Raw genomic sequence first — 56,884 nt, 5'->3', positions numbered from 1 at the left:
TGCCGCGATTTACTGCGGCGCGGGCTGCGTATATTACGCTTTCCGCATTGTCAGTCAAGCATTTATTTTCGCTTAACTCACTGGTTCGTATGATTTCGAACCTACTCAACCCGGCGCTTCGTAAGCCGTTGTGCCGTGTCAGTGGAGGCGCATTATAGGGAGTTCTCGGAGGGTGACAAGTGCTAATTTCAAATAAAATTCCGAGTGCTGATTTTTTCAGCTAAAAGCCGCTAAAGCGCCAGTTTTTCCAGCAACGGGAAGCCATAACGCTGTAAAACGGGTGATAATTGTACCGCTTCGCCATCCAGCTCCGTACAAAATGCAACGTTCTGCTGCGATGAATGTACTTCAGGTGCTTCATGCTCCAGCAGCCAGGCTGTGCGTCGTGCAATTGCCGCACCGGAATCAATCAGACGCGTTCCTTCCGGTAACACCTGCTGCAACTCTTCGCGTAGTAAAGGAAAGTGCGTACAGCCTAAAACGACCGTGTCCGGTGGTTCCGCCATCCGCAGCCACGGCTGAACAATACGGCGCACCTCATCCAGAGCCACCTCCGCACCATGGAGCTTCGCTTCTGCCAGTTCAACCAGCTCCGCTGATCCCAGCATCTCTATCTTGCAGGAACCGGCAAACTGCGACACCAGCTCATGGGTATAAGGACGGCGCACCGTGGCACGCGTCGCCAGCAAGCCCACTACGCCATTTCGCGTCAGGCGCGCGGCCGGTTTAATCGCCGGAACCACCCCCACGACAGGAAAGGCAAAACGTTCACGTAAAGCGGGCAATGAAACGGTGCTGGCCGTATTACAGGCGATGATGACTAACGAGAGAGGATAGCTGCGGGTAATGGCCTCAACGATAGCGACCACCCGATCCACAATGAAAGTCTCGCTTTTCTCACCGTAAGGGAAGCCAGCGTTATCGAAGGCGTAAAGATAATGAAGATCCGGCAACAGCTGACGGACCTCATCATAGACAGAAAGCCCACCGACGCCGGAATCAAACACCAGCACGGTGGGACGCAAATCAGAAGTTGTAGCTGCCGCTGAGGTAATACTCTCGTCCTGGTGTCTGATAGCCATACACTGTCTCGTAATCTTTATCGAACAGGTTGGCAATTCTACCACGAACCGTGAGTTGTGAAGTGACAGGATATGAGACGGCGAGATCCCACAGGCTGACGCCACCTAACTTCACGCGACGGCTGGGAGAGCTGTTAAAGTCAGTATCATAACGGTCACCCAGATAATGGTAGGTAACTGACCAGTCAAACTCATACAGCGTCCAGTCGAGCTGATATTTCACCTGCTGCTTAGCCCGGCGTACGAGCGGCTGATCGGTGCTGCCATCCCGTGCGTCGACATAATCATAAGAGAGCTGATGCGCCAGCGGCCCGGTGTCGAATCCTGCGGTCGCTTCAACGCCTTTAATGCGAGCCTGCTTAATGTTGTAGTAACGGAAAGTCGCCGGGTCATTATCAATCAGATTATCGATGTCGTTGCGATAACCTGAAACACGCCAGTTCACCGGTCCGCTCAGCCCTTCAAAGCCGCCTTCCCACTGCTTACTTTTTTCAGGATCGAGATCACGGTTGCCATAAAACGGGCTGTAAACCTGCGACAGATTAGGTGCTTTAAAAGCGGTGCCATAAGAGGCGAACGCGCGGTAGCCGGAGATAAACTCCCATGAGGCCGCCGTCTGCCAGGTGTTATGCCAGCCAAACTGATTGTTGTCGTCACCGCGTACCGCACCTTCAAGGGTGACGCTGCCAAACTGCTGCTGGCCGGTCAGGTAGAGACCGGTATTACGCTGCTCATAGCCATCTGACAAATAGTTCGTGCCCGGCTCGGTCGTCTCTTTCTGCCAGTCGACACCCGCGCTGATCGCCCCCTGCCCCACCTGCACGGTGTTGCCCCACTGCAGATTGTACTGGGTGACATCATCAAAGGTGGACGCGGCACCGTAGCGACCATTGCGCGGATCGTAGTTGATGTCTTTGGTATGGCCATAACTGGCGATGAGCTGGGTAGAGTAGAAGTCACGATTAAAGCGTAACCCGGTGTCCCAGGTCTGGCTGTAGAGCTGGCGGGTATCCGCCAGCCCAATAATATTGAAATTATTATCGTAGGTATATGAACCGTCGTAGGCGGTGCGGTTATCAAACCCGTAGCCGCGCACAAAACCACTGAGCTCATCGCTGAACTGATGCTCAAGGTTGCCATACAGGGTTTTGCTCATGAAGCCGTCGCGATCGTGCTGCGCCGGGCTAAAGTCATTGGGATAACCCGCCACCACGTCATACCCTTTGGTATAGGTGTAGTTGCCTGCCAGGGTGAGCTTTGTCGCATCGCCCAGCATCTGCTGGGTTGAGCCGTCGTAGGATTGATAGCCGTTGGACCCGACACCCGCCGTCAGCGTGGTGCCAGGTTGCGATCGGCCCGTAATGATATTCACCACGCCGCCAATCGCATCGGAACCGTAGACTGCAGAACGCGCACCGCGAATATATTCGATGCGCTGCACCAGTGACAGCGGGATCTGGCTGAGGTCAGACGAACCGGTGATGCCCGCCTGATTAAGCCGGATACCATCAATCAGGATCAGTACATGTCTCGATTCGGTGCCCCGAATAAACAGCGAACTCTGCTGCCCTAACCCGCCACTTTGCGCGACATCGACACCCGGCAGGCGGCGCATCACATCCGTCAGGCTTTTGGCCTGCCAGCGATCAATCTCATCACGTGTGACAACGGTGGTGGGTGCCAGCACACCTGAAACAGGTTCAGCAAAACGGTTGGCGGTGACTATTTGCGTATCATCATTCCCCTGAGCAAAACCGTATTGCGCCCAGAGAGAAATCGCCGTTGCGCTCAGAGCGAACAGCGAAGCAGTTTTTTTTGTCATTTTTATCGCATCCATAAGACGAAGCAGGATGCCGCAGGCCGACAATCAATAGCACGCGATGATTGTACGAGTAGCGACGTTACACCGGCAGGTCTTCGGGCTGGGAACCATAAGTGATGATGACTTCCCATCCCACAGGACAGTGTCTGCAATTGCACTCATCACGACATTCCTTACCGCTGCGCGTCAGCTCCAGATTCACACTGGATTCCCTATTAACTCGGGCTTGAGGCCGGCGTCTGCAGTCTACGGAGTGGAGATACGGAAGTCCAGACTGCCAAACATCTTCTCGCTGCGGGACTGGACATCAGCAAGTGAATGCCTACAATCGCCCGCTGGTAAGCTATTAATCAGGATTGCTCATGACACCCGAACATCTCCCCATTGAAGACTATGACGCACAGCTGGCGGAAAAAGTCAGTCGTTTAGAAACGATGATGACACCGTTTGCTGCGCCCGACGTGGAGGTGTTCCGTTCACCGGTCAGCCACTATCGGATGCGCGCCGAATTCCGCCTGTGGCACGACGGCGATGATATCTATCACATCATCTTTGATCAGCAGACACGCGAGCGGATCCGTGTTGATCAGTTCCCGGCGGCCAGCCAGCTGATCAATCAGCTGATGCCAAAGATGATCGCCGCGATCCGTGATAACCGTACCCTGCGTCATAAACTGTTCCAGATCGACTATCTGTCGACCCTGAGCAATCAGATTGTGATTTCGCTGCTCTATCACCGCAAACTGGATGATGAGTGGCAGCAGGCAGCCGTGGCGCTGCGTGACCAGCTTCGCGCGGAAGGGCTGGATGTGCAGTTGATTGGTCGCGCCACCAAAACCAAAATCTGTCTGGATCGCGACTACGTTGATGAGTGTCTGCCGGTAGCGGGTCGCGAGATTATCTATCGTCAGGTCGAAAACAGTTTTACCCAGCCTAATGCGGCGATGAATATTCAGATGCTGGAGTGGGCGCTGGATGTGACGCAGGATTCACAGGGCGACCTGCTGGAACTCTACTGCGGTAATGGCAACTTCTCGCTGGCGCTGGCACGCAATTTCCGCCGCGTTCTGGCGACTGAGATCGCCAAGCCCTCTGTTGCGTCAGCACAATACAATATTGCCGTGAACCAGATTGATAACGTGCAGATCATTCGTATGGCGGCGGAAGAGTTTACCCAGGCGATGAATGGCGTGCGCAGCTTTAATCGTCTGGAAGGAATTGACCTGACCAGCTACGAATGCGAGACGATTTTTGTCGATCCGCCGCGCAGCGGACTGGATGAAGAGACGGTGAAAATGGTGCAGGCGTATCCGCGCATCCTTTATATCTCCTGCAATCCGCAGACCCTCAGCGACAATCTGCAGACGCTGGCGGAAACGCACGATGTGACGCGGCTGGCGCTGTTTGATCAGTTCCCCTATACCCACCATATGGAATGCGGTGTCCTGCTGACACGTAAAGCGTAAACAAAAACGGGAACCCTGAGGTTCCCGTTTTTTTTATCACTACTGATTACGCTTGCGCTTAAAACGCGTCGCAATCCAGAACACCAGCGCTACCATCAGAACGGTGGGAACGAAGTTGGAGCCAATATCCGGGTATTCTGCCCGCACCAGCGCGCTATAAACCAGAATCCCCAGCAGGAAAAACGCCGCTGCCAGTCCTGGCATGCCGTCCGGCATATTGGTGTTGAGGTAACGCTGATGCAGACACCAGGCCGCCAGACCCAGCGCAATCAGCGGAAAAATCGAAAATGGAACAAAGGCGCTGAACAGCACAGAAAACGAGCCGTTAATTGCTAAGCCGGTAATAAAAGCCAGTACCAGTGTGCTTTTATCGCGAGTACCTGGGTGGGTCATGGACTGATCCTTACTCATTGCTCTTCGGGTTTTTCCAGGGTGGCCGCCAGTCGCTCTTGCTCCCGGCGGTACCAGTAATAAGCGCCTTTGGCGATCATACGCAGCTGTAACACCAGCCGATCCTCAAGCTTACGTCGCTGCTCAGCATCAACATCCAGTGCTTCTGCACCGGCGCTGAAAACAATGGTCACCATCGCTTCAGCCTGCGCTTCGGTAAAACTGCGCGGCATGCGATTTTCGACCTCAAGATAATCGGCCAGTTCAGCGATAAAGTGCTGAATTTCACGCGCCACGGCGGCACGAAAAGCGGCAGAGGTGCCGGAACGTTCACGCAGTAACAGGCGGAAAGCGTTGGGATTGTTGCCGATAAACTCCATAAAGGTCGACACCGACGTTTTAATGATGCTGCCGCCTTTGGCAATACGCTGGCGCGCCTGGCGCATCAGCTGTCGCAACATCAGCCCGCTTTCATCTACCATCGTCAGGCCAAGCTCATCAACATCCTTGAAATGACGATAAAAGGAGGTAGGTGCAATCCCTGCTTCACGGGCAACCTCCCGCAAACTCAGACTGGCAAAACTGCGCTCGGCGCTGAGCTGACTGAACGCTGCTTCAATCAGTGTACGTCGTGTACGTTCTTTTTGTTGCGCTCTGACGCCCATTCTCTCTGCCTTTAGCGGTGTTAAGCAGGCACTATAACAAAATTTTCAGCGTACAGATTGGCAATCTTTGTCACCGCCTGTGAACCTCACTCTTTGTCAAAATGTGATGAAAATCGCTGATAGAATTCAGAAGTGCGCGACGAGATGTTAGAATCTCGTTGTAAAAATGTATAAATAATAGGACGTATCGGTATGCAAAAGTCTTACGATTACGATGCCATTGTGATTGGCTCAGGGCCCGGCGGTGAAGGGGCGGCGATGGGGCTGGTAAAACAGGGAGCGCGCATCGCCGTGATTGAACGCTACCACAACATCGGCGGCGGTTGTACGCACTGGGGCACCATCCCTTCTAAAGCCCTTCGCCACGCCGTCAGTCGCATTATTGAATTCAACCAAAATCCGCTCTACAGCGATCATACCCGACTGCTTCGCTCCTCTTTTGCCGACATTCTCAATCACACTGAAAACGTGATCAGCCAGCAGACAGCCATGCGTCAGGGCTTCTACGAGCGTAACCGTTGTGAACTTTATCAGGGCGATGCGCATTTTGTTGATGCCAACACCATTGAGATTGAGCAACCGGATGGCACGCGTGAGACGCTGACGGCAGAGAAGTTTGTTATCGCCTGTGGTTCACGACCTTACCATCCTGACAATGTCGACTTTACCCATCCACGCGTTTATGACTCCGACTCTATTCTCAATCTGCACCACGAACCGGGCCACGTCATTATTTATGGCGCGGGCGTGATTGGCTGTGAATATGCGTCGATTTTCCGTGGCCTGAACGTCAAAGTTGACCTGATTAACACCCGCGATCGCCTGCTGGCGTTTCTTGATCAGGAGATGTCTGACTCTCTCTCTTACCACTTCTGGAACAGCGGCGTGGTGATTCGTCACAACGAAGAGTTTGAGAAGATCGAAGGGGTGGAAGATGGCGTCATCATGCATCTGAAGTCGGGTAAGAAAGTGAAAGCCGACTGTCTGCTTTACGCTAACGGCCGTACCGGCAACACCGATTCACTGTCGCTGGAAAATGTGGGTCTGGAAGCGGATGGTCGTGGCCTGCTGAAAGTGAACAGCATGTATCAGACGGCTCAGCCGCACATTTATGCCGTTGGTGACGTGATTGGCTATCCAAGCCTGGCCTCAGCCGCCTACGATCAGGGCCGTATTGCCGCTCAGGCGATTATCAAAGGGGAAGCGTCAGCGCACCTGATTGAAGATATCCCAACCGGGATTTACACCATTCCGGAAATCAGCTCCGTGGGTAAAACCGAGCAGCAGCTGACGGCAATGAAGGTGCCTTACGAGGTAGGGCGCGCGCAGTTCAAACATCTGGCGCGAGCGCAGATCGTTGGCATGAACGTTGGCAGCCTGAAGATTCTGTTCCATCGGGAAACCAAAGAGATTCTGGGAATTCACTGCTTTGGTGAACGTGCCGCCGAGATTATTCACATCGGTCAGGCGATCATGGAGCAGAAAAACGGTGGCAACACGATTGAGTACTTCGTGAACACCACCTTTAACTATCCGACCATGGCCGAAGCCTATCGCGTTGCGGCGTTAAACGGCTTAAACCGCCTGTTTTAACGCAGCGTCGAAATAGTGCTGCATGTGGGTTTTAATCGCCTCTGCCAGTTGTTCATAACGGCTGCGCAGAGGTGAACCCGGACGATAGACCAGCGCAATTGTACGCTGTGGCACCGGTTTGTAGCAGGTGAGATAGCAGACGCCGTCGCGGATACGCTCCGGTGGGACTGCCAGCGCCGGTAACAGCGTAATCCCGCTGCCTGCCGCCACCATATTGCGCAGCGTCTCAAGACTGGTCGCACGAAAATGGGTATCTTCATCGGCGCCCGCCTCAAAGCAGAACCCCATCGCCTGGTCACGCAGACAGTGCCCATCTTCCAGCATAAGCAATTTCTCGCCTGCCAGATCGGACATAGGCACCCGGTCGCGATCGCACCAGGGATGATCGGCATAGACTGCCAGCTTCATCGGCTCATCAAACAACGGCACTTCGATAAAGGCCTGGCTCTCTTTGACCAGCGCGATAATCGCGCAGTCCAGCTTGCCACTATCGAGCTGTGCCAGCAGTTGCTGCGTCTGCGCTTCGTGCAGATACATCTCCAGTTTCGGGAATGTCTGGTGCAGCGTCGGGATAATCTGTGGCAATAAGTAGGGCGCGGTGGTCGGGATGAGGCCGATATGCAGCGGACCTGACATCGCTTCCCCTTGCTGACTGGCCATCTCTTTCAGCACTTTCACTTCACGCAGCACCGTACGCGCCTGATCCACCAGCAGCAAACCTGCCTGGGTGAACAGCACTTTACGGCTGGTGCGCTCCAGCAGCATCACACCCAGCTCATCTTCCAGCTTACGGATCTGCCCGCTTAACGTCGGCTGACTGACATGACACGCATCCGCAGCACGGCGGAAATGACGGTGTTCAGCAAGCGAAACCAGATATTCAAGATCACGAATATTCATTATTACCCTCCAAGCCACGATAGACCGTGGCGATAGATAGAATAGCAATGAACGATTGGCCCTATCAAGGGTGGTTGGGAATAATGCGCACATCAAATGGAACGCGGTATGTCAGGAGAAAAAAATGTTTGCAAGTCAGGAAGGTAAAGCTATTCCGTCAGTGACTTTTCACACACGTCAGGGCGATCGCTGGGTCGATGTCACCACTGAAGCGCTGTTTAAAGACAAAACGGTCATCGTTTTTTCACTGCCGGGTGCATTCACACCGACCTGCTCCTCCAGCCATCTGCCGCGTTACAACGAATTAGCGGGTCTGTTTGCCCAGCAGGGTGTGGACAGCATTCTGTGCGTCTCGGTGAATGACACGTTTGTGATGAACGCCTGGAAAGCAGAACAGCGCGCAGACAACATTACCTTTATTCCTGATGGCAACGGCGAGTTTACCCGTGGCATGGAGATGCTGGTTGAGAAAGCCGATCTCGGCTTTGGCCCACGTTCATGGCGCTACTCGATGCTGGTGCGTAACGGCGTGGTAGAGAAAATGTTTGTTGAGCCAAACAAGCCAGGCGACCCATTTGAGGTCTCCGATGCCGACACCATGCTGCGCTATCTGGCGCCCGAGTGTAAAGCTCAGGAGTCGGTCTCAATCTTCACTAAACCTGGCTGCACCTTCTGCACCCAGGCAAAACAGATGCTGATGGATCATGGTATTCAGTACGAAGAGATCGTGCTGGGACAGGATGCAACAACCGTGAGTCTGCGCGCCGTTTCAGGCCGGGCGACGGTACCGCAGATCTTCATGGGAGGTCGTCACATTGGCGGCAGTGAGGATCTGCAGCAATATTTGCTGTCAGCGTAAGAGAATCTGAGCGTCGGCCGGGAGAGCAGGCGCTTTGATGATGTGCCTATAAAAATGAGTAATTCTGAAGCTAGAGGTTGGCGGGCATTTAATGTGCCCGCTTTTTTTACCTGTTAATTACGCCAGACGCTGCTTTGCGTCACCGATGGCACGCGCAACCTGCTGTGGCGAGACGCCGCCCTGCGCATTACGCTTATCCAGACAGGATTGCAGCGCCAGAATCGGATAGACATCCTCGCCAATCACCGCACTGAACTGCTGCAGCTGTGCCAGCGACAGCGCTTCCAGCGCCACACCCTGCCCGATGGCGGCAACCACTACTTCCCCGACGATATGGTGTGCTTCACGGAACGGCACGCCTTTGGCGACCAGATAGTCAGCCAGTTCAGTGGAGTTTGCGTAACCCTGTTCAGCCGCTTCCTGGCAGCGCGGGCGTTTAACCTGCAGGCCATCCAGCACCAGAACTGACATATGCAGACAGTCGAGCCAGGTGTCGAGCGCGTCAAACAGCCCCTCTTTGTCTTCCTGCATATCTTTGTTGTACGCCAGCGGCAGACCTTTCAGCGTCATCATCATGCCGGTCAGCGCGCCCTGCACCCGGCCACACTTGCCGCGAATCAGCTCCAGCGCATCCGGATTTTTCTTCTGCGGCATCAGCGATGAGCCGGAGGTCACTTTATCTGACAGTTCGATAAAGCCCGCTTCACCGGTGTTGAAGAAGATCATATCTTCGGCGAAGCGCGACAGATGCACCATGCCGATGGCAGCGTCAGAAAGCAGCTCCAGCACGTGATCGCGGTCTGATACGGTATCCAGACTGTTGCGCGTGGCGGAAGCAAAGCCCAGCCAGCCTGCCAGCTGCTGACGATCGATCTCATACGCGGTACCGGCCAGTGCGCCACAGCCCAGCGGGCTGACATCGAGCCGCTTCAGCGTATCCTGCAGACGGCTCTCGTCACGCGCCAGCATTTCAACGTAGGCCAGGCACCAGTGCGCAAACGTCACCGGCTGCGCACGCTGCAGATGCGTGTAGCCCGGCATCACCGCATCCTGATTGGCTTCGGCGGTGACCACCAGCGCCTGCTGCAGATCACGGGTGGCACTCAGCAGCGCTTCAATCTGCACCTTGCACCACAGCTTGAGATCGGTCGCGACCTGATCGTTACGGCTACGTCCGGTGTGCAGTTTTTTGCCCAGCGCGCCCACCTTGTCGATCAGCTGGCCTTCAACCCAGCTGTGGATATCTTCGGCGTCGCTCTGCAGAATCTGCTCAGGATCCTCACGGACTTCATCCAGTAACGTATTCAGAGCCGCTTCCAGCTGCTGCTGCTCATCCTGAGTCAGGACATTTACCGTCACCAGCGCTTTGGACCAGGCAACAGAGCCAATGATGTCCTGCTCTGCCAGGCGGTAATCGAAGCGCAGCGAGTCATTGAACTGTTTAAAACGTTGATCCGCTGCCTGAGTAAACCGTCCACCCCAAAGTGCCATGTGAAAACTCCTCTGAATCGTTAAACAAGGGGCGGCATAAATGCCGCCCGAGATTGTTGACAAAGTCTGGACTGGTTGCTGTAAGACTGAGCCTGCACAGGGAACACGGTCAGATCGGAAAGACGCAAAATCCGTCATCCCTGACATGCTCGGCCCGCGCCGTCCATGGCGCGGGACGCTTTCCTCTTCTGCCCGTGTTCCCTGCGCGTTGAGTTTATTCGTTGCAGCCAGATTCACCCTGATTTGGGTTTGTCAGCAGTCTGAGGCGGCATAAATGCCGCCCCTGAAATGAAACTGTGAGGCGAGGCGCACCTCGCCTGAAAATTACTTCTTCTGCTCGTTCAGGGCGCGGATACGCGAAGAGAGTGAGAACAGACGGATAAAGCCGCCAGCATGACGGTGATCGTACACTTCATCTTCACCGAAGGTGGCGAACTCTTCCGAGTAGAGGCTGTTCGCGGAACGCTTCTGGGTGGCTGTCGCCTGGCCTTTGTAGAGCTGCAGTACCACTTCACCGTTAACCTCTTCCGCCAGCGATTCGGCAGCGGCCTGAATCGACTTACGCAGCGGGGCGAACCAGCGGCCGTCATAAACCACATAGGACATCTCGTGGCCGAGCTGCTCACGCCATTTGAAGCTATCGCGATCCAGCACCAGCTGCTCAACCGCACGCAGCGCATTGACCATGATAGTGCCGCCAGGGGTTTCGTAGCAGCCGCGCGATTTAATCCCTACCAGACGGTTTTCAACGATATCGATACGGCCGACGCCATGTTTTGCGCCCAGCACGTTAAGTTTTTCCAGGCACTGGAACGGACTCAGTTTTTCACCGTTAACCGCCACAACCCGACCTTTTTCCACGGTCACGGTCACTTCTTCAGGCTGGTCAGGCGCTTCCAGCGGATCGACAGTCCAGACCCAGCAATCTTTATTCGGTGCATTGGCCGGGCTTTCCAGCACGCCACCTTCGGTGGAGATGTGCCAGGCGTTTTCGTCGCGGCTGTAGATTTTCTCCAGTGACGCGGTGGTCGGAATGTTGCGCTCTTTCAGGTAGTCCAGCAGCGCTTCACGTGAACGCAGGTTCCATTCACGCCACGGAGCCACCACTTTCAGCTGCGGTGCCAGCGCGGTGTAGGTGGTTTCGAAACGCACCTGGTCATTCCCTTTACCGGTAGCGCCGTGACACAGCGCATCCGCACCCACTTTCAGCGCCAGCTCAACCTGTGCTTTAGCTATGATAGGACGCGCCATTGAAGTGCCCAGCAGATAAGTGCCTTCATAGAGGGCGCCAGTCTGCAGCACCGGATAGACATAGTCGCTGATGAACTCTTCACGCAGGTCAACCACGTGGCATTCAGATGCGCCGGACTGCAGGGCTTTCTTCTCTACACCTTCCAGATCGCCGCGCTCCTGACCGATATCTGCGACAAAAGCGACGACTTCACAGCCGCCGTAGTTCTCTTTCAGCCATGGAATGATGGCCGAAGTATCAAGACCACCGGAGTAAGCCAGAACGATTTTTTTGATGTTTTGCGTTTGCATTTCGTAATCCTTGAATCAGAGTCGTTAAGCGAGAATCCGGGTGCCAATCGACACGCCGTTAAACAGGTCAGGCAGCCGCTCAGCGTGACGCCAGCTGGCAATATCCACCGGGCGGCCCAGGGTACGCGCTGCATCAAGCGCAGCGTGCACTTTCACAATCATGCCGTCGGTAATAATGCCCTGGGTAATCAGCTGCTCAGCTTTGTCGGCGGTCATCTCTTCGATGCGCTGACCTTTGCCGTCGAGAATACCACTGACGTCTGACAACAGGACCAGATCAGCGCCCAGCGTCGAGGCCAGTGCGGTCGCCGCCTGGTCAGCGTTGACGTTCATCAGGTCGCCGCTGTCAGTTATACCAATTGAGCTCACCACCGGCATATAGCCGGCCGCCAGCAGGGTGTTCAGCAATGCCGGATCGCCCGGCATTGCGTGGCCAACGTGGCCGAGTTCTTCATCAAACGGTGTGACATTCACGATGCCCGCATCGCCCAGGCAGAGGCCTACCGCGTTGATGCCCGATTTTTTTGCCCAGGCCAGCAGCGTTTTATTCGCGGTTCCCGCCAGCGCACCGGTAATAATGTCGATCTGATCGGCTGGCGTGACACGCAGGCCATTTTTCTTCTTCACCGGCAGCGCCAGCTTTTTCATCAGTTCATCCACCAGGCAACCGCCGCCGTGGACAATAATCAGCGGACGCTGATGGGCGCTGCGGTAGGTCAGCAGCGCTTCAAACAGGCGGGCCAGCGCTTCTTCGCTGTCTAACAACACACCGCCCAGCTTGATAATCAATGGATTGGTCATGGTATATTTGTCCGTTAAATCAGTGACTGCGTTTCAGGGAAGCCGAACCGGATGTTCAGGCACTGTACCGCCTGCGATGCCGCGCCTTTCAGCAGATTATCTTCGGCTGCCACGACAATCAGATGCTCGCCCTGCACTTCAAAACCGATATCGCAGTAAGGCAGACCCACAACGGCTTTCAGCGCCGGTACGCCCTGCTCGTAGAGCCGCACCAGTGGCTTGTTGTCATAGGCGCGATGGAAAACTGCGGCGATATCTTCACGGCTGACACCTGCTTTCAGAAGGCAGGTAATCGTCGCCAGGATACCGCGCGGGAAGTTACCCAGATGCGGAGTGAAGATCACCGGCGTACCAAGGTGCGCGACGATTTCCGGGTGATGACGATGATTGAACAGGCCGTAAGGCTGCAGGCTCACTTCGCAGAAGCTGGTGCCGGCATTGGCTTTACGTCCGGCACCGCTCACGCCGCTGGTGGCGTTGATTACCGGCCACTGCGCCTCGTTTAACAGTCCCGCATCCACAAGGGGCTTCAGCGCCAGCTGCGCAGCGGTCGGATAGCAACCTGGCACAGCCACCAGCTGCGCCTGCTGGATTTTCTCATGCTGATATTCGGCAAGGCCGTAAACGGCTTTGTCCAGCCAGTCGCCATGCTGATGGGTGAAGCCATAAAAGCGGGTATAAAAATCAGCGTCATTCACGCGGAACGCACCCGACAGGTCGAACACCACACAGCCAGCCTTGAGAAATTCCGGCGCCAGATCGTGGCTGACTTCGTGGGCCGTCGCCAGGAACACCACATCCACCTTGTCTGCCCACTCGGCCGCGCTGCTCAGCGGCTGCAGCGGCAAATCCACCACACCTTTCAGCTGCGGATGGAGATCGGAGAGGCGCTTGCCGGCATCAGGGCTTTGCGCCGAAACCGCCAAAGCGGTTATGTTGATATGTGGATGGCGATTCAGGAAGGTGGCAAGCTCTGTACCAGCATAACCACTGGCACCAACGATCAGCGTATTCAACATCAGGCTGTAACCCTTTTTACAGTCGCACGTTCCGGGTCGCGGCCTTGCCCCGTTACCCGCCCTGTCATCTGCAGTGATTTAAGGTTCCCTTGCAGAGGACGTTAATGTATTTTTATTCACTATTACTGCATGAATATGGATACATCCTAACCCAAGGACCGCCAACAGTGAAGACAAAATTACCGCCTTTTATTGAACTGTACCGCCAGTTAATCGCCACACCGTCGATCAGCGCAACCGATGCCGCACTGGATCAGAGTAATGAAACTTTAATCAATTTGCTGGCCGGCTGGTTCCGCGACCTCGGCTTCAGCGTTGAAGTACAGCCAGTGCCCGGCACCCGCAATAAATTTAATATGCTGGCGCGTACCGGAAGCGGTGCGGGCGGCCTGCTGCTAGCAGGTCATACCGATACCGTTCCTTTTGACGATGGCCGCTGGACACGCGATCCTTTTACCCTGACCGAGCACGACAACAAGCTCTATGGCCTGGGCACGGCAGACATGAAAGGCTTCTTCGCCTTTATTCTCGATACGCTGCGCGATGTGGATGTCAGCACGCTGAGCAAGCCGCTCTATATCCTCGCTACGGCCGATGAAGAGACCACCATGGCTGGCGCCAAATATTTTTCTGAATCGACGCAGCTGCGTCCCGACTGCGCCATCATCGGTGAACCAACCTCGCTTAAACCGGTGCGAGCGCACAAAGGTCACCTGTCGAATGTGATCCGTATCGAGGGAAAATCGGGCCACTCCAGCGATCCCGCGCGAGGCGTTAACGCCATTGAACTGATGCATGAGTCGATCACCCATCTGATGCAACTGCGCAATACGTTGCAGGAGCGTTATCACCATGACGGCTTTGCCATCCCCTATCCCACCATGAACTTCGGCCATATTCATGGCGGTGACGCCGCTAATCGTATCTGCGCCTGCTGTGAACTGCATATGGATATCCGTCCGCTGCCGGGTCTGTCGCTGAACGATCTCGATGGGCTACTGAACGAGGCGCTGGCACCGGTCAGTGCGCGCTGGCCGGGCCGTGTCACGGTTGCCGAGTTGCATCCGCCGATTCCTGGCTACGAGTGTCCGGCAGATCATGAACTGGTTAGTGTGGTCGAGAAATTGCTGGGTATACCCACTGAGGTGGTGAACTACTGCACCGAAGCGCCTTTTATTCAGCAGCTCTGCCCAACGCTGGTACTGGGCCCGGGGTCGATTGAGCAGGCACATCAGCCAGACGAATTTATTGATACTGCATTTATTAAGCCGACAAGGGCGCTTATCAGTCAGGTTGTGCAGCATTTTTGCCACTGATTAACAGCAAATGGGGCATTTCACTGCATTAACAGTAAAATGCCCCTTCATTCTGCGGGATTTAGCAATAAGAATAACTTATCCCGCTTTGTTCCCGATAAATTCTACGAATTTCCGTTATTTAGCCACACCTTCAGCGCACTTTAACGCATTTGACGAACGCAACATTACGTGGCTAGATAAAAGACGATGTTATGCCCACCGGGTGATTATCCAGAGCGTTTCAGAATGTGGACAGGCGGCAACGGAGCCGGTTCCCTGTAGATTAGGGGGAACATGGCGTTGCTGATTTTTCTGCTGCCTGAAAGGTCGGGTGTAGAAGTTTTTCAAGACGATAAGGGTGTCAGGGTCCAATGAACGAACAATATTCCGCAATGCGAAGTAATGTCAGTATGCTCGGCAAACTGCTCGGGGATACGATTAAGGATGCACTGGGAGAGAACATCCTCGACCAGGTGGAAACCATCCGTAAGCTCTCCAAGTCATCCCGTGCAGGAAATGACACTCATCGTAAAGAACTGCTCAATACGCTGCAGAACCTCTCCAACGAGGAGCTTCTGCCGGTTGCACGCGCTTTTAGCCAGTTTCTGAACCTCACCAACGTGGCTGAGCAGTATCAGACCATCTCGCAAAGTGGCGAGGGTGAGAACCATCCCGAACTGCTGAAAAAGACCTTTGATACCCTGAAGCAGCAGAAAGATATCAGCGAAAGCGACATCCTTGCGGCCATTGAGTCGCTGTCGCTGGAACTGGTGCTGACGGCTCACCCGACTGAAATCACCCGCCGTACGCTGATTCACAAGCTGGTCGAAGTTAACAGCTGCCTGAAACAGCTCGATCACAGCGACGTCTCCGACTACGAACGTAACCAGATTATGCGCCGTCTGCGTCAGCTGGTGGCACAGGCGTGGCACACCGATGAGATCCGCAAATATCGTCCGACCCCTATCGACGAAGCCAAATGGGGCTTTGCCGTGGTGGAAAACAGCCTGTGGGAAGGCGTACCCGCTTTCCTGCGTGAGCTGAACGAGCAGGTAGAAGAGGCGTTCGGCATTAAGCTGCCGGTCGATTTCGTGCCGGTTCAGTTCACCTCATGGATGGGTGGCGACCGCGACGGTAACCCTAACGTTACGGCGGCGATTACCCGCCACGTTATGCAGCTGAGTCGCTGGAAAGCCACTGACCTGTTCCTGCGCGATATCGGCGTACTGATCTCTGAGTTGTCGATGTCAGAGTGCACTGAAGAGATCCGGGAACTCAGCGGCGATCCGGAAGCACTTGAACCTTATCGTATGATCCTGAAACGCCTGCGCAGCCAGTTAATGACTACCCAGTCATTCCTGGAACGCCGCCTGAAAGGTGAACGTCTGCCGCGCCCGGCCGATCTGCTGGTCTCCAACGATCAGCTGTGGGATCCGCTGTTTACCATCTATCAGTCACTGCAAAAGTGCGGCATGGGCATTATCGCCAACGGTCAGTTGCTTGATACGCTGCGCCGCGTGAAATGTTTCGGCGTGCCGCTGGTGCGTATCGATCTGCGTCAGGAGAGTACCCGTCACACCGAAGCGATTGCTGAAGTGACCCGCTATCTGGGCCTCGGCGATTATGAAAGCTGGTCCGAAGCGGACAAGCAGGCCTTCCTGATCCGTGAACTGAACTCCAAGCGTCCGCTGCTGCCTCGCAGCTGGGAGCCCAGCGATGAAACGCGTGAAGTGCTGGAGACCTGTCGCGTCGCGGCTGAAGCGCCACAGGGTTCTATCGCCGCCTATGTTATTTCCATGGCGAAAACCCCTTCTGACGTGCTGGCCGTGCATCTGCTGCTGAAAGAAGCAGGCATCGGCTATGCCATGCCGGTTGCACCGCTGTTTGAAACGCTTGATGACCTGAATAACGCCAATGACGTAATGAGCCAGCTGCTGAGCATCGACTGGTATCGCGGCTTAATTCAGGGCAAACAGATGGTGATGATTGGCTATTCTGACTCGGCGAAAGATGCCGGTGTGATGGCCGCCAGCTGGGCGCAATATCAGGCACAGGATGCCCTGATTAAAACCTGTGAGAAGGCCGGGATTTCACTGACGCTGTTCCACGGACGCGGCGGCAGCATTGGCCGTGGCGGCGCACCCGCCCATGCAGCGCTGCTGTCGCAACCACCAGGCAGCCTGCGCGGCGGTCTGCGCGTGACCGAACAGGGCGAGATGATCCGCTTTAAATATGGTTTACCCGCCGTCACCATCGCCAGCCTGTCGCTCTACACCGGCGCAATTCTGGAAGCGAACCTGATGCCGCCGCCGGAGCCAAAACGCGAATGGCGCGACATTATGGATCAGCTCTCCGCCGACTCCTGTGCGATGTATCGCGGTTATGTGCGTGAAAATGCTGACTTCGTCCCCTATTTCCGCTCAGCGACGCCGGAGCAGGAGCTGGGTAAATTACCGCTGGGCTCACGTCCCGCCAAGCGCCGACCTACCGGCGGCGTAGAGTCGCTGCGTGCGATTCCATGGATTTTCGCCTGGACGCAGAACCGTCTGATGCTGCCTGCGTGGCTGGGTGCCGGTGCGGCCCTGCAACAGGCGATGGCCGCCGGTCATCAGGATCAGCTGGAAGCGATGTGCCGCGACTGGCCATTCTTCTCTACCCGTCTGGGTATGCTGGAGATGGTATTCTCAAAAGCGGACCTGTGGCTGGCGGAATATTACGATCAGCGTCTGGTCGAGAAATCACTCTGGCCGCTGGGCAAACAGCTGCGCGATCAGCTTGATGCGGATATCAAAGCGGTACTGACCATTGCCAATGACTCACACCTGATGGCCGATCAGCCGTGGATTGCCGAGTCAATTGCACTGCGTAACGTCTATACCGATCCGCTCAACGTACTCCAGGCCGAACTGCTGCATCGTTCGCGCGCGCGGGAAGCGAATGGCGATGAACCGGATGCCCGCGTTGAGCAGGCGCTGATGGTGACCATTGCTGGTGTCGCGGCAGGCATGCGCAATACCGGTTAACGGTGGTGCAGTAAAAACAGAAAAAGTCGGGACTCTCCCGACTTTTTTATTGGCTGAAGCAGAGCGGTTAAGCCGCAGCAGCAGCAGGACGCACGCCCAGGGTGTGACAAATGGCGTAACTCATTTCGGCACGGTTAAGCGTGTAGAAATGGAAATCCTTCACCCCTTCGCGTGACAGGATTTTCACCATATCCATCGCGATATTGGCTCCCACCATTTTCCGCGTTTCCGGATCATCATCCAGACCGGCAAACATCGCGCTCATCCAGCCCGGCACGCGCACATTGGTTAGCGTGGCAAAGCGTTGCAGCTGTTTAAAGTTAGAGACCGGCAGAATGCCCGGCACAATTTCCACGTCAATACCGGTCGCGACACAGCGATCGCGGAAACGCAGATAACTTTCAACGTCGAAGAAAAACTGAGTAATGGCCCGGTTGGCACCTGCATCGATTTTTCGCTTCAGGTTAATCAGATCGGCCTGGGCGCTTTTCGCTTCGGGATGGACTTCCGGATAGGCCGCAACCGAAATATCAAAATCACCCACCTCTTTCAGCAGCGAAACCAGATCGCTGCCATACATTTCTGGCTTACCGCTGCCAGGAGGCAGATCGCCGCGCAGCGCCACAATGTGACGGATGCCGTTGTTCCAGTAATCCTGAGCGATGGTCCGCAGTTCATCGCGCGTGGCATCGACACAGGTCAGATGGGGTGCGGCTTCCAGACCGGTGCGATCTTTAATGCCTTTGATAATGCTGTGGGTGCGATCGCGTTCACCTGAGTTCGCACCGTAGGTCACAGAAACGAATTTCGGTTTCAGACTGCTCAGGCGATCGATAGAGGTCCACAGGGTCTCTTCCATGTCGCTGGTACGAGGCGGGAAGAACTCAAATGAAACATTAATTTGCCCGTTCAGCTCAGCCAGGCTCTGGTTTAGCGCTTCGCGCTGATTGGCATGAAAGAAACTCATCCTGCACCCTCATCGATTAACAATCGGCCTGTGAACATCTACACGTTTAGACGTCCAGATGTTCAAAATGACGTAATCTGACTGTGCCGTCAACTTAAAAATGGTCAACAGTCGTGATCAATTTTCAATCAACATGAAGGCGATTCAACAGGGGAGCGATAACACATTGAAAACAGGCGCCGAAGCGCCTGAGGAGGAGGAGTTACAGCAGTTGTGCGAGGCGATTAATATCTGACTGGATAGCGCCTGCGGTGACATCCCGGCCTGCGCCCGGTCCGCGGATCACCAGCGGATTATCGCGGTACCAGCGGCTCTCAATCGCAAAGACGTTGTCGCACGGCAGCAGTGAGGCCAGCGGATGCTCCGGGCGCACCGCTTCAACACCCACGCGCGCCTTGCCGTTGGCATCAAACCGGGCAACGTAACGCAGCACCAGGTCCATCTCCTGCGCCGCTTCGAGCCGTTGCAGCATCTGCTCATTCAGCTCTTCGCCATTTTCAAAGAAGTGGTCGACAGATCCCTGCTGACAGTTATTGGGCACCAGCGATTCAACCCGCACCTGATCCGGCTCGATGTTGTAGCCTGCCTCACGCGCCAGGATAACCAGCTTGCGCATCACATCCTGACCCGAGAGATCGGCGCGCGGGTCGGGCTCGGTTAAACCCTGCTGCCAGGCCTGATCCACCAGCTCGGTAAAGGGCACCGTGCCATCAAACTGCAGGAACAGCCACGACAACGTGCCGGAGAAGATCCCGCTGATCGCCAGGATGGTATCCCCGCTGTCGCGCAGATCGCGCACCGTGTAGTTGATCGGCAAACCTGCGCCAACGGTGGCGTTATAGAGCCAGTGACGTCCGGTTTTGGTAAAGGCATCGCGGATCTGGCGCCAGGTCTGACTGTCAGACGCTCCCGCGACTTTATTGGCGCTGATAACGTGAAAACCGTGACTGGCGAAGTCGAGATACTGCTGCGCCAGCGGTGTGCTGGCAGTGACATCCAGCACCACCAGGTCATCAAACGGGTGAGCACGCATCCACAGGAACAGCGACTCTTCATCGCGCTCTACCGCTTCATCATCAAAGAAGGCGAGTGCCCGGCTGGCTTCCAGCCCTTCATAGCTCAGCAGGCTGCGACGGCTGTCCGCGACGCCCGCCAGCACAAATTCAAAGCCGGTACGCGCTGACAGCGTTTCCTGATCGCGGGCAAACAGCTCCAGCCAGCGTGAACCGATATTGCCTTTGCCAAACAGCATCAGACCGATGCGCTTTTCTGCCCGGAACAGCGACTGATGCAATCCCTGAATCAGATGCTGAGTCGGGCCGACGCGCAGCACTGCGACCACGCTGATGTGCTCTTCTGACTGCCAGATGAACTCAATTGGCTGATCCTTTAACTGCTGCCAGAAGCGATGGGTATGCAGCGGATTGCGGGTAACGCCTGCGCCAACCAGCGCCACCAGCGCCAGGCCGTCGCGCAGCTGCAGATGGCCCGGTAAACCGGCATCCTGTAGCAGCGTAAAGGCGCTGTTAACCACTTCAGCGGTGTAACAAAGCTGCAGCAGTTGACGATCGGGATGAACACCAAACGCCAGCGGACGCAGCTGCGCGCGCTTCAGCAACAGGTCGATCTCTTTGTGCAGGATGGCGAAGTCATGCTGCTCTGGCAGCTGAATCTCAATCAGGCAAACATCATCATGGCTGGTGACGATACGCGCGCCCGTCCCGGAGGCCAGCACGCGCTCAATGCGGGTTGAGCCCTGCTCCGGCTGATAACTGCAGCGCAGTTGCAGGTCGATATCGCTGCCTGAAACCGGCTGCAGAGTACGGGTGTGGAGAACCGGTGCAGCCAGGCGCGCCAGCTCGCTGGCTTCATCCAGCCTTAACAGCGGCAGCAGACAGGCATCAGAGACTTTGCGGGGATCGGCACTGTAGACACCCGCCACATCGCTCCAGATGGTCACCCGCCCGACACCCGCCAGTGCGCCAATCTGCGTGGCAGAATAGTCGGAACCGTTACGGCCAAGCAGGACGGTTTCACCGGCGTCGTTGCGGCTGATAAATCCGGTCACCACGATGCGCTTATGCGGATGCTGCGCCAGTAAAGTCTGTAGCAGTGGCCAGGACTTCCCTTCATCTACCTGCGGTTGTGCCGCACGTTCAGCGCGCAGAAACTCACGCGCATCCAGCCAGCAGGCCTGAAGGTCACGCTGGCTCAGTACCGCTGACATCAGGCGTGCCGACCAGACTTCACCGTGACCGACCACTTCGGCATAGACCGCATCGGTGATCGGTGCATCCAGCAGTGCGGCCAGCTTTTCGAGATCACGGATAAACGCGGTGATTAAAGGTTCTGCGACCTCAGCAGGCAGCAGCGCACTGATCAGTTCGCTCTGGTAGCGCCGTAAAGCCTGTTGCACCTGATGCGCAGAGAGCCGATCGCTCTGGCTCAGCTTCAGCCAGCTAATCAGCTGGTTGGTGGTTGAGCCTGCCGCAGAGACCACCATCAGGTCGCCCGGCTGGCTGTAGTCCGCCATAATACCGGCAACGCGCTGATAGCAGCGCGCATCGGCCAGGCTGCTGCCGCCAAACTTATGCAACTGCCTGATGTTCGGCGTTCCCGCGCCTGCTGAAATCGTCATGCTTAACCCTCGGCTGCGACCCGGAATGCATTATCCAGATCGGCAATTAAATCTTCGTGATCTTCAATACCGACAGAAACCCGCAGCAGCGTATCGGAAATGCCCGCTGCCGCGCGTGCTTCTGCCGACATCCCCGCGTGCGTCATGGTGGCGGTATGGGAGATCAGACTCTCTACTCCGCCCAGCGATTCCGCCAGCGTAAATAGCTGCAGTGCTTTCAGGAAGCGACGCAGCAGCGCCTCATCACCGTCGACCTCGAAACTCAGCATGGCGCCAAAGCCGCGCTGCTGACGTACTGCATGTTCGTGTCCGGCGTTTTCCGGCAGCGAAGGATGATACAACTTTTTCACCAGTTTCTGCTGCTTCAGATACTCTACAATCGCGAGTGCGTTGCGTTGTGCGGCTGCAATCCGCGGTGAAAGCGTACGAATCCCGCGCAGCAGCAGATAACTGTCAAACGCTGCACCGGTCACACCAATGTTATTTGCCCACCAGGCCAGGTCGGTAGCGAGTTGCGGATCTTTGGCGATGACCGCGCCCGCCACGACATCGGAGTGGCCATTGAGGTATTTGGTACAGGAGTGGATCACCAGGTCCGCACCCAGCGCCAGAGGATTCTGCAGCGCCGGACTCATAAAGGTATTGTCCACCACGCTGATGGCACCCGCAGCACGCGCAGCGGCGCAAATCGCGCTGATATCTACCACGCGCAGCAGCGGATTGCTGGGGCTTTCAATCAGCACCAGTTTTGGGTTTTCATCCAGAGCGGCCTGCAGCGCTACCGGATCACCCTGATCGACAAATTTCACCCGATAGGCGCCGCGCTTGCTCAGGCTGTCAAACAGCCGATAGCTGCCGCCATAACAGTCATGTGGCGCGACCAGCAGATCGCCAGGCTTCAGAAACACCGTCGTGACCAGGTGAATCGCCGACATCCCGGTATTGGTTAATACCGCGCCTGCTCCCCCTTCCAGTTCTGCCAGGGTACGCTGTACGACATCACGAGTGGGGTTGCCACGACGGGAGTAGTCATGCGCACGAGGCTCATTGAAATCCAGGAAGTTATAGGTCGTAGAGAGGTGGATTGGCGGGACAACGCAGCCATATTGCTCGTCATCATTCAAACCGCTGCGCACTGCGATGGTTGCCGGTTTACGCGTCATGAGCGAATTGTTCCTGAAGAGTGAATAAAATGTAGGCCACAGGATATCACCCTCTAATTAGACGTCAATACATCTGGACATCTAAATGTCTTTGCGTATAGATTGAGCAAAACCGCAATAACCGCTAAAATTATGCGTCATCGCCTGGCGTTCCCCTCTGTGAGACAGAGGCAGTGAGCGAAGAAAACCCGCCATATCAGGGGTCAGGCAGGAAAAAATCAGGCATAATCCGCTGATTTCCTAACATTTAACGTTTATTAATTAAGGTAACCCATGGCTGAATGGAACGGCGAATATATCAGCCCGTACGCTGAGCACGGTAAGAAGAGCGAGCAGGTCAAGAAGATCACAGTATCAATCCCATTGAGCGTGCTGAAGATTTTAACGGATGAGCGTACCCGTCGTCAGGTGAACAACCTGCGTCACGCCACCAACAGCGAACTGCTTTGCGAAGCCTTTTTACATGCCTTTACGGGCCAACCGCTGCCGGATGACGTCGACCTGCGCAAAGAGCGTAGTGATGAGATTCCGGAAGAAGCAAAAGCAATCATGCGCCAGATGGGTGTCGATCCGGATACCTGGGAGTATTGATCTTTCAGCCATAAAAAAACCCAGCCGAAGCTGGGTTTTTTCTTGCCGCCGAACCCGCAGGTTCAGGTGCCTTTTAATCTTATTTTTTAGCGCCTGGCACGCTGAAACGCTTGTTAAAGCGGTCAACACGGCCACCAGTTGCCACTTCACGCTGCTTACCGGTATAGAACGGGTGGCATTTGCCACAAACGTCCAGGTTCAGTTCGTGAGTCAGTGTTGAACGGGTGTGGATCTCGTTGCCGCAGGTACATTTGATAGTAACTGCTTCGTATTTCGGGTGAATACCTTGTTTCATGGGAAACCTCATTGAAGGCCGTGTCGCTCTCCGTGCCAGGCTTTAACCTGCACAGCACCACACGCGATTGAACATTATAGGGTGTACTCCGGCCAGATATTTCTCACCGAAGGCGGCATATTATACAGGTAAGTTTCGATTGCTGCAAATATCTGCTGAGATACCCGCCATCAGGGTCAGCGTGTACACTAGCTTCCCCGATCATTGAGCCGGAAAGAGAGAGTTATGCCCGTAGTCCAGGTCGCCCTGCCCGTCCCCTTGCCCCGCCTGTTTGATTATCTGCCGCCACAGGGCGCGCAGCCGGTCATTGGTGGTCGCGTGAGTGTGCCCTTTGGCAATCGCAGGATGATCGGGATTGTGGTCGCCTTTCGTGACAGCAGCGATCTGCCGGAAGCACAACTCAAGCGCGTGATCGAGGTACTGGATAGTGAATCCCTCTATCCAGCATCGCTGTGGCGCATCCTTAACTGGGCCGCCAGCTATTATCATTCGCCGCAGGGAGAGGTACTGAGTCACGCTATTCCGGTACTGCTGCGTCAGGGCAAAGCGGCGCAGGACAATCCCTTATGGCGCTGGGAAATCACCGAGCAGGGTCGGGCGACTGCGCCGGAAAGTTTAAAGCGGGCACCGAAACAGCAGCAGGCGCTGGCTGCACTGCGGCAGCAACCGCTCTATCGTCATCAGGTCAGTGAACATGACCTCACGGATGCGACGCTGCAGGCGCTACGTGCCAAAGGGTTATGCGAACTGCATGAGCATCAGCCGCAGATGCACGACTGGCGTACCACTTATGCCGTAAAAGGCGAACGTCTGCGGCTGAATACCGATCAGGCGATGGCCGTGGGTGCGATTCGGGCAGATGATGAACATTATGCAGCCTGGCTGCTGGCGGGCATCACGGGTTCAGGCAAAACCGAGGTTTATCTCAGCGTGCTGGAAAATGTGCTGGCACGCGGTAAACAGGCGCTGGTGCTGGTACCGGAGATTGGCCTGACCCCGCAAACTATCGCCCGTTTTCGCGAACGTTTTGATGCGCCCATTGATGTGCTGCACTCCGCATTAAATGACAGTGAGCGGCTGGCGGTCTGGTTACGTGCGCGGCGCGGCGAAACGGCGATTGTGATTGGCACCCGATCGGCGCTGTTTACGCCACTGGCCCGTCCTGGCGTAATTATTATCGATGAAGAGCATGACAGCTCCTATAAACAGCAGGAAGGCTGGCGCTATCAGGCGCGCGATCTGGCCGTCTTCCGCGCACATGAAGAGGATATCCCGATTGTTATGGGATCGGCGACCCCCGCTCTGGAGACACTGCACAATGTCCGCAGCGGCAAGTATCGCCAGCTCGACCTGACAAAACGCGCCGGCAATGCCAGACCGGCACTGCAACAGCTTATCGACTTAAAAGGTGTGCAGCTGATCGGCGGTCTGGCACCGGGCCTGATTGGTAAAATGCGCCAGCATCTGCAGGCCGATAATCAGGTGCTGCTGTTTCTTAACCGCCGCGGCTTTTCGCCCGCCCTGCTCTGTCATGATTGCGGCTGGATTGCTGAGTGTACCCGCTGTGACCGCTACTACACGCTGCATCAGCACCATCGCCAGCTACGCTGCCACCATTGCGACAGCCAGCGTCCGCTGCCTAATCAATGCCCGCAGTGTGGTTCAACCCATTTGCTACCGGTAGGCGTCGGGACTGAGCAACTGGAGCAGCAGCTCGGCACACTTTTCCCTGGCGTGCCGGTGTCGCGAATCGATCGTGATACCACCAGCCGCAAAGGTGCGCTGGAGCAGCATCTGGCTGACGTTCATCGCGGCGGCGCACGAATCCTTGTCGGCACCCAGATGCTGGCCAAAGGCCACCACTTCCCCGATGTTACGCTGGTGTCGCTGCTGGATGTCGATGGTGCGCTGTTCTCAGCCGATTTTCGTGCGGCGGAACGCTTCGCTCAGCTCTACACCCAGGTCGCCGGTCGTGCTGGCCGTGCCGGCAAACAGGGCGAGGTGTTGCTGCAGACTCACCATCCGGAACATCCGCTGCTGCAGACGCTGTTGCACCAGGGCTATTCGGCGTTCGCCCAGCAGGCCTTGCTGGAGCGACAGGCAGTCCATCTGCCGCCCTGGAGCCGCCATGCGCTGTTCCGCGCTGAAGATATGGATAACCAGCAGGCGGCGGAATTCCTGCAACAACTCCGTAATTTGCTGGAGGCAAGCCCGCTGAACGATAAGGCGATGTGGTTTATGGGTCCGTTGCCTGCACTGCAGCCAAAACGCAGTGGACGCTGGCGCTGGCAACTGCTGCTGCAGCATCCCTCCCGGCAGCGTCTGCAACAGTTGCTGAGCAGTTCGTTGCCGTTGGTTTCAACACTGCCCGCGGCGCGCAAAGTGAAATGGACGCTGGATATCGACCCTACCGAGAGCTGATTTAAGCTGACACTGCGAGCCAGATCGAAAAATGTCGCATAAGTCACAATTTTTATGCAAATTAAGTAACAACCAGCCGGGCAATCGTTAACAATGTTGCCCGGTTTGCCTTCAGGTCAGGCAGAAACAGAATTGAACGCGCCATAACGCGTCAGGAGCATGTGTTGGAGCAGAATCAACAACCGCCCGCCGCCACGATGAAAGATGTTGCGGAACATGCGGGCGTCTCAACCGCCACCGTATCGCGTGCGCTGATGAATCCGGAGAAGGTTTCTGCGGCCACCCGCCAGAAAGTCGAGCAGGCGGTTGCCGCCGTCGGCTACGCGGCACATGGCCCCACGCGCAACGCCCGTCGTAATGAGACGCGTACCATCCTGGTCATTGTCCCTGACATCTGCGATCCCTTCTTTAGTGAAATCATCCGAGGCGTTGAAGTTACGGCAGCCGAAGAGGGCTATCTGGTGCTGATTGGTGACTGCGCGCATCAGAATCAGCAGGAGAGAACTTTTCTCAACCTGATGGTGACGCGACAGATCGATGGCATGGTGCTGCTCGGCTCAAAGTTGCCTTTTGATGCCAGCATTGATGAGCAACGCAACTTGCCGCCTATGGTAATGGCGAATGAGTTTGCGCCGGAAATGTCACTGCCCACTGTCCACATCGATAACCTGACCGCCGCATTTGAAGCGGTAAATCATTTACTGCAGTTGGGTCACACACATATCGCCTGTATCGCCGGGCCGGAAGAGATGCCGCTCTGCCAGTATCGTTTGCAGGGGTATGTCCAGGCGATGCGTCGCAGCGGGCTGACGGTCGATCCCACCTATATTGTGCGCGGTGACTTCACATTTGAAGCGGGCGTTGCCGCCATGAATCAGCTGATGACCCTGCCGCAACCGCCGCGCGCGCTCTTCTGCCACAGCGATATTATGGCACTTGGAGCGATGAATCAGGCCCGGCGCTGCGGACTGCGGATACCGGAGGACCTCTCTGTGGTCGGATTCGATGACATTGAGCTATCACGTTACTGCGAGCCGCCGTTGACCACGGTCACGCAGCCACGTTACCAGATAGGCCGGGAAGCGATGCTTCTGCTACTGGATGAGTTAAATGGCAAACGGGTCATCAGCGGATCGCGGCTGCTGGATGCCGGTTTAACCATTCGTGGCAGCACGGCGCGAGCAAAAAAGCGTGAAAAATAAGCGTATTTGTCTGATTTTTTCAGTAGATTCTTAAGGCGAACACTGCTGGTCAAAGTTCCGACCCTTAAGTAACATGGCGGACTCCTTGCCGGGCGCGTAAAAATCATCATTTCGCCCATCTGGCACTATTTTTGAAGGGTATAAGAACGAGAGTGGCACAAAAAGATTACGTAGGCCGCGGGCGTTCAACAGGGACGCGTCGCAAAAAAAGCCCCAGCCGTGGCAAGAAGAGCAAAGGCGGTTCGGGAACATCTAAACTGATGATTGTACTGGCGGTCGCAGTGTTGGTGACCTTTGCCGGTGGTTTATGGTTCCTGGCGCATCACAAAAAAGAGGACGTGCCGGTCATTACGGATCATAAAGCCAACGGCAATGGCCTGCCGCCGAAGCCAGAAGAGCGCTGGAAATATATTAAAGAGCTGGAGAACCGTCAGGTCACTGTGCCGACACCTATCGAACCCTCTTCGGGTGGCGAAGTGAAGTCGCAGACACAGCTGACCGACGAGCAGCGGCAGTTGCTGGAGCAGATGCAGGCGGATATGCGTCAGCAGCCGACGCAGCTCAACGAAGTGCCGTGGAACGAACAGACGCCGGCGCAACGTCAGCAGACACTGCAGCATCAGCAGCAGTTGCAACAACTGCAACGTCAGCAGCAGCAGGTTCAGCAACAACAGCAGCAGCAACAGGTTCAGCAGCAACGTCAGCAGTTGCAGGCTCAGCAGCAACAGCAACGCCAGCAGCAGTTGCAGCAACAACAACAGCGCCAGCAACAGCAGCAATTACAACAACAGCAACGTCAGCAGCAGCAGCAGCAGCAGCAGCAAAACGTACAGCGCCAGACGCAGCCAGCACCTGTTACGCGTGAACCGGAAGTGCAGCCAAAACCGCAGGAGACCGCGAAAGCGAAACCGGCGGAGAAAGCCTCTTCGCAGCGCTGGATGGTGCAGTGTGGTTCGTTTAAGGGCACTGACCAGGCTGAATCGGTGCGCGCAGGCTTAGCCTTTGAAGGATTTGAAAGCCGTATTACCACCGGTGGCGGCTGGAATCGTGTGGTTATCGGTCCTTATAAAGACCGCGCATCCGCTGACAGCACCCTGAAGCGCCTGCGCAGTTCCGGACACTCCAGCTGTATTCCGCTCTCCGTCGGGGGTTGAAACCCGTCAAACCCGCCCCATATCTGTTGCATGATACTCCGCGCCCGGTGCGCGGAGTCCTTTTCCGACTGCAACAAGGGGTCTGCCCGTGACAACAATAGTAAGTGTACGACGCAACGGCCAGGTAGTGATTGGCGGTGATGGCCAGGCTACGCTCGGCAATACCGTGATGAAAGGCAACGTTAAAAAAGTGCGTCGTTTATACAACGATAAAGTGATTGCCGGATTTGCTGGCGGCACCGCAGACGCCTTCACCCTGTTTGAACTTTTCGAACGTAAACTGGAAATGCATCAGGGCCATCTGGTGAAAGCTGCGGTGGAACTCGCCAAAGACTGGCGTACTGACCGTATGCTGCGTCGCCTTGAAGCCTTACTGGCCGTCGCGGATGAATCAGCTTCACTGATCATCAGCGGTAACGGTGACGTCATCCAGCCTGAAAACGATCTGATCGCCATCGGCTCCGGTGGGCCTTTCGCCCAGGCAGCGGCACGTGCGCTGCTGGAGAATACCGAGATGGGCGCACGCGACATCGTCGAAAAGTCGCTGAATATCGCGGGTGATATCTGCATCTACACTAACCACAACGTTAATTTCGAAGAATTAACGTCTAAGTCGTAAGGGTATAAATATGTCTGAGATGACTCCTCGCGAAATCGTCAGCGAACTGAACCGCTTTATCATCGGCCAGGAGAGCGCTAAGCGCGCCGTGGCTATTGCACTGCGTAACCGCTGGCGCCGCATGCAGCTCGACGAAGAGCTGCGCCATGAAGTGACCCCTAAAAATATCCTGATGATCGGTCCGACCGGTGTCGGTAAAACCGAGATCGCGCGTCGTCTGGCTAAGCTGGCCAATGCGCCGTTTATCAAAGTAGAGGCGACCAAATTTACCGAAGTCGGTTATGTCGGTAAGGAAGTGGACTCTATCATTCGTGACCTGACCGATTCGGCCATTAAGATGGTGCGCAGTCAGGCGATTGAAAAGAACAAATATCGTGCCGAAGAGATGGCGGAAGAGCGCATTCTTGATGTACTGATTCCACCAGCAAAAAACAACTGGGGCCAGTCAGAGCAGAGCGCTGAACCCTCTGCAGCACGCCAGTCGTTCCGCAAGAAGCTGCGCGAAGGCCAGCTGGACGATAAAGAGATTGAGATCGACCTGGCCGCCAGCAGCCCTGGCGTCGAAATCATGGCCCCTCCGGGCATGGAAGAGATGACCAGCCAGCTGCAGTCGATGTTCCAGAACCTCGGCGGCCAGAAGCAGAAAGCCCGCAAGCTGAAGATCAAAGAAGCGATGAAGCTGCTGATCGAAGAAGAAGCGGCCAAACTGGTTAACCCGGAAGAGCTTAAGCAGGACGCGATTGATGCCGTTGAGCAGCACGGTATCGTGTTTATCGATGAGATCGACAAAATCTGTAAGCGCGGCGGCCAGAATGCCGGCGGCCCGGATGTCTCACGCGAAGGCGTTCAGCGCGACCTGCTGCCGCTGGTGGAAGGCTGCACCGTCTCCACCAAGCATGGTATGGTGAAAACGGACCACATTCTGTTTATCGCCTCAGGCGCGTTCCAGGTTGCCAGCCCTTCCGATCTGATCCCGGAACTGCAGGGTCGTCTGCCCATCCGTGTTGAGCTGCAGGCGCTGACCGTGAACGATTTCCAGCGCATCCTGACCGAGCCGAATGCCTCGATTACCGTGCAGTACAAAGCGCTGATGAATACCGAGGGCGTGAACATTGAGTTCACCGAAGAGGGTATTCGCCGGATCGCTGAAGCCGCATGGCAGGTCAACGAAACCACCGAAAACATCGGTGCGCGCCGTCTGCATACTGTGCTGGAGCGTCTGATGGAAGATATTTCGTATGACGCCAGCGATCGTCATGGTGAATCCGTTACCATCGATGCTGACTATGTCGGTAAACATCTGGATGAACTGGTGGCTGACGAAGACCTTAGCCGCTTCATTCTCTGATCCACTGATTCAGCGCTTTTCAGAAGCCCAGCCCACCCGGCTGGGCTTTTTTATGCATGTTCTTGATCGAACGATGCTTTTTTCATACTGATGATTTTGCCAACAATCTGCATATAGCGATATACTTACCCTTCCTGTGGCAAACAGACGAAACCCTTATGAAATACGATACATCTGAACTCTGCGATATCTACCATGAAGAAGTGAATGTTGTTGAACCGCTTTTTTCAAATTTTGGTGGGCGCACTTCATTCGGTGGTCAGATTACCACAGTGAAATGCTTTGAAGACAACGGCTTACTCTACGATCTGCTGGAAGAGAATGGCCGGGGTCGGGTACTGGTGATTGATGGCGGCGGCTCAGTGCGCCGTGCACTGGTGGATGCGCAGCTGGCACGTCTGGCGGCAACCAACGAGTGGGAAGGTCTGGTGATTTACGGTTCGGTACGCCAGGTTGATGAGCTGGAAGAGCTGGAGATTGGCATTCAGGCAATTGCCGCGATTCCGGCAGGCGCTGCGGGTGAAGGAATTGGCGAAAGCGATGTGCGCGTTAATTTCGGCGGCGTCACCTTCTTCTCCGGCGACCATCTCTATGCCGACAACACCGGTATCATTCTGTCAGAGGATGCGCTGGACCTCGAATAGGCCAGACATGAAAACGGGTGCCTGAGCACCCGTTTTTCACATCAGCTGAGGCTTCAAACCTCTTCCATTTTTCCCAGCAATGCACGCAGACGTTCCTGCCACACGTGTTGCTCTTCTTTCAGGTGCTGATTTTCACGCATCAGCGCATCGTGGTTGCCCGCGACTTGTTGCGCATCGTTACGCAGTGAGTTGTTCTGCTCTTTCAGCTCTTCGATTTCCATCTGCAACAGGGTGATGGTATCAATCGCCTGCTGTACTTTCGCTTCCAGTTTCTCAAACACTTCAAATGACATCTTTCTGACCTCTCCTAAATTCCTGCAAGGCGTTGATGATGCCAGCTTAAGCCAGCAACGTTGTCCCGATTGTATGTAGCCTCACCCCGCAAGTCCAGCAACGCGGCCGCTGCGGGCGTAGTCTGTAACACTTTTCAGCCAATCCCTGAATTTACGCTGCGCTTACTGCGACGGCTTTCTGGTACGGGTGCGTTATCCCCGTCATCAGGCGCGAATATTGGCTAAGGAAAGCCAGAATACGCGAAAACGCGCATTTTTATGACGCAGTACACAAAAAACGATTTCGCTATTTCTCGTTTATGTTCGTTAACGATAAATTCACACCAGCCCTACATTAAAGCTGGGTGCCTCATGGAATGAGAACAAAAACTGATAAAATTTAACCTCGCTTCAGGAACCACTATTATGAGTCAGACAACTAACACGCTCAAAGGTCAGTGTATTGCCGAATTTCTGGGGACAGGCTTGATTATTTTCTTTGGCGCAGGCTGTGTGGCTGCACTGAAACTCGCCGGTGCCGCCTTCGGTCAGTGGGAGATCTGCATCATCTGGGGTCTTGGCGTTTCCATGGCCGCCTACCTCACCGCAGGCATTTCGGGCGCGCACCTGAACCCGGCAATTACCGTTGCACTCTGCCTGTTTGCTAATTTTGAAGGACGTAAAGTTCTGCCTTATATCGTATCGCAGATTGCCGGTGCCTTCTGTGCCGCGGCGCTGGTATACGGTCTCTACTACAGCCTGTTTTTTGATTATGAGCAGAGCCACCAGATGGTGCGCGGCACGGTTGAAAGTCTCGACCTGGCAGGCATCTTCTCAACCTACCCTAATCCACATATCGGTGTCGGCCAGGCCTTCCTGGTTGAGATGGTCATCACTGCAGTATTAATGGCGGTCATTATGGGTCTGACGGATGACGGCAACGGCATTCCACGTGGCCCACTGGCTCCACTGCTGATTGGCCTGCTGGTTGCGGTTATCGGTGGCTCCATGGGTCCTCTGACCGGCTTCGCCCTTAACCCGGCTCGTGATTTCGGACCGAAGATCTTCGCATGGCTGGCAGGCTGGGGTAACGTTGCCTTTACCGGTGGTCGTGACATCCCTTACTTCCTCGTGCCGATTTTTGGCCCGCTGGTCGGTGCCTGCCTGGGTGCAGTAGGTTATCGCACACTGATTGGTCGCTACCTGCCAGGTACCGCCCAGGAACCTGCAAGCGTTCCAGCAGACAAACCGGTTGCACGCGCTCAGCAGCGTAAAGCGTAAGTTTCACCTTTTATCATCAGGACAGAATTTATGACTACCACAGATAAAAAATATATTGTCGCGCTCGATCAGGGCACAACCAGCTCCCGCGCCGTCATTCTCGACCACGACTCTAATATCGTCGCGGTATCGCAGCGCGAATTCACCCAGATCTACCCGAAAGCGGGCTGGGTTGAACATGATCCAATGGATATCTGGGCTTCACAAAGCTCAACGCTGGTTGAAGTGCTGGCCCATGCCGACATCCGCTCTGATGAGATTGCGGCAATTGGTATCACCAACCAGCGCGAAACCGCTATCGTCTGGGAAAAAGAGACCGGTAAGCCGATCTACAACGCCATCGTCTGGCAGGATCCCCGCACCGCCGACTACTGTCACAAACTGAAGAAAGAGGGTCTGGAAGAGTATATCCAACACACCACCGGTCTGGTGATTAACCCTTACTTCTCCGGAACCAAAGTGAAGTGGATCCTGGATCACGTTGAAGGCTCTCGTGAGCGTGCAAAACGTGGCGAGCTGCTGTTTGGTACCGTCGATACCTGGCTGGTCTGGAAAATGACCCAGGGCCGGGTGCATATCACCGACTATACCAACGCCTCCCGTACCATGATGTTTAACATCCATAAGCTGGAGTGGGATCAGCGTATGCTGGATATCCTGGATATCCCGCGTGAAATGCTGCCAGAAGTGAAGTCCTCTTCTGAAGTCTATGGTCAGACCAACATCGGTGGTAAAGGCGGTACACGTATTCCAATCGCCGGTATTGCCGGTGACCAGCAGGCTGCGCTGTATGGCCAGCTCTGTGTTCAGCCTGGCATGGCGAAAAACACCTACGGCACCGGCTGCTTTATGCTGATGAACACCGGTACTGAAGCGGTAACCTCGACGCACGGCCTGCTGACCACTATCGCCTGTGGCCCGCGCGGTGAAGTGAACTATGCACTGGAAGGGGCTGTGTTTATCGGTGGCGCCTCTATTCAGTGGCTGCGCGATGAGATGAAGCTGATCAGTGAAGCTGCTGACTCTGAATACTTTGCGATGAAAGTGAAAGACACCAACGGCGTTTACATGGTGCCTGCTTTCACCGGCCTGGGCGCTCCTTACTGGGACCCGTATGCCCGTGGTGCTATCTTCGGCCTGACCCGTGGTGCTAATGCTAACCACATCATCCGTGCGACGCTGGAGTCTATCGCTTATCAGACGCGCGACGTGCTGGAAGCGATGCAGAACGATGCCAACACCCGCCTGCAGGCGCTGCGTGTCGATGGTGGCGCGGTTTCCAACAACTTCCTGATGCAGTTCCAGTCTGACATCCTCGGCACCCGTGTTGAGCGTCCGGAAGTGCGTGAAGTCACCGCGCTGGGTTCTGCTTATCTGGCAGGTCTGGCTGTCGGCTTCTGGCAGGATCTGGATGAAGTCCGCTCTAAAGCAGTTATTGAGCGTGAATTCCGTCCAAGCCTGGAAACCACCGAGCGTAACTTCCGTTATGCTGGCTGGAAAAAAGCTGTAGCCCGCGCCCAGGCGTGGGAAGAACAAGAGTAATATCAATGCCCGCGACCCTTGCTGTCGCGGGCCTTTTCCCCGCTCCACTGCCCCGCTGTGTTACACTGCCTGCCTGTTTTTTGTCAGGTAGATGCCATGAAACGAGAACTTGCCATTGAATTTTCCCGCGTAACCGAAGCTGCCGCCCTGGCAGGCTATCACTGGTTAGGACGCGGCGACAAAAATGCGGCTGACGGCGCGGCTGTCCATGCCATGCGTCATGTCCTGAACTCCATTGAAATCGACGGTCAGATTGTGATCGGTGAAGGCGAAATCGACGAAGCTCCGATGCTCTATATCGGTGAAAAAGTCGGTACCGGCCGCGGCGATGCGGTCGACATTGCGGTCGATCCGATTGAAGGCACCCGCATGACGGCGCTTGGCCAGGCTAATGCGCTGGCGGTGATGGCTGTAGGCGATAAGGGCAGCTTTCTGCACGCACCCGACATGTACATGGAGAAGCTGATTGTTGGCCCCGCAGCGCGTGGAGAGATCGATCTCGACCTGCCGCTGGAAACCAACCTGCGTAACATCGCCATCGCGATGAATAAGCCGCTATCACAGCTAACCGTATCGATTCTGGCAAAGCCACGTCATGACGCAGTGATCAGTCAGTTGCAGCAACTGGGCGTGCGGGTGTTTACCTTCCCGGATGGCGATGTCGCCGCCTCCATTCTGACCTGCATGCCGGACAGCGAAGTGGATGTGATGTATGGCATCGGCGGCGCACCGGAAGGCGTGGTCTCTGCGGCGGTGATCCGCGCGCTGGATGGGGATATGCAGGGCCGGTTACTGGCGCGTCACCACGTGAAAGGCGACAGCGCTGAAAACCGTCTGCTGGGTGAGCAGGAGCTGCAGCGCTGCGCAGAGATGGGGATTGAAGCGGGCAAAAAGCTGATGCTGAATGAGATGGCACGCAATGACAACGTGGTGTTTGCCGCCACCGGCATTACCAGTGGCGAACTACTGAAAGGCATTACGCGTCAGGGCAATATCGCCACCAGCGAGACCCTGCTGATTCGCGGTAAATCACGCACCATCCGCCGTATTCAGTCGATTCACTATCTCGACCGTAAAGATCCGGCGCTCCATCCCTTTATCCTGTAACCGGCTGGTTGCCGCGCTCCGGCTGACGTGAGAGCGGCAACCAGCAGAGCAGCATCACCAGCGCCGTGAAGAACATCAGCATGCCAAGGCTGAACTGATCGCGCTGCGGCATCATGGCTGACAGCCACGCCACCAGGCCCGATCCCAGATTCTGCATCCCGCCAATCAGCGCGCCCGCGCTACCCGCCAGCCAGGCATAAGGCTCCATCGCGCCTGAAGTCGCCAGCGGGAACAGCATGCCAGCCCCAAAGAAGAACAGCGCAGCCGGGACCAGCAGCGTCCAGATATTCATCACGCCGAACCATGCCGGGATCCACATCAGGATGCCCGCCAGCAGGCAGCTATTTACGCCCCACCACATCAGACTGTGCCATGAACCCTGCTCGCGACCGGCAAACCAGGCACCAAAAAACGCTGCCGGAATCGGCAGGATGAACAGGATGCTGACGGTCAGGCTGTGCAGGCCGAGCACGCCGCCCAGCAGAACGCCACAGCTCGACTCAAATACCGCAATCCCGGCCAGCGCGCCAATCAGCAGCACAATGTAGCGAACGAAATTCGCGTCGCTGAGCAGGCGGGCGTAGCGTTTAAAGAAAGGTGTCACTTCCGCGCTCTGCGGTCGGGTCTCCGGTAGCCAGCGTGCCATGGAGACGGTTACCGCCAGACAGAGCAGCAGCAGAAAGGCAAAGCAGGCGTGCCAGCCAAAGAGCTGAGTCAGCAGTGCACCAATTACTGGCGCCAGCAGCGGGCTGACCAGAATGCCCATATTAAGCAGGCTGTTAGCGCGCCGCAGTGCGTGCCCCTCGTAGAGATCGCGCGGCATGGTGCGGGCCATCACGCCAGCTACGCCGGTGCCCAGTCCCTGAACAGCGCTGCCGAACACCAGCATATCGAGCGACGTCGCCATCAGTGCCGTAATTGCGCCGATCATAAAGATCATCATGCCCGCCAGGATCACCGGACGACGACCGATGCTGTCTGACAGCGGGCCATAGATCAGCTGGGATCCGCCATAGGTCATCAGATAGGCCGCCATCACACGCTGCAGCGCGCCATCCCGCACATTCAGAGCATCCGCCATCACCGACATCGCCGGGACGTAGATAGTCTGTGCCATCTGCCCTACTGCCACCAGCACAATGAGCATCACCAGCAGCGGGCGATTTTCGAGTTTAGTCATCATGATTATGCAAAATTTCTTTCTGTGAAAGGAGGTTAAAACAGCGGTTCACCCGCCAGTCATCTTGTTATGGCGGGCAAAATATCAGGATTAGATGACAAAGCGAGAGGTAAGCGAAAAGGTCCCGGCTTGCGCCTGTCAAGTTTATGGGCCAGCCTGTAAAGACAAAGTAACAGTTTGTCGATTAGAGCCTTTGCCCCGGCGCAGGCTGGCAATCTCACCGGGCAGCCGCGAAAATAGTGACCTGCCTGAATAATCAACAACCAGGGAGTGATTATGGCTGAGTGGGTCAATGCTGAAGTAAAGGAAGTGAAAAACTGGACGGATGCGCTGTTCAGTCTCCGGGTAAAAGCGCCCATCGATCCCTTTATCGCCGGGCAATTTGCCAAGCTGGCACTGGAAATCGACGGTGAGCGGGTACAGCGCGCTTACTCTTACGTCAATGCGCCGAAAGATGATCTGCTGGAGTTTTACCTGGTCACCGTGCCAGAGGGCAAACTGAGTCCGCATCTGCAGGCACTTCGGCCTGGCGATCAGGTGATGGTCACTAAAGAAGCGGCAGGATTCTTTGTGCTGGATGAGGTCCCTGAGTGCAAAACCTTATGGATGCTGGCAACCGGCACCGCTATTGGCCCCTACCTGTCGATGCTACAGCAGGGCGAAGGGCTGGATCGCTTTGAAAACATCGTGCTGGTCCATGCTGCCCGCTATGCGGCCGACCTGAGCTTTTTGCCGCTGATGCAGCAGCTGCAACAACATTATCAAGGCAAGCTGCACATCCAGACGGTGGTGAGTCGCGAAGAGATCGCCGGTTCGCTGACTGGCCGGGTCCCGGCGTTGATCGAAAACGGTGAGCTGGAGCGCGCCACCGGGTTAAGCCTGGATGCCGACAGCAGCCATGTGATGCTGTGCGGCAACCCGCAGATGGTGCGTGATACCCAGCAATTACTGAAAGAGACGCGCGAGATGCGCAAGCACCTGAAGCGTAAGCCGGGCCATATCACCAGCGAACATTACTGGTGAGCCGTTTGCCGGTATCTCACCGGCTGAGTCGCGGTACCAAACCGGTTAGCGCCGGGGGTACCGCGAAAGAGACCGAGATCGAGCAGCAGGCCAGCCAGTAACACAAACGGAATGGCGCGACCCAACAGCCAGGGCAGTATGCCGTCCAGCATGCTCCAGTTCCCTGCCACCAGCAGCCAGGCAACAATCACCAGAAATCCCCAGTAGCCACGGCGATTACGATCGTGCAACCGTTTAACGATAACCGCGCTGGCGGGCCACAGCAGGCAGACCACGCCAAAGGCCGCCATCTGAGTATCAAGCCAGTCGTTAGCCGCTAACGCGAATAACAGGGTTGTTGTCAGCAACCAGACCGCCTGCCAGATCCAGAAATCACGTCGTCCCAGCCGGCCGCGCCAGGAAAAACACCATTGTTGTAACGTCATGCATTATCATCCAGAGAGAAGAGAACCGCTGCGGTTTTGACCTCGCGGATAAAAACCGTTTTAATTTGCGCCTGAGTTTACGGGTTAGGATCGACAAAATGAAGAATTTGCCTGGCGCACTGCTGTTATCGTTTGCGCTGACGGTTCCGGTCTTTGCCGCCGATCCGCCACCGCAGGAACGGACCGATGCGTTGCCCACCGCCCCCTATCTGCTGGCGGGCGCCCCCACCTTTGATATGACTATCGGCCAGTTCCGCGAAAAGTATAATCAGGCCAACGGGGCGCTGATGCTGCCGGAATATCGCGCCATTGATAATCGGGGCGACAAAAGCACCCTGACGCGCGCCGCCAGCAAAATCAACGAGACCCTCTATGCGTCTACCGCGCTGGAGCCCGGTACCGGCAAAATTAAGACGCTGCAGATTACCTGGCTACCGTTGCCAGGTCCGGATCAGAACGCCTCACAGCAAAAAGCGCTGGCCTACATGACCGCCATGTTGCGCTTCTTTGTACCGGGACTGAGCGCCGATGAGGGACGTAAAAAGCTGGAGGGTTTGCTGAAGCAAGGTAAGGATTTACCCTACTTTGCGCAGGTCGAGGGCGCGTTGCGTTTTGTGGTGGCTGACAACGGCGACAAGGGGCTGACCTTCGCCGTTGAGCCGGTCAAACTGGCGCTCGCCAGCCCCTGATGATGAGGCCGAAAATGACGAAAAGCAAAGCCATCGCTACATTTGATCTCTATACTGTCTGGCAGACAACGCTGCCAGCTGGCAGCGATTTTTCATGTATCGCTTTATGCGGAGGATAGAATGCGACATCCACTGGTTATGGGTAACTGGAAGTTGAATGGCAGCAAGCAGATCACAGCTGAACTGATCGCCGGTCTGCGCAAGGAACTGTCTGGAGTTGAGGGTTGTGGCGTCGCCATTGCACCGCCAGCTCTCTATCTCGAGCAGGCAAAACACGCCATCTCCGGTAGCCACATCGCACTGGGTGCGCAGAACGTAGACGTTAACCTGTCTGGTGCGTTTACCGGTGAAGTTTCCGCAGAGATGCTGAAAGATATCGGCGCGAAATATATCATTATCGGTCACTCAGAGCGCCGCACTTACCACAAAGAGAGCGACGAATTCATCGCGAAGAAATACGCGGTGCTGAAGTCAGTGGGCCTGGTACCGGTGCTGTGCATTGGTGAAACCGAAGCGGAAAACGAAGCGGGTAAAACCGAAGAAGTCTGCGCTCGTCAGCTGGATGCCGTTCTGGAAACTCAGGGCGCCGAAGCGTTTAAAGATGCGGTCATCGCGTATGAGCCAGTCTGGGCCATCGGTACCGGCAAATCTGCCACCCCTGCTCAGGCTCAGGCCGTTCACAAATTCATTCGTGACCATATCGCGAAGAAAGATGCGGCTATCGCAGAACAGGTCATCATTCAGTACGGCGGCTCAGTTAACGATAAAAATGCGGCTGAGCTTTTCACCCAGCCTGACATCGATGGCGCGCTGGTTGGCGGTGCCTCACTGAAAGCGGACGCTTTCGCTGTGATCGTTAAAGCTGCAGCGGCTGCAAAAAGCGCCTAAGCAGTAAACGTACCGATTAAAGGCGGCTTAAGCCGCCTTTTTTATGGGCGCTATCAGCTGACAGGCGTGATCCTGTACCTCCTCCGCCGAACCGCTGTTCAGCAGCAGCCAGTTTCGCTCTATCGCCATCAGCACCAGTCGTCCATCACTTAATTCAGCCAGTGCCAGCCCATATTTCCCCATCTCGCTGCGCGCCTCTGGCCGCTCATTGGCCAGTCGGATAAACGCACTCTGCCGGGTCAGCTCGTCCGGGGTCAATGCACGCAGCCAGTAGCGGTGCTTACGCAGCGTGATGCTCTGCCACCGCCCGCTAAGCTGCGGCGTCAGCTGATCAAGCTGCTGACGCACATCGGGTCGCAGGCAGGAGATATGAATATGGAGCTGATTCTGCGTGCGGCCATACTGTGAATTGATAGCCAGTGACAGAACCCGATCATCAATAGGTGAGCCGCGTCGCTGCGCAAGCAGAGTCCGCTCATCCCATGCAAGGGCAAAGTAGTTGGGCGTAGCGGATTGCAGTAACCGCGGGCTTTCGATGCCGGTGATCCTGTCGAGCGGGATCAGCAGATACTGCAACGGCCCGTGCATATCTTTCAGCATGGCATAGCGATGCCGCTGATCGACGCGCTGACAGGGCGCAGGTTCTCCACCACTCTGCTGGTGAGGCAGACATTTCTCGCTGACGATCTGCCACAACGCATCACTGTTCTTTTTGAAATGCAGTGCGGCAGCCAGCATCCCCGCAATGACCAGTACCAGCAGAACCGCAACCAGGCGGGTTGCACGACGATGTGTCGGCATAACAACGCTTCCTGAATGGCTTAGCAGCCTGCATCCTCGCCTGGCGAGAAAAAAATGTCACGGGGAATTCTGGCAGATAACCCAGCGGCTGGGCGGAGAAGGAGAAAAGGCGTGGTTGTGGAGGATAAGCGGTCAGCGCAGGGATGCGCTGACCGCAGCGCATTACGGTTTCATGACCTGGTCATAGCTGCCGCCATCGGCGAAGTGGGCTTTCTGAGCCTGTGTCCAGCCACCAAACTTGTCCTGAATGGTAAACAGCTTCACTGGCGCAAAGGTGCTGGCGAATTTCTTCGCGACTTCAGCATCACGCGGACGGTAGTAGTTCTGTGCAGCGATAGTCTGGCCTTCTGGCGAGTAGAGGTATTTCAGATAAGCGTCGGCGACTTTACGCGTCCCCTTTTCTTCTACCACTTTATCGACCACCGACACGGTCGGTTCCGCCAGAATCGATTCGCTCGGAGTGACAATCTCGAACTTGTCTTTGCCCAGCTTGTTAACCGCCAGATAGGCTTCGTTTTCCCAGGCGATCAGCACATCACCAATCCCGCGCTCAACGAAGGTGTTGGTTGCGCCGCGTGCGCCGGAATCCTGCACTTCAACGTTTTTAAACAGCGCTCTGACGTAAGCCAGCGCTTTAGCCTGATCGCCGTTGTTATGATCCAGCGCCCAGCCCCAGGCCGCCAGATAGTTCCAGCGTGCGCCGCCGGACGTTTTCGGGTTAGGGGTAATAACAGATACGCCTGGCTTCGTCAGGTCGCTCCAGTCATGGATGCCTTTAGGATTATCTTTACGAACCAGGAAGACAATGGTCGAGGTGTAGGGCGCAGAGTTGTCCGGCAGACGCTGAATCCAGTTTTTATCAATACGACCGCGTTCTGCAATGGCATCAACATCCGATTGCAACGCCAGTGTGACCACATCCGCCCGAATGCCGTTAATCACGGAGGTCGCCTGCTTACCGGAACCGCCATGCGACTGACGGACCACGACATTATCGCCGGTTTCCTGTTTGTAGTGCGCACTGAACGCTTTATTGTACTGTTCGTACAGCTCTCGCGTTGGATCGTAGGAAACGTTTAACAGCTGAATGTCTTTCGCCAGAACGCTGGTTGAGGCCAGCAACAGGGTAACGCCGATACTCCACTTGTTCATTACGCACTCTCCCAATGTCGTTATGAGCTAAGCGTGACATAAACCAATACAGAGCTAAAAGAATTAAAAATAAGCTGTTATAACCATGGGGAATATAGAGGCGGGATGCCGGGGCGCACCAGGTCGCACACCCCGCAGAGGAATTAATAGAGTTTTTTCGCGGTGTCGAGCCAGTCGCGTTTGAACGGACGCTTCATATTTTCAATGGCGTCGACGATGTCGTGATGCACCATCTTCTCGTTCTGAATACCGACGCAACGGCCGCCATAACCCTGCATCAGCAGTTCAATGGAGTAGGCACCCATGCGTGAGGCCAGAATACGGTCATACGCACAAGGTGCACCGCCACGCTGAATGTGGCCCAGAACGGTAGAACGGGTTTCACGCTTGGTTTCTGTTTCGATGAAACGCGCCAGATCGTCGATATCGCAGATGTGCTCGGTAATCGCCACGATAGCGTGCTTTTTACCTTTGGCGATGCCCGCTTTGATTTCCGCTACCAGCTCTTCACGAGTATACGGGAACTCAGGCAGTACGATGAACTCACAGCCACCCGCAATGGCGGCCGCCAGTGTCAGATCGCCACAGTAGCGACCCATCACTTCCACAATCGAAATACGCTGATGCGATGAAGAGGTATCACGCAGGCGGTCAATCGCTTCAACCACGGTTTCCAGTGCAGTGAAATAACCGATAGTGTAATCCGTTCCGGCAACGTCGTTATCGATGGTGCCTGGCAGACCAATGCACGGGAAGCCCATTTCAGTCAGGCGCTTAGCCCCCATGTAGGAACCGTCACCACCAATAACAACCAGCGCATCAATGCCGCGCTTTTTCATGTTCTCAATGGCAACCTGACGCACATCTTCATTACGGAATTCAGGGAAGCGTGCTGAGCCCAGGAAAGTGCCGCCGCGGTTAATCATGTCGGAAACGCTGTAGCGATCAAGATTGATCATGCGATCTTCGTACAATCCCAGGTAACCGTCATAGATCCCAAAAACTTCCAGTCCTTCACTCAGCGCGGAACGCACCACGCCACGAATAGCTGCGTTCATGCCTGGGGCGTCACCGCCGCTGGTTAATACACCAATTTTTTTGATCATGACAACCTCTGGATTGTTCAAAACTAAGGGTTAATCCTGCCTGTCGATCGCTGCTGAAGCTCATTTTACGACTCGCGCGACACGTGATGGCAGATAGTATATCAAAGGCTTGCTGCTGAATTGATTCAGGTCAGACAACTTTTCACTATTTTTTGCAGCAATGTTAGCGTTACGTCATCCCTGCCGTATCGATTTGATTCATTTAAGTTAAAAACCTAAAGAATCCTCTCTCTCGAACGGTACCACAGAACAGGGATCCTGATGGATAATTACGTCTGACCCGGGAAATTCTTTGCGTAACGCCTTCTCAACCTGATCGGCTACCCGATGCGCCTGCACCAGTGGCAACTGATCTTCCAGTTCCAGATGCAGCTGAATAAATTTGGTCGGCCCGGACTGACGGGTTCGCAGATCGTGAACGCCCTGCACCTGCGGCCAGTTTGTCGCAAGCGTCAGGATTTGCTGCCGTTCCTCTTCCGGTAACGCGCGATCCAGCAATGACTGAACTGCCTCGTAGCCCATACGCAGTGCGCTGTAGAGAATAAAAATACCAATGCCCAGCGCAAACAGGGCATCCGCCCGGGTAAAGCCATAGCTGCTCAGCACCAGCGCAACCAAAATAGCGCCATTCATGATGACGTCGGACTGATAGTGCAGCATGTCAGCCCGGATCGCCTGGCTGCGGGTTTTACGAACCACCCAGCGCTGAAAGGCCACCAGCACCAGCGTTGAGCTCAGCGCCACCACGGTCACTACAATACCGACGCCGGGCGCCCGCAACTCATTGGGCGTCGCCAGATGCTGCAGGCCGGTCAGAAACAGAAACAGCGCCGACCCGGAAATAAACATACTTTGCGCCAGCGCTGCCAGCGACTCCGCTTTGCCGTGCCCGAAAGTATGATCTTCGTCAGCAGGCTGCAGTGCATAACGCACCACCAGCAGATTGGTCAGCGAGGCGGCGATATCCACCAGTGAATCCACCAGAGAAGCCAGTAAACTCACCGAACCGGTGTACCACCAGGCAAAAATTTTCACGAGCAACAGCACAGACGCAAGAATGGTCGCGCCGAGCGCAGCACGCTTTACCAGTCGGCCATAAGAGGGTTGCATGCCAGGTTCCCTGTGCGGCATCAGTGATGATGCGCACCAAAATGAATGAATGGCTCAAGTTTAACATCGGGAGGCGGGCACTGCTTAGCGGGTCGATCAACGGATCAGGCTTTTTTGGGAAGGCGCGACAGGTACAAAAAACAAGCCCCGGCCTCTGTGGGAGGTCGGGGCAAAGTGTCATACACATCAGTACCAGGCCACATTCAGGCCCAGGTCCGGGCTGAGAAAGGGCCGGCGACTACTTTTTGCCGCCTTTTTTCCCGGCTTCTGATGCTTTTTCACGATCGTTTTTGAAATTTCCGCCGCCGCTACTCTGGCCGCCTTTCTTACCGGCTTCAGACGCTTTTTGCGGATTATCTGCGAAATTACCTGAACCACCACGATGCTCTGCCATAACTTACTCCGTTAATAGATTCATTCAGGACTACATAATGTGGTTGCTGCTCCCTGAGACTTCGCAAAGACACTTAACTTCCCTGCAGTGACAGGATTAAGTGTAGAGGGTGCGCCTGAACCGGCAAGCGTAACGCGGGGGATTTATCTCATTGAAAAATATAATTAAAGTTTTCTATGTCTGTCTGTAATTCATTCACTTTCAGTGAGTTATAATATTTAACAGGCGGTAAAACCCTTACCGGTACGCTTAAATTTAAGTCATGACCTGAATAGTAAGGAATCGGTGAGACTTACCCATAAAAGCTCAACAAGCGCTAATCAAACAGGGGTTTTATTGCGTGGTGATGATTCCAGTCAAAATAAAAAAAGTGAAAAAAAGATAAAAAAAACCCCCACCATCATGGCGGGGGAAGACAGGGATGTGTCTATGGCAAGGAAAACAGGGATACTATGTTACTGGTTACTGCTGGTACTACTCACTGCCTGCAGCGATGACGCTGACTGCAAATTCGAAAACTGTCGCAGCTCATTAAGTCGCCGCTGGTAATTCTGCTGTAACGCCGACTGCTGGGCTGGCGTTAGCAGCTGGAACATTTGATTCTGTACGCGCGCCATCTCGACCTGCTGTTCAACCTGAACTCTGGCGATCACTTCCGCCTTCTCGCGGATGGCCGCTTCGTTAAACTGGTCTGCAGTCACTAACTCATGTAGTGCTGCGATATCGTCAATATGGACGACCGGGCGCTCATGTCGGGCCTGTTGCATCAGGTCTCGCATCTGCTGACGTTGCTCTTCAGTCAGTTCGATGCCATCGAACATGTGGCTTTGCGGATTTTGCGTCATACTGCCTGTCGGCAATCCGCCATGATGCATCTCGTCAATCGTCGTCGCATCTTTAGCACCTGCGCTGGCGACACTCAGAGCCATCGCTGAGGCAAGGACGACGGCGGTTAATTTGCGCATCGTGTACTCCAGTTCGTTCCGTTTTGCGATTCAACGAGAGCCAGTGTACGGCGACAGCTGCAAACATCCGTCAGGGGGTGTAAAACTACGTAAAGCGATGGATAGGTGCGCCAGGAACACGGTATTTTGCCTGCGGAGGGCTACAAAAATGAATAAAATCCTGTTGGTAGATGACGATCGCGAATTAACTTCGCTTTTAAAAGAACTGTTAGAAATGGAAGGGTTTGAAGTGGTGGTAGCCAGCGATGGTGAACAAGCGCTGAACCTGCTCGATAACTCAATTGATCTGCTTTTACTGGATGTCATGATGCCGAAGAAAAACGGTATCGACACCCTGAAAGAACTGCGTCAGCAACATCAAACCCCCGTCATCATGCTAACGGCGCGCGGCAGCGAGCTGGATCGCGTACTGGGCCTCGAACTGGGCGCAGATGACTATCTGCCTAAACCGTTTAACGATCGTGAACTGGTGGCGCGTATCCGCGCTATTCTGCGGCGCTCAAACTGGAGTGAACAGCAGCAGCAACACGACAATAGCTCGCCTACGCTGGAAGTGGACTGCCTGCGTCTCAATCCCGGCCGTCAGGAGGCCAGTTTTGATGATGTGACGCTGGATTTGACCGGCACGGAGTTCACCCTGCTCTATCTGCTGGCGCAGCATCTGGGCCAGGTGGTGTCGCGTGAGCACCTGAGTCAGGAAGTGCTGGGAAAACGCCTGACGCCTTTTGACCGCGCTATTGATATGCATATCTCCAATCTGCGTCGCAAGCTGCCTGAACGCCGTGACGGTCATCCCTGGTTCAAAACTTTACGTGGCCGCGGCTATCTGATGGTTTCGGCATCATGATTGGAAGTCTGACCACCCGTATCTTCGCCATCTTCTGGTTGACGCTGGCGCTGGTGTTGATGCTGGTGCTAATGGTGCCCAAGCTCGATTCACGACAGATGACCTCGCTGCTGGAGAGTGAACAGCGGCAGGGAATCATGATTGAGCAACACGTCGAAGCAGAGCTGTCACAGGATCCCCCTAACGATCTGATGTGGTGGCGTCGTCTGTTTCGGGCAGTGGAAAAGTGGGCACCGCCGGGTCAGCGGCTGCTGTTAGTGACAAGTGAAGGTCGGGTGATCGGCGCGCAACATAACGAAATGCAGGTTATCCGCAATTTTATCGGCCAGTCTGACAATGCCGATCATCCGCAAAAGAAGAAATATGGTCGTGTTGAGCTGGTAGGACCTTTCGCCGTTCGGGATGGCGAAGATAACTACCAGCTTTACATGATTCGTCCCGCCAACAGTTCCCAGCTCGATTTCGTGAATCTGCTGTTTGACCGTCCCCTGTTACTGCTTATCGTCACCATGCTCATCAGCTCCCCGCTACTGCTCTGGCTCGCCTGGAGCCTGGCACGTCCGGCACGTAAGCTGAAATATGCTGCCGACGAAGTCGCAAGCGGAAACCTGCGTCAGCATCCGGAACTGGAATCGGGCCCACAGGAGTTTCTGGCGGCGGGTTCCAGCTTTAACCAGATGGTCAGTGCGCTGGAGCGGATGATGACCGGTCAGCAACGTCTGTTATCAGATATCAGCCATGAACTTCGTACCCCGCTCACCCGTCTGCAACTGGCTACCGCGCTGCTGCGTCGGCGCCAGGGTGAAGGCAAAGAGCTGGGCCGCATTGAGATGGAAGCACAGCGTCTTGATGGCATGATTAACGATCTGCTGGTACTGTCGCGCACCCAGCATAAAAATGCGCTGGTCAGCGAAGCGATGAAGGCGAATCAGTTGTGGAATGGGGTGCTGGAAGATGCCCGCTTCGAAGCGGAGCAGATGGGCAAGAAGATGGATATTCCCTATCCGCCTGGCCCGTGGCCGCTTTATGGTAATCCCCATGCGCTGGAGAGTGCGCTGGAAAATATCGTACGCAATGCGCTGCGCTATTCACACACCCATATCAGCGTCAGCTTCTCCGTCGATATTTCCGGCATCACGGTACACGTTGATGACGATGGTCCTGGCGTGAGTCCGGAAGATCGTGAACAGATTTTCCGGCCTTTCTACCGTACCGATGAAGCACGCGATCGCGAATCAGGCGGCACCGGTCTTGGCCTGGCGATTGTTGAAACGGCAGTGCAGCAACATCGCGGCTGGGTTAAAGCGGATGACAGCCCATTGGGCGGCCTGCGTCTGACCCTCTGGTTGCCGCTCTACTCCTCCGCTCGCCAATAATTTGTTATGCTTCGGCCCCTGTCATCGGGGGCCTTATGCTTAACATTGTCTTGTTTGAACCAGAAATTCCGCCGAATACCGGCAATATCATCCGCCTGTGTGCCAATACTGGCTTTCAGCTTCATCTGATTCAGCCGCTTGGTTTTGCCTGGGATGACAAGCGTTTACGCCGCGCCGGGCTGGATTACCACGAATTTACTGCCATTAAATTCCACGCCGACTATCAGGCGTTTATCGCCTCAGAGTCGCCTGAGCGTCTGTTTGCGCTGACGACCAAAGGTACGCCCGCACACAGTGCCGTAGCGTACCAGGCTGGCGATTATCTGCTGTTTGGCCCGGAGAGCCGTGGACTTCCGGCTGAGATCTTAGCGGCGCTACCGGCTCAGCAGAAAATCCGTATCCCGATGAAAGCGGAAAGCCGCAGTATGAATTTGTCGAACGCCGTATCGGTGGTGGTCTATGAAGCCTGGCGCCAGCTTGATTTCGCGGGCGCGCTGATTAAAGACTAGATGCCGTCGCCAAACTGAAAACCCGCCAGGCTGCCATTAAAGTGCTGATCCATATCCATCGACGGCTTTTCACTGCCTGGCTTACCAACGATTCGCGCGGGTACGCCTGCTGCAGTGGTGTGCGGCGGCACGGGCTGTAACACCACGGAACCGGCACCGATTTTGGCTCCCTTGCCAACTTCAATATTGCCCAGGACTTTCGCACCGGCACCAATCATCACCCCTTCACGGATTTTCGGGTGACGATCGCCGCTGGTTTTGCCGGTTCCGCCCAGCGTAACCGATTGCAGGATCGAGACATCATTCTCAACCACGGCGGTTTCACCAATCACAATGCCTGTGGCATGGTCGAGCATGATGCCGTGGCCGATGTTGGCGGCGGGATGAATATCGACGGCAAAGGAGACGGAGATTTCATTCTGCAGATAAACCGCCAGCGCGCGCCGGCCTTCATTCCACAGCCAGTGACCAATGCGGTAGGCCTGTAAGGCGTGAAAACCTTTGAGGTAGAGCAGCGGCGTGGAGTATTTATCGACTGCCGGGTCACGCTGGCGCACCGCCTGAATATCGTACGCCGCTGACATAATCATCGACGGATCTTCACGGTAGGCTTCTTCAACGATTTCACGAATGGCGATGGCGGGCATAATCGGGTTAGCCAGCTTGTTGGCCAGCATATAACTCAGTGCGCTACCGAGATTTTCATGCTTGAGCAATGTCGCGTGGAAGAAGCTGGCCAGCATCGGCTCACAATCAGCCAGGGCGCGCGCTTCTGCTTTGATATTATTCCAGACCAGTTCTAACTCATCAGACGACATTGCTGTTTTCTCCCGATAAAAAAAGCGCCTGAATGGGCGCTGCAGGTGATGATGCTACGCGTCCTGCGTTAGCCAGTGCTGTTTTCGTCCTTCCTTGTTCGTCCCAGCAGACTCAATGCTGCATCTCTCGCCGGCTTTTCGCAATACAGCACCTGATAAATCTGCTCGGTGATCGGCATTTCCACACCAAAACGGGCTGCCAATGCTTTGACTTCTTTGGTGTTTCTGTAGCCTTCTACAACTTGTCCGATAATGCGTTGCGCGCTATCTACATCCTCACCCTGGCCCAGCATCATGCCAAAACGACGGTTACGCGACTGATTATCGGTACAGGTCAGCACCAGATCGCCCAGACCCGCCATCCCCATAAAGGTGGTGGGATCGGCACCCAGCGCGGCACCCAGCCGGCTCATTTCAGCCAGACCACGGGTGATCAGTGCGGTACGTGCATTCGCGCCAAAACCAATCCCGTCAGAGATCCCGGCACCGATAGCAATTACGTTTTTTACCGCGCCGCCCAGCTGTACGCCGATGAAGTCAGGGTTGTTATAAACGCGGAAGCTCTTACCGCAGTGCAGCTTCTGCTGCAGGTCGTCAGCAAACTGCGCATCCGTTGCGGCCAGCGCGATAGCCGTCGGTAATCCGGCAGCCAGCTCTTTCGCAAAGGTCGGTCCGGAGATCACGGCCAGCGGAATAGCATCGCCGACAATTTCCCGCGCCACATCCTGCAGCAGGCGTCCGGTCTCTTTTTCCAGCCCTTTGGTCGCCCAGACAATACGCGAGTCGGATCGCAGATGAGGCTTGATCTGCTGCAGCACCTCGCCAAACACATGACTCGGCACCACGATCAATAAATCGCGGCTGGCAGCAATAGCTTTAGTCAGATCAGGTTCAAGAGAAAGATGGTCGGGGAACGGGACATCAGGCAGGAAAGCGGTGTTGCAACGGTCACTCTGAAGCTGCGCCAGATGCGCCGGGTTATGTCCCCACAACAGCACCGGATGGCCGTTACGGGCCAGCGTAATCGCCAAAGCGGTGCCGTATGAACCGGCACCGATGACGCTAATCGAAGCGTGAGTTGTCATCAGGCATCCTGATGTGGTTCAGCACCTTCTTCACCTTGCTGCTGCTGCAGGTAGTTCATGAACAGCGCATCAAAGTTAACCGGTGCCAGGTTCAGCTGCGGGAAGGTACCACGTGATACCAGGCTGGTAATGCATTCGCGTGCGTACGGGAACAGGATGTTCGGGCAGTATGCGCCCAGGCAATGTGCCATCTGCGTTCCTTCGATACCGCTGATGGTGAAAATACCGGCCTGCTGAACTTCACACAGGAAAGCGGTCTCTTCGCCCACGGTGGCGGTTACAGTCACACGAAGTACCACTTCGTAAACTTCGTCAGCCAGCTGAGAAGATGCAGTGTCCAGATCCAGTTTAACGTCCGGTTCCCACTCTTTCTGGAAAACCTGTGGTGCATTTGGCGCTTCAAAAGAGATGTCTTTGGTGAATACGCGCTGAATCTGGAATTGCATTTCGTTAGTGTTATGTTCTGACATGTGACCAAATCCTATGTATGAGATTGTCCGGCGTAAAATTACGCCTGCAGTAAGGGATCTAAACCTTCGCGATTATCGAGTGCGAATAAGTCGTCGCAGCCACCAATGTGCTGCGCATCAATAAAAATCTGAGGCACGGTGGTGCGGCCGCTACGCTTGATCATCTCTTCGCGTTTCGCCATGTCTCCATCAATGGGGATCTCCTGAAACGATACGCCTTTTTGCGTTAACAGCGCCTTCGCCCGATGGCAGTAAGGACAGGTCGCCTTGGTATACACTTCAACATTTGCCATGATCAGCACCTCTGTAAGATTATTTGCCGCGAACTAACGGCAGATTTTCGCCGCTCCAGCCACTGATACCATCTTTCAGCACTGAAACCCGCTCAAAGCCGGCCGCGCTGAGATGCGCAGCAGAATCACCCGCGCTTTGTCCGGTTGCACACACCACAATTATGGGCTGCGCTTTATGCTTTGCCAGTTCGTCGATGTTGCCTTTTTTAATCTCAGCGGCTGCGACATTCAGCGCACCTGAAATATGGCCTCTGCGGAAATCGTCGCGCGAACGCACGTCTACAACTACCGCGTCCTCTTTATTAATCAGGCGGGTTGCTTCACCGCGGCTGATCGTTTTTACCTTAGAGAACATTCCTTTAACGGTAGTCACAATCACCAGAACGAGTAAAACGACCCATGCCAGACTCAGGATGGGGTGATTGCTTGCAAACTGCATAATTTCTTGCATGAGGGGTAACGACTCCAGACCGGGCTAATAAGCTAAAACAAGGGTTCTGAGTATACCTGCGCCACTTCGCATGTACAGATGCTATGCGGCCAGAGTATCGATTTGTGCTTCATTTTCCAAAAAAAGTGGCTGAATAGCAAAAATGGCGTAAGGCTTAATCCATGTCATTGTGAAAGTGGACATAACTGGAAAAGCAAATGCCAGTGGGGAGCACTGGTAAGCGGCGGTTCATCGTGGAATAATCATTGGCCTATGAAGGGAAAAACAACCGTTTCGCACACAAGGACCCGTCCCAACGGCGATAACCTGCCGTTGTTCACACACTTGTCCAGCCTCTCCCTTAGCCTGCTTTGTGCGGGGGCACTGTTATTGCCTGCCGCCGCCGTTAGTGCAGAAGACAGCAAATCTCAGCTGCAATCTATTCAGCAAAACATCGCTGAAAAAGAGAAAAGCGTTAAAGCGCAAAAGTTGCAGCGCAGCAAATTACTGGATCAGTTGCAGAGCCAGGAAAAAATCATCGCTCAGGCGAGCCGTCAGTTGCGTGACACCCGCAATAGCCTCAACGCCCTGAATGACGAAATCAAACAGCTTGCCACCTCCATCGCCCGCCTTGAAAAACAGCAAACCCAACAGGAAAACCTGCTTTCAGAGCAGCTTGATGCGGCGTTTCGTCAGGGTAAGCACAACGGTGTACAGCTGTTGATGGGCGGTGAAGAGAGTCAGCGCAGCGAGCGTATTCTGGCCTATTTCGGCTATCTGAATGCGGCGCGCCAGAAAAGTATCGAATCGCTGCAACAGACGCGTCAGGATTTGGCTCAGCAACGCGCCACGCTGGAGCAGAAGCAACAGCAGCAGAAAGGCTTATTAGCGCAGCAGCAGGGCCAGCAGCAGAAGCTGCAACAGGCGAGCGAAGCGCGGAAAAAAACCCTGACGACACTGGAAAGCGCGCTGGAAAAAGATCAGGCCGATCTGGTCGAGATGCGTCAGAACGAAAGCCGTCTGCAGAATAAGATCGCCCGTGCGGAACGCGAGGCGCGCGAGCGCGCCGCCCGTGAAGCGCGTGAGGCGGAAAAAGTGCGTCAGCGTCAGGCGCAGGCGAAAGCCAAAGGCTCCAGCTATCAGCCGACTCAGAGCGAACGCGAACTGGTGGCGCGCACCGGTGGACTCGGTCGCGCCGGCGGGCAGGCCTTGTGGCCGGTACGCGGACGCATTGAACATCGCTTTGGTGAACAGCTGCAGGGTGAACTGCGCTGGAAAGGACTGGTGATTGATGCGCGCGAAGGTACCGAGGTGAAAGCTATCGCCGATGGCCGCGTGCTGATGGCCGACTGGTTACAGGGCTACGGCCTGGTGGTCGTGCTGGAACATGGTAAAGGCGATATGAGCCTGTATGGCTACAACCAAAGTGCGCTGGTGAGCGTGGGTACGCAGGTGAAGGCAGGACAGCCTATCGCACTGGTGGGCACCAGTGGTGGCCGCGGTACCCCGTCGCTCTATTTTGAAATCCGACGTCAGGGACAGGCCGTCAATCCACTCCCGTGGTTAGGAAAATAGGTTTTGCTGCAACTTCGAAAAATCCCCGTTCTGTTGAGCGCCCTGCTGTTCAGCTACGCTGCGCAGGCGGGCAAACTGGCCATTGTCATCGATGACGTAGGCTATCGCCCTGCCGAAGAGAACAAGGTCCTGCAGATGCCGCAGGCCATTTCAGTGGCGGTTTTGCCCAACGCGCCACATGCCCGTGAAATGGCCACCAAAGCGCACCAGAGTGGTCACGAAGTGTTGATCCATCTGCCCATGGCACCGCTGAGCAAGCAGCCGCTGGAAAAAGATACCTTAACGCCGGAGATGAGCAGCGAAGAAGTTACCCGCATCATGCGCAATGCGGTTAACAACGTGCCTTATGCCGTAGGTCTGAACAACCATATGGGCAGCAGGATGACCTCCAGCCTGCCCGGCATGCAGAAAGTGATGCAGGCGCTGAACCACTACAATCTCTACTTTCTGGATAGCATGACCATCGCTAACAGTCAGGCTGTTCCTGCCGCACAGGGCACCCAGGTCAGGGTATTAAAACGCCGGGTATTTCTGGATGACAGCCAGGATATTAATGCCATCCGCCAGCAGTTCAGTCGGGCGGTGAAACTGGCGCAGCGCGACGGTTACGCCATTGCCATTGGTCATCCCCACCCTAACACCGTGCGGGTGCTGCAGCAGATGTTACCCACATTGCCAGCCGACGTTACGCTGGTTCGTCCCAGTCAGCTGCTGAACGAATCACTGCACAGCGGCTCACGGCCGCCTGTGGCGCCGGCAAAACCGGTGACACCGCGCTTCCAGCCTGCAGACCTGTGTAAACCGAAACAGCCGCTGGCGCCGGTTCCTGCCACCCGAGCCTTAGCGGTAATAGCGGAAAGCGTGAATAACAGCCCGCTGTTTAACACGCTAAAAAATCTGTTCTGAATTTGCTATGAATGCTAAGTGTTCAGCTTAGCGTTCATTTATACGCAGAAATTACTATAATCCTGGGTCGGGCGATAACGTGCTGTGCGGGAACAGTGATAGGGATGACGATTATTAAACAAAAAATCCTGCTGCTGGATAACGGCAGAGAGTGGGGCGGCGGCACCAACAGTATGCTGGAGCTGTTGAAGCGTATCGATCGTCAAAAGTTTGATATCACCTGCTGCTTCTATCACAACTACAGCCGTGGCAACGACGAAACCATTGAGGCCACGCTGAATGCGCTGGCTATCCCGGTCTTTTTTATTCCGCAAATCAGGCAGCCACGCTGGGCAAAGTTTGTTAAAGAAGTCGCGCGGGCACTGCTGTTTTTTAATAAAAAGCTCAAGAAGCGCGCCATCGATCAGATTGATACTCACTGGCGCATCATGCCCAATGCCAGCAAAATCAATTCACTGCTGCAGCTGGGGAAGTTTGACACGCTCTATATGAATAACCAGCCCAGCACCAATGTGGAAGGTTATCTGGCGGCGCGCAGCCTGGATGTTGCGGTAGTGCAACACTGCCGTATCGATCCGGTACTGGAACCGCGGCTGGTCAGCATGGTCAATCAGGATTGCCAGGCGATCATTGCCGTGTCACAGGGCGTGAATAACACCCTGCGCAGCCACGGTGTTGATGCGGAACGCTGTTTTACCGTCAATAACGCTATCGACATCCACCAGCCTCTGCCCGACCGCCTTGAAGTACGCCAGCGCTTTAAACTCTCCCCTTCGACCTTTGTGTTTGGCACGATCGGCTCGCTGATATTGCGTAAATCTAATCACCATATTCTGCAGGCACTGGGCCGTTTTAAACGCGCTAATCCCGATGCCGACTGGAAGATGGTGGTGGTCGGAGCGGGTCCGGAACTTCAGCATCTGCTGCAACTCGCTACCGCAGAGAACATCCAGCAGCATGTGGTCTTTACGGGCTTTCAGAACAACGCGCTGGATTACCTCACTGCCTTTGATGCGTTTATTCTTGCCTCACGCAGTGAGGGCTTACCAAGGGTGGTGCTGGAGGCGATGCTGGTGAATACCGCCGTAGTGGGATCCCGCGTGGTCGGCACTGCCGAATTGATCAGTCATGACGAAACCGGGCTGCTATTTGATTATGGCAACGTGGTGCAACTGACCCAGCATCTGACCGCACTGTGGCAGGATGCGGATTTACGTCAACGCCTGATCAATGCGGCAGCGAAACGCGTACGTGAACAGTACGCTATTGAAACTTATATCAGCGGCGTCGAGAATATTTTGCAAAGCGTCGTGAAAAAGAAACCTCATGCTTAATTTTTTAAATCCCCGTTATCGCCATATCAGAGCGAGCCATAACCTGCCTTATTCGCAGAAAGAGGTTCAGGGCACTGTACCGGTAACCTCGGTCGTGATTCCCTGCACCGGCGCGGACTATATTGAAGAAGCCCTGCTCAGTGCCGATTTTGCGGCGCGCTTTGCGACAGAGGCTGAAGAGATCGTAATTGTCAGCGATCAGCCGGCTCACGCCTTTGGCAGCCTGCCAGTAAAAACCCGCGTGGCGACGCTGGATGTCCCGCATCGGGAAGAGAGCTATCGCTACAAGCAGATCTATCGCAGTCGTTTGATTAAATTGCAGGCGCCCTTACAGGCAAAAGGCGACGGCATTCTGATGATCGATTCCGACCTCAATCTGCTTAAGATGCCGGAGATCATGATGAAGCCCGGCCATCTCTATTCCAGTTTTCGTCAGGGGAAAATGATTGCCAAGCTGGCTGATGCGCCGGAAGAGGCGATTCCCGCCTACTACCCGCACAGTATCCGGCCCTGGCTGGTGGATCACGTGAATGGGGCTTACCTGGCTGCCACCCGTGAAGTCTGGCAGCGTATTTCACCGCTGTGGCTGACGCTGTTTAATGATACCTGGAATTTAATGAACGACAGCCAGCCGCCTACTGACCAGCTGCCGCTCGCGGTATTGCTGGACATGCTGGATATTAAAACCGTCAATCTGGGCGAATGGGCTAACTGGCCGGTATCAAAGAAAATTGGCGGTCAGTCGGCGGTGATCCCGCCTGAAGTGGTAGGCGCACATGGCGGCTTTCCGCTGTCGGAATGGCAAAAATACCTCGCCGATCCGCAACAGCCGCTGAACTTCAAAGGCCAGGACTACACGCGCAAAGTGCGCTACCTGACCGATGAAGAGAAAAAACAGAGCTAATCATACGGCCGCCCTGGCGGCCGCAGTTTTAATCCCAGCTCAGTATCACCTTTCCCGAGCGTCCAGAGCGCATCTCATCAAAGCCCTGCTGGAAATCGTCGATTCCATAGCGATGGGTAATAACCGGCGTTAAATCAAGCCCGGACTGGATCAGCGCCGCCATTTTATACCAGGTTTCAAACATCTCCCGGCCATAAATGCCCTTGATAAAAAGCCCTTTGAAGATCACCTGGTTCCAGTCGATCGCCATTTCACCCGGCGGGATGCCCAGCAGTGCAATCCGCCCCCCGTGGTTCATTACCTTCAGCAATGAACGGAAGGCAGGCGGTGCACCAGACATCTCCAGTCCGACATCGAATCCCTCCGTCATGCCCAGCGAGTGCATCACGTCTCGCAGATCCTCATTCGCCACATTGACCGCGCGCGTGACGCCCATTTTGCGCGCCAGTGACAGACGATACTCATTGATGTCCGTGATCACCACGTTACGTGCGCCGACATGGCGACAGACCGCGGCGGCCATGATGCCGATAGGACCCGCGCCGGAGATCAGCACATCCTCACCCACCAGATCGAACGATAGCGCGGTATGCACGGCGTTGCCGAATGGATCAAAGATTGCCGCCAGCTCATCGGAAATGTTGTCGGGAATTTTGAACGCATTGAAGGCCGGGATAACCAGATACTCTGCAAAACAGCCCTGGCGGTTAACGCCTACACCCATTGTGTTACGGCATAAATGCGTTCGCCCGGCACGGCAATTGCGGCAATGTCCGCAGGTAATGTGCCCCTCGCCCGAGACCCGATCGCCAATCGTAAAGCCTTTCACTTCCTGTCCTATCGCAACCACTTCCCCCACATATTCATGACCGACAATCATCGGTACCGGAATGGTTTTGCGCGACCAGTCATCCCAGTTGTAGATATGGACATCGGTACCGCAGATAGCGGTTTTGCGAATCTTAATCAGCAAATCGTTGTGGCCCGGCTCCGGAACCGGCGCATCGGTCACCATCCAGATGCCCGTTTCCTTCTTGAGTTTGGCGAGTGCTTTCATGACGGACTCCTCAGGCGATAACGCCCAGTTGTTTGCCGATACGGGTAAAGGCCGCCACCGCACGTTCCAGCTGTTGCTGGGTATGCGCCGCAGAGATTTGGGTGCGAATGCGTGCCTGACCTTTTGGCACCACCGGATAGAAGAAGCCGGTAACGTAGATGCCTTCCTGTTGCAGCAGGCGGGCGAACTCCTGGGCGACGCTGGCTTCACCCAGCATCACCGGGATAATGGCGTGATCGGCTCCCGCCAGCGTAAAGCCCGCCGCCGTCATCTGCTCCCGGAAGTAACGGGCGTTGTCCCACAGACGCTGACGCAGCCCGTCGCCTTCACTGAGCAGATCCAGCACCCGCAG

54 protein-coding genes and 1 riboswitch (1 of these 55 running past the window's edge) are annotated in these 56,884 nt (G+C 55.3%); of the genes, 25 read left to right on the top strand and 29 right to left on the bottom strand.

Annotation, left to right across the window (positions count from 1 at the left end; genetic code table 11):
- Positions 1 to 230: 230 nt before the first annotated feature.
- Positions 231 to 1,082: a glutamate racemase gene (gene murI / locus OK409_RS14935; protein ID WP_089415169.1), complete on the bottom strand. Its 852-nt coding sequence runs from the start codon at positions 1,080 to 1,082 to the stop codon at positions 231 to 233.
- The gene (gene btuB, locus OK409_RS14930; protein WP_182500980.1) at positions 1,027 to 2,904 is read right to left on the bottom strand and encodes a TonB-dependent vitamin B12 receptor BtuB; all 1,878 of its coding nucleotides are present in this window, start codon (positions 2,902 to 2,904) and stop codon (positions 1,027 to 1,029) included. The genes murI and btuB overlap by 56 nt, the downstream gene beginning before the upstream one ends.
- A 68-nt stretch (positions 2,905 to 2,972) precedes the next feature.
- A riboswitch (cobalamin riboswitch) is annotated at positions 2,973 to 3,156 on the bottom strand.
- A gap of 110 nt (positions 3,157 to 3,266) precedes the next feature.
- On the opposite strand from btuB, the gene trmA reads away from it, so the two are divergent.
- Positions 3,267 to 4,370, top strand: coding sequence for a tRNA (uridine(54)-C5)-methyltransferase TrmA (trmA, locus tag OK409_RS14925; protein WP_010672059.1), 1,104 nt, complete (start codon positions 3,267 to 3,269; stop codon positions 4,368 to 4,370).
- 39 nt (positions 4,371 to 4,409) lie between these two features.
- Here trmA and OK409_RS14920 read toward each other — a convergent pair whose 3' ends face one another.
- Entirely contained in the window at positions 4,410 to 4,763 is a 354-nt protein-coding gene (locus OK409_RS14920; protein WP_010258126.1) for a YijD family membrane protein, read from the bottom strand.
- 14 nt (positions 4,764 to 4,777) lie between these two features.
- Positions 4,778 to 5,425, bottom strand: a complete 648-nt coding sequence (gene fabR, locus OK409_RS14915) for an HTH-type transcriptional repressor FabR (protein WP_010258128.1) — start codon at positions 5,423 to 5,425, stop codon at positions 4,778 to 4,780.
- Between the two features lie 192 nt (positions 5,426 to 5,617).
- Between fabR and sthA the strand changes: the two genes are divergently transcribed.
- A complete protein-coding gene (sthA, locus tag OK409_RS14910) occupies positions 5,618 to 7,018 on the top strand; it encodes a Si-specific NAD(P)(+) transhydrogenase (RefSeq protein WP_010258130.1) in 1,401 nt (466 codons plus the stop codon).
- On the opposite strand, the gene oxyR is transcribed toward sthA, so the two are convergent.
- Complete coding sequence (gene oxyR / locus OK409_RS14905; RefSeq protein WP_010258132.1) at positions 7,001 to 7,918, bottom strand: DNA-binding transcriptional regulator OxyR; 918 nt, start codon at positions 7,916 to 7,918, stop codon at positions 7,001 to 7,003. The genes sthA and oxyR overlap by 18 nt on opposite strands.
- Before the next feature lie 124 nt (positions 7,919 to 8,042).
- On the opposite strand from oxyR, the gene OK409_RS14900 reads away from it, so the two are divergent.
- Positions 8,043 to 8,777 carry a glutathione peroxidase gene (locus OK409_RS14900; RefSeq protein WP_010672060.1) on the top strand — a complete coding sequence of 245 codons (735 nt, stop codon included), beginning with the start codon at positions 8,043 to 8,045 and terminating at the stop codon, positions 8,775 to 8,777.
- A 117-nt stretch (positions 8,778 to 8,894) separates the two neighbouring features.
- Here the strand turns inward: OK409_RS14900 and argH are convergent, their stop codons facing one another.
- The 4 genes from argH to argC all read right to left on the bottom strand — a co-directional run bounded on the left by argH (position 8,895) and on the right by argC (position 13,630).
- Complete coding sequence (argH, locus tag OK409_RS14895; protein ID WP_045139514.1) at positions 8,895 to 10,268, bottom strand: argininosuccinate lyase; 1,374 nt, start codon at positions 10,266 to 10,268, stop codon at positions 8,895 to 8,897.
- A 324-nt stretch (positions 10,269 to 10,592) separates the two neighbouring features.
- Entirely contained in the window at positions 10,593 to 11,810 is a 1,218-nt protein-coding gene (locus OK409_RS14890; RefSeq protein ID WP_022624925.1) for an argininosuccinate synthase, read from the bottom strand.
- A 24-nt stretch (positions 11,811 to 11,834) separates the two neighbouring features.
- Entirely contained in the window at positions 11,835 to 12,611 is a 777-nt protein-coding gene (argB, locus tag OK409_RS14885) for an acetylglutamate kinase (protein WP_010258140.1), read from the bottom strand.
- A gap of 14 nt (positions 12,612 to 12,625) precedes the next feature.
- Entirely contained in the window at positions 12,626 to 13,630 is a 1,005-nt protein-coding gene (gene argC / locus OK409_RS14880; protein WP_264367183.1) for an N-acetyl-gamma-glutamyl-phosphate reductase, read from the bottom strand.
- Between the two features lie 167 nt (positions 13,631 to 13,797).
- On the opposite strand from argC, the gene argE reads away from it, so the two are divergent.
- Positions 13,798 to 14,946 (top strand): acetylornithine deacetylase, encoded by a 1,149-nt coding sequence (gene argE, locus OK409_RS14875; RefSeq protein WP_031292638.1) that lies wholly within the window; start codon positions 13,798 to 13,800, stop codon positions 14,944 to 14,946.
- A 353-nt stretch (positions 14,947 to 15,299) separates the two neighbouring features.
- Entirely contained in the window at positions 15,300 to 17,951 is a 2,652-nt protein-coding gene (gene ppc, locus OK409_RS14870) for a phosphoenolpyruvate carboxylase (protein WP_022624923.1), read from the top strand.
- A gap of 67 nt (positions 17,952 to 18,018) precedes the next feature.
- On the opposite strand, the gene metF is transcribed toward ppc, so the two are convergent.
- From metF to metB, 3 genes are all read right to left on the bottom strand, one after another.
- On the bottom strand, positions 18,019 to 18,918 hold the full coding sequence (gene metF, locus OK409_RS14865; protein ID WP_010258148.1) for a methylenetetrahydrofolate reductase: 900 nt from the start codon (positions 18,916 to 18,918) through the stop codon (positions 18,019 to 18,021).
- A 202-nt stretch (positions 18,919 to 19,120) separates the two neighbouring features.
- The gene (locus tag OK409_RS14860; protein WP_031591841.1) at positions 19,121 to 21,556 is read right to left on the bottom strand and encodes a bifunctional aspartate kinase/homoserine dehydrogenase II; all 2,436 of its coding nucleotides are present in this window, start codon (positions 21,554 to 21,556) and stop codon (positions 19,121 to 19,123) included.
- Between the two features lie 2 nt (positions 21,557 to 21,558).
- Positions 21,559 to 22,719, bottom strand: a complete 1,161-nt coding sequence (gene metB / locus OK409_RS14855; protein ID WP_022624922.1) for a cystathionine gamma-synthase — start codon at positions 22,717 to 22,719, stop codon at positions 21,559 to 21,561.
- A 273-nt stretch (positions 22,720 to 22,992) separates the two neighbouring features.
- Here metB and metJ point away from each other — a divergent pair, with 273 nt between their 5' ends.
- The gene (gene metJ, locus OK409_RS14850; protein WP_009088019.1) at positions 22,993 to 23,310 is read left to right on the top strand and encodes a met regulon transcriptional regulator MetJ; all 318 of its coding nucleotides are present in this window, start codon (positions 22,993 to 22,995) and stop codon (positions 23,308 to 23,310) included.
- Between the two features lie 79 nt (positions 23,311 to 23,389).
- On the opposite strand, the gene rpmE is transcribed toward metJ, so the two are convergent.
- On the bottom strand, positions 23,390 to 23,605 hold the full coding sequence (gene rpmE, locus OK409_RS14845) for a 50S ribosomal protein L31 (protein ID WP_003851227.1): 216 nt from the start codon (positions 23,603 to 23,605) through the stop codon (positions 23,390 to 23,392).
- Positions 23,606 to 23,830: 225 nt separating this feature from the next.
- Between rpmE and priA the strand changes: the two genes are divergently transcribed.
- The 6 genes from priA (at position 23,831) to rraA (ending at position 30,993) form a co-directional block, all read left to right on the top strand.
- Complete coding sequence (gene priA, locus OK409_RS14840) at positions 23,831 to 26,026, top strand: primosomal protein N' (RefSeq protein WP_010672068.1); 2,196 nt, start codon at positions 23,831 to 23,833, stop codon at positions 26,024 to 26,026.
- A 164-nt stretch (positions 26,027 to 26,190) separates the two neighbouring features.
- Positions 26,191 to 27,228 (top strand): DNA-binding transcriptional regulator CytR, encoded by a 1,038-nt coding sequence (gene cytR, locus OK409_RS14835; RefSeq protein ID WP_010672069.1) that lies wholly within the window; start codon positions 26,191 to 26,193, stop codon positions 27,226 to 27,228.
- A 152-nt stretch (positions 27,229 to 27,380) separates the two neighbouring features.
- On the top strand, positions 27,381 to 28,382 hold the full coding sequence (gene ftsN / locus OK409_RS14830) for a cell division protein FtsN (protein ID WP_045139512.1): 1,002 nt from the start codon (positions 27,381 to 27,383) through the stop codon (positions 28,380 to 28,382).
- An 88-nt stretch (positions 28,383 to 28,470) separates the two neighbouring features.
- A complete protein-coding gene (hslV, locus tag OK409_RS14825; protein WP_010258174.1) occupies positions 28,471 to 29,001 on the top strand; it encodes an ATP-dependent protease subunit HslV in 531 nt (176 codons plus the stop codon).
- A gap of 10 nt (positions 29,002 to 29,011) precedes the next feature.
- A complete protein-coding gene (gene hslU, locus OK409_RS14820; RefSeq protein WP_010258177.1) occupies positions 29,012 to 30,349 on the top strand; it encodes an HslU--HslV peptidase ATPase subunit in 1,338 nt (445 codons plus the stop codon).
- Positions 30,350 to 30,507: 158 nt separating this feature from the next.
- Positions 30,508 to 30,993: a ribonuclease E activity regulator RraA gene (gene rraA / locus OK409_RS14815; RefSeq protein ID WP_009088032.1), complete on the top strand. Its 486-nt coding sequence runs from the start codon at positions 30,508 to 30,510 to the stop codon at positions 30,991 to 30,993.
- Positions 30,994 to 31,046: 53 nt separating this feature from the next.
- Here rraA and zapB read toward each other — a convergent pair whose 3' ends face one another.
- Positions 31,047 to 31,286 (bottom strand): cell division protein ZapB, encoded by a 240-nt coding sequence (zapB, locus tag OK409_RS14810; protein WP_003851242.1) that lies wholly within the window; start codon positions 31,284 to 31,286, stop codon positions 31,047 to 31,049.
- 405 nt (positions 31,287 to 31,691) lie between these two features.
- On the opposite strand from zapB, the gene OK409_RS14805 reads away from it, so the two are divergent.
- The 3 genes from OK409_RS14805 to glpX all read left to right on the top strand — a co-directional run bounded on the left by OK409_RS14805 (position 31,692) and on the right by glpX (position 35,195).
- Positions 31,692 to 32,546 carry an MIP/aquaporin family protein gene (locus tag OK409_RS14805; protein WP_010258182.1) on the top strand — a complete coding sequence of 285 codons (855 nt, stop codon included), beginning with the start codon at positions 31,692 to 31,694 and terminating at the stop codon, positions 32,544 to 32,546.
- 30 nt (positions 32,547 to 32,576) lie between these two features.
- Complete coding sequence (gene glpK, locus OK409_RS14800) at positions 32,577 to 34,088, top strand: glycerol kinase GlpK (protein WP_010258184.1); 1,512 nt, start codon at positions 32,577 to 32,579, stop codon at positions 34,086 to 34,088.
- Between the two features lie 96 nt (positions 34,089 to 34,184).
- Positions 34,185 to 35,195 (top strand): class II fructose-bisphosphatase, encoded by a 1,011-nt coding sequence (glpX, locus tag OK409_RS14795; protein WP_010258186.1) that lies wholly within the window; start codon positions 34,185 to 34,187, stop codon positions 35,193 to 35,195.
- Here the strand turns inward: glpX and emrD are convergent.
- Positions 35,185 to 36,378 carry a multidrug efflux MFS transporter EmrD gene (emrD, locus tag OK409_RS14790; protein ID WP_022624918.1) on the bottom strand — a complete coding sequence of 398 codons (1,194 nt, stop codon included), beginning with the start codon at positions 36,376 to 36,378 and terminating at the stop codon, positions 35,185 to 35,187. The genes glpX and emrD overlap by 11 nt on opposite strands.
- Before the next feature lie 273 nt (positions 36,379 to 36,651).
- On the opposite strand from emrD, the gene fpr reads away from it, so the two are divergent.
- Positions 36,652 to 37,398 carry a ferredoxin--NADP(+) reductase gene (fpr, locus tag OK409_RS14785; RefSeq protein WP_010258190.1) on the top strand — a complete coding sequence of 249 codons (747 nt, stop codon included), beginning with the start codon at positions 36,652 to 36,654 and terminating at the stop codon, positions 37,396 to 37,398.
- Here the strand turns inward: fpr and OK409_RS14780 are convergent.
- Positions 37,389 to 37,823, bottom strand: a complete 435-nt coding sequence (locus OK409_RS14780; protein WP_010258192.1) for a DUF805 domain-containing protein — start codon at positions 37,821 to 37,823, stop codon at positions 37,389 to 37,391. The two genes, fpr and OK409_RS14780, sit on opposite strands and share 10 nt — an antisense overlap.
- A 98-nt stretch (positions 37,824 to 37,921) precedes the next feature.
- Here OK409_RS14780 and OK409_RS14775 point away from each other — a divergent pair, with 98 nt between their 5' ends.
- Both OK409_RS14775 and tpiA read left to right on the top strand, forming a co-directional pair.
- Positions 37,922 to 38,512 (top strand): DUF1454 family protein, encoded by a 591-nt coding sequence (locus tag OK409_RS14775; RefSeq protein WP_033759209.1) that lies wholly within the window; start codon positions 37,922 to 37,924, stop codon positions 38,510 to 38,512.
- A 120-nt stretch (positions 38,513 to 38,632) separates the two neighbouring features.
- On the top strand, positions 38,633 to 39,400 hold the full coding sequence (tpiA, locus tag OK409_RS14770) for a triose-phosphate isomerase (RefSeq protein ID WP_010258199.1): 768 nt from the start codon (positions 38,633 to 38,635) through the stop codon (positions 39,398 to 39,400).
- A gap of 27 nt (positions 39,401 to 39,427) precedes the next feature.
- Here the strand turns inward: tpiA and OK409_RS14765 are convergent, their stop codons facing one another.
- From OK409_RS14765 to cpxP, 6 genes are all read right to left on the bottom strand, one after another.
- Complete coding sequence (locus OK409_RS14765) at positions 39,428 to 40,201, bottom strand: CDP-diacylglycerol diphosphatase (protein ID WP_061704410.1); 774 nt, start codon at positions 40,199 to 40,201, stop codon at positions 39,428 to 39,430.
- A 162-nt stretch (positions 40,202 to 40,363) separates the two neighbouring features.
- Positions 40,364 to 41,353 (bottom strand): sulfate ABC transporter substrate-binding protein, encoded by a 990-nt coding sequence (locus OK409_RS14760; RefSeq protein WP_187493092.1) that lies wholly within the window; start codon positions 41,351 to 41,353, stop codon positions 40,364 to 40,366.
- A 143-nt stretch (positions 41,354 to 41,496) separates the two neighbouring features.
- Positions 41,497 to 42,459 (bottom strand): 6-phosphofructokinase, encoded by a 963-nt coding sequence (gene pfkA / locus OK409_RS14755; RefSeq protein WP_003851263.1) that lies wholly within the window; start codon positions 42,457 to 42,459, stop codon positions 41,497 to 41,499.
- Between the two features lie 207 nt (positions 42,460 to 42,666).
- Positions 42,667 to 43,569: a CDF family cation-efflux transporter FieF gene (fieF, locus tag OK409_RS14750; RefSeq protein WP_033786471.1), complete on the bottom strand. Its 903-nt coding sequence runs from the start codon at positions 43,567 to 43,569 to the stop codon at positions 42,667 to 42,669.
- A gap of 238 nt (positions 43,570 to 43,807) precedes the next feature.
- Positions 43,808 to 43,963 (bottom strand): general stress protein, encoded by a 156-nt coding sequence (locus tag OK409_RS14745; RefSeq protein ID WP_010258211.1) that lies wholly within the window; start codon positions 43,961 to 43,963, stop codon positions 43,808 to 43,810.
- 455 nt (positions 43,964 to 44,418) lie between these two features.
- Positions 44,419 to 44,928 (bottom strand): cell-envelope stress modulator CpxP, encoded by a 510-nt coding sequence (gene cpxP / locus OK409_RS14740; protein WP_010258214.1) that lies wholly within the window; start codon positions 44,926 to 44,928, stop codon positions 44,419 to 44,421.
- A 148-nt stretch (positions 44,929 to 45,076) separates the two neighbouring features.
- On the opposite strand from cpxP, the gene cpxR reads away from it, so the two are divergent.
- The 3 genes from cpxR to trmL are packed head-to-tail and all read left to right on the top strand — an operon-like array spanning position 45,077 to position 47,660.
- Entirely contained in the window at positions 45,077 to 45,775 is a 699-nt protein-coding gene (gene cpxR / locus OK409_RS14735) for an envelope stress response regulator transcription factor CpxR (protein WP_009088062.1), read from the top strand.
- Positions 45,772 to 47,151, top strand: coding sequence for an envelope stress sensor histidine kinase CpxA (gene cpxA / locus OK409_RS14730; RefSeq protein ID WP_010258221.1), 1,380 nt, complete (start codon positions 45,772 to 45,774; stop codon positions 47,149 to 47,151). Before cpxR ends, cpxA begins: the two co-directional genes overlap by 4 nt.
- A 35-nt stretch (positions 47,152 to 47,186) precedes the next feature.
- Positions 47,187 to 47,660 (top strand): tRNA (uridine(34)/cytosine(34)/5-carboxymethylaminomethyluridine(34)-2'-O)-methyltransferase TrmL, encoded by a 474-nt coding sequence (trmL, locus tag OK409_RS14725; protein WP_010672079.1) that lies wholly within the window; start codon positions 47,187 to 47,189, stop codon positions 47,658 to 47,660.
- On the opposite strand, the gene cysE is transcribed toward trmL, so the two are convergent.
- The 5 genes from cysE to OK409_RS14700 form a co-directional block, all read right to left on the bottom strand.
- Positions 47,657 to 48,478, bottom strand: a complete 822-nt coding sequence (cysE, locus tag OK409_RS14720; protein ID WP_010258225.1) for a serine O-acetyltransferase — start codon at positions 48,476 to 48,478, stop codon at positions 47,657 to 47,659. The two genes, trmL and cysE, sit on opposite strands and share 4 nt — an antisense overlap.
- Before the next feature lie 68 nt (positions 48,479 to 48,546).
- Positions 48,547 to 49,563 (bottom strand): NAD(P)H-dependent glycerol-3-phosphate dehydrogenase, encoded by a 1,017-nt coding sequence (gene gpsA, locus OK409_RS14715; RefSeq protein WP_181451952.1) that lies wholly within the window; start codon positions 49,561 to 49,563, stop codon positions 48,547 to 48,549.
- The gene (secB, locus tag OK409_RS14710; protein ID WP_010258229.1) at positions 49,563 to 50,033 is read right to left on the bottom strand and encodes a protein-export chaperone SecB; all 471 of its coding nucleotides are present in this window, start codon (positions 50,031 to 50,033) and stop codon (positions 49,563 to 49,565) included. Before secB ends, gpsA begins: the two co-directional genes overlap by 1 nt.
- Before the next feature lie 38 nt (positions 50,034 to 50,071).
- The gene (gene grxC / locus OK409_RS14705; RefSeq protein WP_010258231.1) at positions 50,072 to 50,326 is read right to left on the bottom strand and encodes a glutaredoxin 3; all 255 of its coding nucleotides are present in this window, start codon (positions 50,324 to 50,326) and stop codon (positions 50,072 to 50,074) included.
- Between the two features lie 19 nt (positions 50,327 to 50,345).
- Positions 50,346 to 50,777 carry a rhodanese-like domain-containing protein gene (locus tag OK409_RS14700; RefSeq protein WP_010258234.1) on the bottom strand — a complete coding sequence of 144 codons (432 nt, stop codon included), beginning with the start codon at positions 50,775 to 50,777 and terminating at the stop codon, positions 50,346 to 50,348.
- Positions 50,778 to 51,029: 252 nt separating this feature from the next.
- Here OK409_RS14700 and envC point away from each other — a divergent pair, with 252 nt between their 5' ends.
- The 4 genes from envC to OK409_RS14680 all read left to right on the top strand — a co-directional run bounded on the left by envC (position 51,030) and on the right by OK409_RS14680 (position 55,475).
- Positions 51,030 to 52,331, top strand: a complete 1,302-nt coding sequence (gene envC, locus OK409_RS14695) for a murein hydrolase activator EnvC (protein WP_264367182.1) — start codon at positions 51,030 to 51,032, stop codon at positions 52,329 to 52,331.
- 3 nt (positions 52,332 to 52,334) lie between these two features.
- The gene (locus OK409_RS14690) at positions 52,335 to 53,237 is read left to right on the top strand and encodes a divergent polysaccharide deacetylase family protein (RefSeq protein WP_045139508.1); all 903 of its coding nucleotides are present in this window, start codon (positions 52,335 to 52,337) and stop codon (positions 53,235 to 53,237) included.
- Between the two features lie 104 nt (positions 53,238 to 53,341).
- A complete protein-coding gene (locus tag OK409_RS14685) occupies positions 53,342 to 54,571 on the top strand; it encodes a glycosyltransferase (protein ID WP_010258244.1) in 1,230 nt (409 codons plus the stop codon).
- Positions 54,564 to 55,475 (top strand): hypothetical protein, encoded by a 912-nt coding sequence (locus tag OK409_RS14680; protein WP_033759220.1) that lies wholly within the window; start codon positions 54,564 to 54,566, stop codon positions 55,473 to 55,475. The genes OK409_RS14685 and OK409_RS14680 overlap by 8 nt, the downstream gene beginning before the upstream one ends.
- Before the next feature lie 28 nt (positions 55,476 to 55,503).
- Here OK409_RS14680 and tdh read toward each other — a convergent pair whose 3' ends face one another.
- Both tdh and OK409_RS14670 read right to left on the bottom strand, forming a co-directional pair.
- A complete protein-coding gene (gene tdh / locus OK409_RS14675; protein ID WP_264367181.1) occupies positions 55,504 to 56,532 on the bottom strand; it encodes an L-threonine 3-dehydrogenase in 1,029 nt (342 codons plus the stop codon).
- A 10-nt stretch (positions 56,533 to 56,542) separates the two neighbouring features.
- On the bottom strand, positions 56,543 to 56,884 hold the end of the coding sequence (locus OK409_RS14670; RefSeq protein WP_061704418.1) for a glycine C-acetyltransferase. The gene runs 855 nt beyond the window's last position; 342 of the gene's 1,197 nt are visible here — the last part of the coding sequence; its start codon lies off the right edge, out of view; its stop codon occupies positions 56,543 to 56,545.

Source organism: Pantoea sp. RG18 (genome assembly GCF_025910075.1).
Taxonomy (GTDB): domain Bacteria; phylum Pseudomonadota; class Gammaproteobacteria; order Enterobacterales; family Enterobacteriaceae; genus Pantoea; species Pantoea agglomerans.
This window is presented reverse-complemented; position numbering and strand designations above follow the sequence as displayed.

Bases quoted from the DNA above. Each gene is read 5' to 3' on its own strand.
- oxyR (WP_010258132.1), bottom strand. From the start codon at position 7,918: ATGAATATTCGTGATCTTGAATATCTGGTTTCGCTTGCTGAACACCGT.
- grxC (WP_010258231.1), bottom strand. From the start codon at position 50,326: ATGGCAAATGTTGAAGTGTATACCAAGGCGACCTGTCCTTACTGCCAT.
- glpK (WP_010258184.1), top strand. From the start codon at position 32,577: ATGACTACCACAGATAAAAAATATATTGTCGCGCTCGATCAGGGCACA.
- argB (WP_010258140.1), bottom strand. From the start codon at position 12,611: ATGACCAATCCATTGATTATCAAGCTGGGCGGTGTGTTGTTAGACAGC.
- OK409_RS14780 (WP_010258192.1), bottom strand. From the start codon at position 37,823: ATGACGTTACAACAATGGTGTTTTTCCTGGCGCGGCCGGCTGGGACGA.
- OK409_RS14745 (WP_010258211.1), bottom strand. From the start codon at position 43,963: ATGGCAGAGCATCGTGGTGGTTCAGGTAATTTCGCAGATAATCCGCAA.
- OK409_RS14760 (WP_187493092.1), bottom strand. From the start codon at position 41,353: ATGAACAAGTGGAGTATCGGCGTTACCCTGTTGCTGGCCTCAACCAGC.
- metB (WP_022624922.1), bottom strand. From the start codon at position 22,719: ATGACGCGTAAACCGGCAACCATCGCAGTGCGCAGCGGTTTGAATGAT.
- OK409_RS14775 (WP_033759209.1), top strand. From the start codon at position 37,922: ATGAAGAATTTGCCTGGCGCACTGCTGTTATCGTTTGCGCTGACGGTT.
- btuB (WP_182500980.1), bottom strand. From the start codon at position 2,904: ATGACAAAAAAAACTGCTTCGCTGTTCGCTCTGAGCGCAACGGCGATT.
- OK409_RS14685 (WP_010258244.1), top strand. From the start codon at position 53,342: ATGACGATTATTAAACAAAAAATCCTGCTGCTGGATAACGGCAGAGAG.
- fieF (WP_033786471.1), bottom strand. From the start codon at position 43,569: ATGCAACCCTCTTATGGCCGACTGGTAAAGCGTGCTGCGCTCGGCGCG.
- metF (WP_010258148.1), bottom strand. From the start codon at position 18,918: ATGAGTTTCTTTCATGCCAATCAGCGCGAAGCGCTAAACCAGAGCCTG.
- metJ (WP_009088019.1), top strand. From the start codon at position 22,993: ATGGCTGAATGGAACGGCGAATATATCAGCCCGTACGCTGAGCACGGT.
- OK409_RS14680 (WP_033759220.1), top strand. From the start codon at position 54,564: ATGCTTAATTTTTTAAATCCCCGTTATCGCCATATCAGAGCGAGCCAT.
- OK409_RS14765 (WP_061704410.1), bottom strand. From the start codon at position 40,201: ATGCCGACACATCGTCGTGCAACCCGCCTGGTTGCGGTTCTGCTGGTA.
- emrD (WP_022624918.1), bottom strand. From the start codon at position 36,378: ATGATGACTAAACTCGAAAATCGCCCGCTGCTGGTGATGCTCATTGTG.
- secB (WP_010258229.1), bottom strand. From the start codon at position 50,033: ATGTCAGAACATAACACTAACGAAATGCAATTCCAGATTCAGCGCGTA.
- tdh (WP_264367181.1), bottom strand. From the start codon at position 56,532: ATGAAAGCACTCGCCAAACTCAAGAAGGAAACGGGCATCTGGATGGTG.
- sthA (WP_010258130.1), top strand. From the start codon at position 5,618: ATGCAAAAGTCTTACGATTACGATGCCATTGTGATTGGCTCAGGGCCC.
- OK409_RS14900 (WP_010672060.1), top strand. From the start codon at position 8,043: ATGTTTGCAAGTCAGGAAGGTAAAGCTATTCCGTCAGTGACTTTTCAC.
- cpxP (WP_010258214.1), bottom strand. From the start codon at position 44,928: ATGCGCAAATTAACCGCCGTCGTCCTTGCCTCAGCGATGGCTCTGAGT.
- priA (WP_010672068.1), top strand. From the start codon at position 23,831: ATGCCCGTAGTCCAGGTCGCCCTGCCCGTCCCCTTGCCCCGCCTGTTT.
- OK409_RS14860 (WP_031591841.1), bottom strand. From the start codon at position 21,556: ATGACGATTTCAGCAGGCGCGGGAACGCCGAACATCAGGCAGTTGCAT.
- cysE (WP_010258225.1), bottom strand. From the start codon at position 48,478: ATGTCGTCTGATGAGTTAGAACTGGTCTGGAATAATATCAAAGCAGAA.
- rraA (WP_009088032.1), top strand. From the start codon at position 30,508: ATGAAATACGATACATCTGAACTCTGCGATATCTACCATGAAGAAGTG.
- zapB (WP_003851242.1), bottom strand. From the start codon at position 31,286: ATGTCATTTGAAGTGTTTGAGAAACTGGAAGCGAAAGTACAGCAGGCG.
- argC (WP_264367183.1), bottom strand. From the start codon at position 13,630: ATGTTGAATACGCTGATCGTTGGTGCCAGTGGTTATGCTGGTACAGAG.
- cpxA (WP_010258221.1), top strand. From the start codon at position 45,772: ATGATTGGAAGTCTGACCACCCGTATCTTCGCCATCTTCTGGTTGACG.
- fabR (WP_010258128.1), bottom strand. From the start codon at position 5,425: ATGGGCGTCAGAGCGCAACAAAAAGAACGTACACGACGTACACTGATT.
- argH (WP_045139514.1), bottom strand. From the start codon at position 10,268: ATGGCACTTTGGGGTGGACGGTTTACTCAGGCAGCGGATCAACGTTTT.
- ppc (WP_022624923.1), top strand. From the start codon at position 15,300: ATGAACGAACAATATTCCGCAATGCGAAGTAATGTCAGTATGCTCGGC.
- gpsA (WP_181451952.1), bottom strand. From the start codon at position 49,563: ATGACAACTCACGCTTCGATTAGCGTCATCGGTGCCGGTTCATACGGC.
- OK409_RS14700 (WP_010258234.1), bottom strand. From the start codon at position 50,777: ATGCAAGAAATTATGCAGTTTGCAAGCAATCACCCCATCCTGAGTCTG.
- pfkA (WP_003851263.1), bottom strand. From the start codon at position 42,459: ATGATCAAAAAAATTGGTGTATTAACCAGCGGCGGTGACGCCCCAGGC.
- cpxR (WP_009088062.1), top strand. From the start codon at position 45,077: ATGAATAAAATCCTGTTGGTAGATGACGATCGCGAATTAACTTCGCTT.
- fpr (WP_010258190.1), top strand. From the start codon at position 36,652: ATGGCTGAGTGGGTCAATGCTGAAGTAAAGGAAGTGAAAAACTGGACG.
- glpX (WP_010258186.1), top strand. From the start codon at position 34,185: ATGAAACGAGAACTTGCCATTGAATTTTCCCGCGTAACCGAAGCTGCC.
- murI (WP_089415169.1), bottom strand. From the start codon at position 1,082: ATGGCTATCAGACACCAGGACGAGAGTATTACCTCAGCGGCAGCTACA.
- rpmE (WP_003851227.1), bottom strand. From the start codon at position 23,605: ATGAAACAAGGTATTCACCCGAAATACGAAGCAGTTACTATCAAATGT.
- tpiA (WP_010258199.1), top strand. From the start codon at position 38,633: ATGCGACATCCACTGGTTATGGGTAACTGGAAGTTGAATGGCAGCAAG.
- hslU (WP_010258177.1), top strand. From the start codon at position 29,012: ATGTCTGAGATGACTCCTCGCGAAATCGTCAGCGAACTGAACCGCTTT.
- OK409_RS14920 (WP_010258126.1), bottom strand. From the start codon at position 4,763: ATGACCCACCCAGGTACTCGCGATAAAAGCACACTGGTACTGGCTTTT.
- envC (WP_264367182.1), top strand. From the start codon at position 51,030: ATGAAGGGAAAAACAACCGTTTCGCACACAAGGACCCGTCCCAACGGC.
- trmL (WP_010672079.1), top strand. From the start codon at position 47,187: ATGCTTAACATTGTCTTGTTTGAACCAGAAATTCCGCCGAATACCGGC.
- OK409_RS14890 (WP_022624925.1), bottom strand. From the start codon at position 11,810: ATGCAAACGCAAAACATCAAAAAAATCGTTCTGGCTTACTCCGGTGGT.
- trmA (WP_010672059.1), top strand. From the start codon at position 3,267: ATGACACCCGAACATCTCCCCATTGAAGACTATGACGCACAGCTGGCG.
- OK409_RS14805 (WP_010258182.1), top strand. From the start codon at position 31,692: ATGAGTCAGACAACTAACACGCTCAAAGGTCAGTGTATTGCCGAATTT.